The 57671-nt window shown below is 30.1% G+C and carries 46 protein-coding genes and 4 pseudogenes (2 of these 50 cut by a window edge); 25 read left to right on the forward strand and 25 right to left on the reverse strand.

Going from position 1 to position 57671, the window contains the following annotated elements; genetic code table 11:
- Positions 1-1730, reverse strand: the 5' portion of a protein-coding gene (locus IPK18_01745) for a RecQ family ATP-dependent DNA helicase (GenBank protein ID QQR98286.1). Its footprint begins 169 nt before the window's first position; the window shows 1730 of its 1899 coding nt (coding positions 1-1730); the start codon lies at positions 1728-1730; its stop codon lies beyond the left edge, outside the window.
- Between the two features lie 66 nt (positions 1731-1796).
- On the opposite strand from IPK18_01745, the gene IPK18_01750 reads away from it, so the two are divergent.
- Positions 1797-2297, forward strand: coding sequence for a TlpA family protein disulfide reductase (locus IPK18_01750; GenBank protein QQR98287.1), 501 nt, complete (start codon positions 1797-1799; stop codon positions 2295-2297).
- Positions 2294-2770: a hypothetical protein gene (locus tag IPK18_01755; GenBank protein QQR98288.1), complete on the forward strand. Its 477-nt coding sequence runs from the start codon at positions 2294-2296 to the stop codon at positions 2768-2770. Before IPK18_01750 ends, IPK18_01755 begins: the two co-directional genes overlap by 4 nt.
- Here IPK18_01755 and IPK18_01760 read toward each other — a convergent pair.
- The 5 genes and pseudogenes from IPK18_01760 to IPK18_01780 form a co-directional block, all read right to left on the reverse strand.
- Positions 2771-4068: pseudogene (locus IPK18_01760) on the reverse strand (DUF389 domain-containing protein).
- 4 nt (positions 4069-4072) lie between these two features.
- The gene (locus IPK18_01765) at positions 4073-5491 is read right to left on the reverse strand and encodes a chorismate-binding protein (protein QQR98289.1); all 1419 of its coding nucleotides are present in this window, start codon (positions 5489-5491) and stop codon (positions 4073-4075) included.
- A gap of 132 nt (positions 5492-5623) precedes the next feature.
- A complete protein-coding gene (locus tag IPK18_01770) occupies positions 5624-7138 on the reverse strand; it encodes a cellulase family glycosylhydrolase (protein ID QQR98290.1) in 1515 nt (504 codons plus the stop codon).
- Positions 7139-7231: 93 nt separating this feature from the next.
- Positions 7232-8134 (reverse strand): site-specific tyrosine recombinase XerD, encoded by a 903-nt coding sequence (gene xerD, locus IPK18_01775; GenBank protein ID QQR99278.1) that lies wholly within the window; start codon positions 8132-8134, stop codon positions 7232-7234.
- A gap of 326 nt (positions 8135-8460) precedes the next feature.
- A complete protein-coding gene (locus IPK18_01780; protein QQR98291.1) occupies positions 8461-8745 on the reverse strand; it encodes a hypothetical protein in 285 nt (94 codons plus the stop codon).
- An 80-nt stretch (positions 8746-8825) separates the two neighbouring features.
- Here IPK18_01780 and smc point away from each other — a divergent pair, with 80 nt between their 5' ends.
- The 4 genes from smc to IPK18_01800 are packed head-to-tail and all read left to right on the forward strand — an operon-like array spanning position 8826 to position 13565.
- Entirely contained in the window at positions 8826-12368 is a 3543-nt protein-coding gene (smc, locus tag IPK18_01785) for a chromosome segregation protein SMC (GenBank protein QQR98292.1), read from the forward strand.
- A 1-nt stretch (position 12369) separates the two neighbouring features.
- Complete coding sequence (locus IPK18_01790; protein QQR98293.1) at positions 12370-12621, forward strand: nitroreductase family protein; 252 nt, start codon at positions 12370-12372, stop codon at positions 12619-12621.
- A 4-nt stretch (positions 12622-12625) separates the two neighbouring features.
- Positions 12626-12943 carry a nitroreductase family protein gene (locus IPK18_01795; GenBank protein ID QQR98294.1) on the forward strand — a complete coding sequence of 106 codons (318 nt, stop codon included), beginning with the start codon at positions 12626-12628 and terminating at the stop codon, positions 12941-12943.
- Between the two features lie 4 nt (positions 12944-12947).
- Entirely contained in the window at positions 12948-13565 is a 618-nt protein-coding gene (locus IPK18_01800) for an ABC transporter ATP-binding protein (GenBank protein ID QQR98295.1), read from the forward strand.
- 2 nt (positions 13566-13567) lie between these two features.
- Here the strand turns inward: IPK18_01800 and IPK18_01805 are convergent, their stop codons facing one another.
- The 6 genes and pseudogenes from IPK18_01805 to gcvP all read right to left on the reverse strand — a co-directional run bounded on the left by IPK18_01805 (position 13568) and on the right by gcvP (position 20286).
- A complete protein-coding gene (locus IPK18_01805) occupies positions 13568-13915 on the reverse strand; it encodes a hypothetical protein (protein ID QQR98296.1) in 348 nt (115 codons plus the stop codon).
- A complete protein-coding gene (locus IPK18_01810) occupies positions 13885-14376 on the reverse strand; it encodes a hypothetical protein (GenBank protein QQR98297.1) in 492 nt (163 codons plus the stop codon). Before IPK18_01810 ends, IPK18_01805 begins: the two co-directional genes overlap by 31 nt.
- A gap of 8 nt (positions 14377-14384) precedes the next feature.
- Positions 14385-15455 (reverse strand): AhpC/TSA family protein, encoded by a 1071-nt coding sequence (locus IPK18_01815; GenBank protein ID QQR98298.1) that lies wholly within the window; start codon positions 15453-15455, stop codon positions 14385-14387.
- A 70-nt stretch (positions 15456-15525) separates the two neighbouring features.
- Positions 15526-16971: an Asp-tRNA(Asn)/Glu-tRNA(Gln) amidotransferase subunit GatB gene (gene gatB, locus IPK18_01820; GenBank protein ID QQR98299.1), complete on the reverse strand. Its 1446-nt coding sequence runs from the start codon at positions 16969-16971 to the stop codon at positions 15526-15528.
- A 12-nt stretch (positions 16972-16983) separates the two neighbouring features.
- Positions 16984-17439 (reverse strand): four helix bundle protein, encoded by a 456-nt coding sequence (locus tag IPK18_01825; GenBank protein ID QQR98300.1) that lies wholly within the window; start codon positions 17437-17439, stop codon positions 16984-16986.
- 23 nt (positions 17440-17462) lie between these two features.
- A pseudogene (gene gcvP, locus IPK18_01830) lies at positions 17463-20286 on the reverse strand (aminomethyl-transferring glycine dehydrogenase).
- Between the two features lie 369 nt (positions 20287-20655).
- Here gcvP and IPK18_01835 point away from each other — a divergent pair.
- A pseudogene (locus tag IPK18_01835) lies at positions 20656-22188 on the forward strand (IS1182 family transposase).
- Positions 22189-22369: 181 nt separating this feature from the next.
- Here the strand turns inward: IPK18_01835 and IPK18_01840 are convergent.
- The 8 genes from IPK18_01840 to IPK18_01875 form a co-directional block, all read right to left on the reverse strand.
- Positions 22370-23575 (reverse strand): DNA cytosine methyltransferase, encoded by a 1206-nt coding sequence (locus IPK18_01840; GenBank protein QQR98301.1) that lies wholly within the window; start codon positions 23573-23575, stop codon positions 22370-22372.
- Positions 23572-26307, reverse strand: coding sequence for a BpuSI family type II restriction endonuclease (locus tag IPK18_01845; protein ID QQR98302.1), 2736 nt, complete (start codon positions 26305-26307; stop codon positions 23572-23574). The genes IPK18_01840 and IPK18_01845 overlap by 4 nt, the downstream gene beginning before the upstream one ends.
- 1 nt (position 26308) lies before the next feature.
- Positions 26309-27964: an Eco57I restriction-modification methylase domain-containing protein gene (locus IPK18_01850; protein QQR98303.1), complete on the reverse strand. Its 1656-nt coding sequence runs from the start codon at positions 27962-27964 to the stop codon at positions 26309-26311.
- Positions 27957-28256 carry a helix-turn-helix transcriptional regulator gene (locus IPK18_01855; GenBank protein ID QQR99279.1) on the reverse strand — a complete coding sequence of 100 codons (300 nt, stop codon included), beginning with the start codon at positions 28254-28256 and terminating at the stop codon, positions 27957-27959. Before IPK18_01855 ends, IPK18_01850 begins: the two co-directional genes overlap by 8 nt.
- 912 nt (positions 28257-29168) lie before the next feature.
- On the reverse strand, positions 29169-29501 hold the full coding sequence (locus tag IPK18_01860; protein QQR98304.1) for a hypothetical protein: 333 nt from the start codon (positions 29499-29501) through the stop codon (positions 29169-29171).
- A gap of 38 nt (positions 29502-29539) precedes the next feature.
- Complete coding sequence (locus tag IPK18_01865; GenBank protein QQR98305.1) at positions 29540-29881, reverse strand: hypothetical protein; 342 nt, start codon at positions 29879-29881, stop codon at positions 29540-29542.
- 1259 nt (positions 29882-31140) lie between these two features.
- Complete coding sequence (gene rpsA / locus IPK18_01870) at positions 31141-33045, reverse strand: 30S ribosomal protein S1 (protein QQR99280.1); 1905 nt, start codon at positions 33043-33045, stop codon at positions 31141-31143.
- Positions 33046-33254: 209 nt separating this feature from the next.
- Positions 33255-34511: an aspartate kinase gene (locus IPK18_01875; protein QQR98306.1), complete on the reverse strand. Its 1257-nt coding sequence runs from the start codon at positions 34509-34511 to the stop codon at positions 33255-33257.
- Positions 34512-34587: 76 nt separating this feature from the next.
- Here IPK18_01875 and fbp point away from each other — a divergent pair, with 76 nt between their 5' ends.
- From fbp to IPK18_01895, 4 genes are read left to right on the forward strand one after another with little or no spacing between them, the layout of a single operon-like run.
- Complete coding sequence (fbp, locus tag IPK18_01880) at positions 34588-35598, forward strand: class 1 fructose-bisphosphatase (GenBank protein ID QQR98307.1); 1011 nt, start codon at positions 34588-34590, stop codon at positions 35596-35598.
- Positions 35599-35604: 6 nt separating this feature from the next.
- On the forward strand, positions 35605-35979 hold the full coding sequence (locus tag IPK18_01885) for an SET domain-containing protein-lysine N-methyltransferase (GenBank protein ID QQR98308.1): 375 nt from the start codon (positions 35605-35607) through the stop codon (positions 35977-35979).
- A 39-nt stretch (positions 35980-36018) separates the two neighbouring features.
- Positions 36019-38463 (forward strand): carboxypeptidase-like regulatory domain-containing protein, encoded by a 2445-nt coding sequence (locus tag IPK18_01890; protein ID QQR98309.1) that lies wholly within the window; start codon positions 36019-36021, stop codon positions 38461-38463.
- On the forward strand, positions 38460-39368 hold the full coding sequence (locus tag IPK18_01895) for a DUF4249 domain-containing protein (GenBank protein ID QQR98310.1): 909 nt from the start codon (positions 38460-38462) through the stop codon (positions 39366-39368). The genes IPK18_01890 and IPK18_01895 overlap by 4 nt, the downstream gene beginning before the upstream one ends.
- 54 nt (positions 39369-39422) lie before the next feature.
- Here the strand turns inward: IPK18_01895 and IPK18_01900 are convergent, their stop codons facing one another.
- The gene (locus tag IPK18_01900) at positions 39423-39644 is read right to left on the reverse strand and encodes a DUF2795 domain-containing protein (protein QQR98311.1); all 222 of its coding nucleotides are present in this window, start codon (positions 39642-39644) and stop codon (positions 39423-39425) included.
- 153 nt (positions 39645-39797) lie between these two features.
- Here IPK18_01900 and IPK18_01905 point away from each other — a divergent pair, with 153 nt between their 5' ends.
- From IPK18_01905 to IPK18_01915, 3 genes are read left to right on the forward strand one after another with little or no spacing between them, the layout of a single operon-like run.
- Positions 39798-40547: a polyphosphate kinase gene (locus IPK18_01905; protein ID QQR98312.1), complete on the forward strand. Its 750-nt coding sequence runs from the start codon at positions 39798-39800 to the stop codon at positions 40545-40547.
- Positions 40548-40564: 17 nt separating this feature from the next.
- Complete coding sequence (locus tag IPK18_01910; GenBank protein QQR98313.1) at positions 40565-41008, forward strand: phytanoyl-CoA dioxygenase family protein; 444 nt, start codon at positions 40565-40567, stop codon at positions 41006-41008.
- A complete protein-coding gene (locus IPK18_01915; protein ID QQR98314.1) occupies positions 40986-41411 on the forward strand; it encodes a phytanoyl-CoA dioxygenase family protein in 426 nt (141 codons plus the stop codon). The genes IPK18_01910 and IPK18_01915 overlap by 23 nt, the downstream gene beginning before the upstream one ends.
- Here the strand turns inward: IPK18_01915 and IPK18_01920 are convergent.
- Positions 41408-42442 (reverse strand): OmpA family protein, encoded by a 1035-nt coding sequence (locus IPK18_01920; GenBank protein QQR98315.1) that lies wholly within the window; start codon positions 42440-42442, stop codon positions 41408-41410. The genes IPK18_01915 and IPK18_01920 overlap by 4 nt on opposite strands.
- A 26-nt stretch (positions 42443-42468) precedes the next feature.
- Complete coding sequence (locus tag IPK18_01925; GenBank protein QQR98316.1) at positions 42469-45342, reverse strand: PD40 domain-containing protein; 2874 nt, start codon at positions 45340-45342, stop codon at positions 42469-42471.
- A gap of 190 nt (positions 45343-45532) precedes the next feature.
- On the opposite strand from IPK18_01925, the gene hemN reads away from it, so the two are divergent.
- From hemN to IPK18_01980, 11 genes and pseudogenes are all read left to right on the forward strand, one after another.
- Positions 45533-46900, forward strand: a complete 1368-nt coding sequence (gene hemN, locus IPK18_01930) for an oxygen-independent coproporphyrinogen III oxidase (protein ID QQR99281.1) — start codon at positions 45533-45535, stop codon at positions 46898-46900.
- A gap of 113 nt (positions 46901-47013) precedes the next feature.
- Complete coding sequence (locus tag IPK18_01935; protein ID QQR98317.1) at positions 47014-47502, forward strand: hypothetical protein; 489 nt, start codon at positions 47014-47016, stop codon at positions 47500-47502.
- Positions 47499-49667 (forward strand): heavy metal translocating P-type ATPase metal-binding domain-containing protein, encoded by a 2169-nt coding sequence (locus IPK18_01940; protein QQR98318.1) that lies wholly within the window; start codon positions 47499-47501, stop codon positions 49665-49667. Before IPK18_01935 ends, IPK18_01940 begins: the two co-directional genes overlap by 4 nt.
- A 309-nt stretch (positions 49668-49976) precedes the next feature.
- Positions 49977-50141 carry a cbb3-type cytochrome oxidase assembly protein CcoS gene (gene ccoS / locus IPK18_01945; protein QQR98319.1) on the forward strand — a complete coding sequence of 55 codons (165 nt, stop codon included), beginning with the start codon at positions 49977-49979 and terminating at the stop codon, positions 50139-50141.
- Between the two features lie 13 nt (positions 50142-50154).
- Entirely contained in the window at positions 50155-52266 is a 2112-nt protein-coding gene (gene ccoN / locus IPK18_01950) for a cytochrome-c oxidase, cbb3-type subunit I (protein ID QQR98320.1), read from the forward strand.
- 6 nt (positions 52267-52272) lie between these two features.
- Positions 52273-52440: a CcoQ/FixQ family Cbb3-type cytochrome c oxidase assembly chaperone gene (locus IPK18_01955; protein ID QQR98321.1), complete on the forward strand. Its 168-nt coding sequence runs from the start codon at positions 52273-52275 to the stop codon at positions 52438-52440.
- An 18-nt stretch (positions 52441-52458) separates the two neighbouring features.
- Complete coding sequence (locus IPK18_01960; protein QQR98322.1) at positions 52459-53586, forward strand: c-type cytochrome; 1128 nt, start codon at positions 52459-52461, stop codon at positions 53584-53586.
- A 74-nt stretch (positions 53587-53660) separates the two neighbouring features.
- Positions 53661-55058: a cytochrome c oxidase accessory protein CcoG gene (gene ccoG / locus IPK18_01965; GenBank protein QQR98323.1), complete on the forward strand. Its 1398-nt coding sequence runs from the start codon at positions 53661-53663 to the stop codon at positions 55056-55058.
- A 7-nt stretch (positions 55059-55065) separates the two neighbouring features.
- On the forward strand, positions 55066-55500 hold the full coding sequence (locus tag IPK18_01970; protein ID QQR98324.1) for a FixH family protein: 435 nt from the start codon (positions 55066-55068) through the stop codon (positions 55498-55500).
- Positions 55500-56336, forward strand: a pseudogene (locus IPK18_01975) (sulfite exporter TauE/SafE family protein). Before IPK18_01970 ends, IPK18_01975 begins: the two are co-directional and overlap by 1 nt.
- Positions 56337-56369: 33 nt before the next feature.
- Positions 56370-57194: a zinc-dependent peptidase gene (locus tag IPK18_01980; protein ID QQR98325.1), complete on the forward strand. Its 825-nt coding sequence runs from the start codon at positions 56370-56372 to the stop codon at positions 57192-57194.
- Between the two features lie 14 nt (positions 57195-57208).
- Here IPK18_01980 and IPK18_01985 read toward each other — a convergent pair whose 3' ends face one another.
- Both IPK18_01985 and IPK18_01990 read right to left on the reverse strand, forming a co-directional pair.
- Positions 57209-57520 carry a Crp/Fnr family transcriptional regulator gene (locus IPK18_01985; GenBank protein QQR98326.1) on the reverse strand — a complete coding sequence of 104 codons (312 nt, stop codon included), beginning with the start codon at positions 57518-57520 and terminating at the stop codon, positions 57209-57211.
- Positions 57517-57671 carry the 3' portion of a cyclic nucleotide-binding domain-containing protein gene (locus tag IPK18_01990; protein QQR98327.1) on the reverse strand. It continues 244 nt past the right edge of the window, so only the last 155 of its 399 coding nucleotides appear in the window; the start codon falls outside the window, past its right edge; it ends in the stop codon at positions 57517-57519. Before IPK18_01990 ends, IPK18_01985 begins: the two co-directional genes overlap by 4 nt.

The following is a 57671-nucleotide window of genomic DNA, read 5'->3' on the forward strand; positions in this document are numbered from 1 at the left end:
TTCATATTTTCTTCAAAGCTTTGTTGATGCTTTGCATTCAAACAAATATCGCATCTACCACAAGCTAACTCATTATCACCAAAGTAATTGCAAAATATTTTTTGTCTGCACATTTCTTTACTATCAATGTACAACAACATATTTTTTAGTTGGTCGTAGGCAACCTTTTTTCTTTCATTTATATAATTTATATTAAAATATAGATTATTTTCATGCAATCTTTCTTCTAAAAGAAATAATTCTGGTGTATCTGATTTTTCTTCGTAATACAATATTTTCTTTTTTGCTAATATGCGTAATTGCTGTTTCAATTCATCAATATTTATCTTTAGCATATTGGCAATATCTTTCTCATTGATTTTAACATATTGTGTCAGTATTCCACCATAGGCACGCAACAATGATTTGATTAAGGCATCGTACTGTGCATTTGCAACTTGAAATTTATATAATTCTAGATAATCTACAGCAAACATTATTCTAGATGGCACAAAAACTTCTTCATTAAATTGAATGTAATTTTCTTGTGCCAAAAACTTTAGTGCATAATATACTGTTGATGATTTGTAATTATACTGTTCGCAAAATTCGTATAAATTAAAACGATAGGTTGTAAATTTTCCACTACCTAATGCAATTCCAAAATAATTAAAAATAGAATTATATATTTTTTTTACCTCATCTATATTTGGAAACTTCTCTTCAATTTTTGCCTCTAAATTTTCTTTATCATTTTCTGTGTACAATGCAATTGCATAAGATTTTCTACCATCACGTCCTGCTCTTCCTGCTTCTTGATAGTATGCTTCTAAAGTTTCTGGTATATCTAAGTGTACAACAAAACGTACGTCTGGCTTATCTATGCCCATTCCAAATGCATTGGTACAAACAATTACTTGTGTTTTATTGTTTATCCAATTTTCTTGTTTTTTACTTCTAAGTTCATTTGTTAATCCTGCATGATAATAATCTGCACTCACTTTATTTTGTATTAAAAACGAAGCAACTTCTTTTGTTTTATTTCTATTTCTTACATATACAATTCCACTACCTTTTATTTTAGAAACAATTTCTAATAATTTATTTTGCTTTGCAACTTCTTGTCTTACACTAAATACTATATTTTGTCTTAAGAATGATTTTTTAAATACTGATGAATTTTTAAAGTTTAATTTTTCTTGAATATCATTTTGTACTTGTGGTGTTGCACTTGCAGTAAGAGCAAGTATTGGTACATCTTCATGGTATTTTCTAATAGCTGCAATTTCTAAATATGGTGGTCTAAAATCGTAGCCCCACTGTGAAATGCAATGTGCTTCATCTACAGCAATAAGATTTACTGGCATTTTCTTAAATCTTTCGATAAATAATTCTGTTTTTAATCTTTCTGGAGAAACGTATAATATTTTATAATATCCAAAAACAGCATTATCTAATATGATATCAATTTCTTTATAACTCAAGCCAGAAAAGATAGCTGCTGCTTTTATATCTCTTTTTTTTAGCTGAAATACTTGGTCTTTCATTAATGCAATAAGTGGAGAAACAACAATGCATATGCCATCTTTCATTAATGCTGGAATTTGAAAACAAAGTGATTTGCCACCGCCAGTTGGCATTAATGCAAGCGTATCATTTCCATCAATAATATTTTGTATTATCTTATCTTGTGGTGCTCTAAAAGCATCATAGTTCCAATACTTTTTTAATATTTCTAACGCATCTTGCATTATGGTAAAAATAGTTAAGATATTAGAATATCTAGTAATTAATTAGATAATAAATCTTAAATTTGTATGATGAAAAGCACAATTAAATATGTATTAATAGTATTAATTATATTATCATTTATAATTTATAAGTTTGTGTTTTTAAAATATATACCAGATGTGCCTATTGCAGCAACAAAATTACAACTAGAAGATGGAAAGATACTTGATGTAAATAGTTTGAAAGGACAAGTATATATTGTATCATTTTTTCAATCTTGGTGTGGTGATTGTAGAAGAGAAATTCCAGAACTCGAAGCATTACAAAAAAATGTAGGTGGTAAGAAATATCTTAAAATCTTAATGATTTCTGATGAATCTTTTGAAAAAATTCAACAAGTAAAAAATATATCAAAAGCAAATTTAGATTTTTATCAATCATCAGAAAAATTGAAAGATTTGGGCATTAGAAGATATCCGACAACCTATTTGATTAATAAAAATGGAAAGACTGTTGAAGCAAAAACAGAGCATATATTTTGGAACAACGAAGAAAATATAGATATAATTAAAAAACTAAATCAATGAGTCTACGAGAAGCCTTACAACATAGTTTTGATGTGTGTCATCAAGATGAGAATTTTATGGAATACAATGCAAGAGAACAATTTCTGGCATTTGTATTTACATACATACAAACACTAGAAAAAGAAAGAGCGAAATTTATACCTATTCTTCAATCAAGAAATAATTTTATTATGATGAATAATGAAGTAAAAAATTTGAGTATTGATTTTAGCAACTATGCAAACAATGTAATAGACTATGGCAAACAAACTGGCGAAATCATAGACAGACCATTTGTAGGTAGATATTACGAAAAAACATTGTGGTTATGTTTATTGCAAATACTAAATTTTTGGTCTAGAGACAACAGTAATAATAAAGAAGAAACAGATGTGATTATTGAAAAATCAGTTCATTTTACATTTGACTTATTTCTACCAAATGCAATAGATTCTGGCATAGATTACGTGCAATTTTTAATTCAAAAAAGATAATTATCGTACTGAATAAGCAACTACAACTTCTGCTTTCAGTCTTTCTTTCAACCATAATTGTAGTTTATCTAGCTCATCCTTTTTTAGGATAGTATTACTATTATATAAACATACAACTATACTATACTTTTCATTTCATTACCAATATCTATTTTATGTGTAGCTAATGATATTGAATTGATTTGAGGAAAGAATACTTTAATTTCATTGAGAATTGGTTCTGTATTTAAATTATACATTGCCAATTCTTCTTTTAGCTGTTCTATTTGTTTGTCTTTGCTTTCAATATTATTAACATAAAACTCATTCAATTCATTGATATTAGTTTCTTCGGGTAGTATATCTTGTTTTACATTTAATTGCAAATCTTTTAAACCAAATTTCAATAAATCTTCTTTCAATGATGCTATTTCATCTGCTGTAAATTGTTTGTTTAAGCAAGCTACGTCTAATGTTTTGGGTGTTGATTTTAAATTAATTTTTTTATATATAATTGTATAATCTTTGTCAGAAAATTCTTGATTGATGAATTTTTCTACATTCTGACTATATCTTTTTTCTTCAAATAAGCTATATGCAAAATACAAACTTGGCAATATCATTATCAGCGTAAGCGCATATACAATATTTCTAACCATTTTTTCACGCTTAGGCTCAATGTAGGTATAGGTTGGGTACTTAAGGTATTTTACAATAGCAAACGTAGCAATAGCAATAAACACACAATTGATTGCATATAGAAAAAGTGCGCCAAAAAAATAACTAATATTTGATATGGCTAAGCCATAGCCAGCAGTACATAATGGTGGCATTAATGCCGTAGCAATTGCAACACCAGGAATTGGATTGCCTTTTTCTGTTCTAGTAATTGCAATGGCACCTACTACGCCACCAAAAAAAGCAATCAATACATCATATATATTTGGTGATGTTCTTGCTAATATTTCTGATTGTTCTTCTTTGAATGGAGAAATTAAAAAATAAAATGTTGATACCAATAAGCCCAACAATGTAGCTATTAGTAGATTTTTTAATGATTTTTTTAGTAAAGGGAAATTAAACGTACCTAAGGCAAATCCTGTTCCGATAATTGGTCCCATGAGTGGAGAAATTAGCATTGCACCAATTATTACTGCAGTTGAGTTTACATTTAAGCCAACCGAAGCAATTAGTATAGCACATGCTAATATCCAAAAGTTTGAACCTCTAAAACTTGTATTGGCAATTACGTTCTCAAGAACTTTGTCTTTGTCTTCTTCGCCAGAATGTAAGTTTAAAAATTCCTGAATTTTTCCCATATTATTATTGAATATTATTGGCTAAATCTATTGCTTTGTTCAATGCATTTAGTTTATTCTCCACTTCTTGAAGTTCACTTTCGGGAACTGAATCTGATACAACACCAGCACCAGCTTGGAAAGTGAGTAAATTATCCTTGCTTAAAAATGTTCTTATCATAATGGCATGGTTAAAATCTCCATTAAAATTAAACCAACCAATTGCTCCACCATAAAAATTACGTGATGTATTTTCAATCGAATCTATCAATTGCATTGCTTTATATTTTGGTGCGCCACTCAATGTGCCAGCAGGAAAAGTATCGCCAAACATTTTTATTTTATTTGCATTTTCATCAATAAAACTTGATACTTTGGATACCAAATGAATAACGTGCGAATAGAATTGTACTTCTTTGTACACTTCAACTACTGTATCTTTTCCATTGCGAGACAAATCATTTCTTGCTAAATCTACTAGCATAATGTGTTCCGCATTTTCTTTTTCATCTTCTGATAATTGTTGCGCTAATGCTGCATCTTTTTCGTCATTGCCTGTTCTTCTAAATGTTCCTGCAATTGGATGAATTGTAACTTTATTATCTTTTATAATTAATTGAGCTTCTGGTGATGAACCGATTAATCTAAAAGCATCAAAATCAAAATAAAAACAATATGGTGATGGATTGATACTGCGTAATGCTCTGTATAAATTAAAATCATCGCCATTATATTTCTTTTGAAACTGTCTAGATAATACAATTTGAAATACATCGCCACGGAAACAATGTTCTTTGCCTTTTTTCACCATATCAATATATGTGACATCATCTACATTTGATGTTTTTGTATCTAAAGATGAAAAAGCTTCTAATTTTGATGTTGTATTTCTAAGTATATTCTCAATATCATCGAAAGATAATTTGCTTTTTAATTCACAATTATCAATATCATTCTTTATAATATATAATTCATGATTAAAATGATTGAATGCTATGATGTATTGATAAATAAAATATTGCGCCGTTGGTAATGTTTTATTTTGATGTTGCAATTGTATATCTTCAAAATGCTGAACAACATCATAAGTCATATAGCCAAATAATCCATTGCTAATGCAATGTTGTATTGGTGTGGTGTAGTTTGAAAATGATTGTATAAATTGATTGATATTTTTTTCTAATGAATTATGCGCTTTATCAATTGTAATTTCTTCTGTATGTTGGTTTGGATATTGTGCTGTAAAAATATTTTGCTCTAGCTTGAAACCCGCAATTGCATCAAAACAGATGTAAGAATAATTATGTTCATCACCATGATAGTCTGAACTTTCTAGTAAAATTGTATTTTTAAATTGTTGACGCAATTGCAGATAGATACTTACTGGCGTAACCATATCTGCTAATATTTTTTTATAGGTAGTATTGAATTTAAAATTTGACATTGTTATTAAAGATGCATTTAAGCATTAAAAATAACCAATCTCAATTAAAAAAAATAACCTACATATTATTTTTAAGATAATTATAGAATTGCTAGCTGTAAATTATTACTTCAGATTTGAGTATTTGTAAGCTTAAAATCCAACTAAAATTTCGTAATTGCCTTCAACACTTACTTCTGCAAGATAGCCACCACTTACTTTATTTAAAGTATGGCTTTTCACATTAGTTCCAGTAATAATTGGTGTTCCGAATCTGTCTGGTATCCAAAGTATGGTGTTTCCTGCTTTAGTACTATTTGCTTTTAGCTGCATTTTTCCTGTTAATGGATCTGATTCCAAGAATGTTGGATAACCCACAATTGCATTTGGTCTTGTTCTGCTTAATACGTTTAAGTATGCTGTTTTTAATCTTCCTGTGTATTTCCCATTTACATCAGTTTCTGCCATTGCCATTTCTGTTGCTGGATAGTTATTACCAGAAAAATCTATTACATGAGGATCGCCTGGTGCTTGTACCCAACTCCAAATGGTAGAACTATGAAAATATTGGTCTTCTTTTTTTGCAAAACGAATTAATTTGGGAACTGCAGTTGTTGTATCTTCAAAGAAACCATATTCGCCCATTAGCATTCCAGTTTCGTATCCTCTAGAGAAACTTTTTAATAAATCATAACCAAATTCTACTGTCAATGCATAAGAAATTGCTTCGAAATATGAATGTGGTGCAAAGCAAATATTTTCTATTTCAGTAAATGTAGATGATGGCACAAATGGTATTGGTTGTCCATCCCAAGAAACTGTCATCTCAAAAAACAAAGTATGTTCTAATAAATTATTTGCCTTTTCTACATCTCTTATGGATGTTCCAAGTTTATTGTAAAAATTTCCAAGTTTTACTACTTCAGCAAACAAATCTGCACCATTGCCTAAGCTTGGTTCATTTATCATATCATAACCTAATACATTTTCGTAATTTGCAACTTGCTTTACAAGTTCTGTCCATGCATTAATGCATGCATCTTGAATGCCATCAGTATTATCCCAAAAATGTTGGAAAGCTTGCACTACTGCTTTGCTTGTTTCTCTTCCGCCAACGCCACCTGAAGTTTGCATACATGTTGGCTTATCATCAGTAATAACAGCCCAAGCTGGTGCGCCATCCCAACCTTTTAATGGATTCTCACAATTTTCGCTTGGTTGCGAAAAAATAAATTTACTGTACGCATCTTGGTGCATATCTACTAAAACATAGATATTGTGTTTTGCTGCATCTTCAATGGCTTGTTTTATTTTATTGATATATGCTTGATTGTATTGTCCTTTTGTTGGCTCTAACATACTCCAATTGAACACCAAACGAATGCAATTAAAACCATAAGATGCCATGATTTCAAAATCGTTGGCACTATATTCTTTTACTGTAGCAACATCTGAATTTGCTTGCCAATAATCGCCAAGCACATTATAATTTGCACCACGAAGAATAACATATCTGCCTTGTTGATCGAAAATGCCTGCCTGTTTTCCTCTTGCTGCGTATAATAATTTAGAATTGCTATTGTTTGTAGTTGTGTCATCGCTTTCTTTTTTGCAACTAGCGAATGCTACTATTATTAAAATAAAATAAAATATTTGTTTATTCATCATTACCAAATATAATTAACTTAAGTGAATAATCATTATTTTTGGTTAATTATTTTTAACTAAAAAATAAATTACACTTTTTAATATACAAAAATACTATTTCATAAATCTTGGATGGTGCATTGTTAATGAAGAACGCAAATAATCTTGGTCTAAGTGTGTGTAAATTTCAGTAGTTGTGATGGAAGCATGACCTAACATTTGTTGCACTGCACGCAAATCTGCGCCACCTTCAATTAAGTGTGTAGCAAATGAATGTCTGAATGTATGTGGACTAATATTTTTTTGTAAATTGATTTGTTCTGCCAAAGACTTTATGATATAAAAAACCATGACTCTACTCAATGGTTTTGCTCTTCTATTTAGAAACAAGAAATCTCGATATTTTTCTTCTATGTTCATTCCATTTCTGGTGTGTTCTATATAAATTTTTATATACTTGATAGCGTCGTAGCCTATTGGAATTAATCTTTCTTTGTTGCCTTTTCCTATTACTCTTACAAACTCTACATCGAAATATAAATGAGATATTTTTAGATTTATAAGCTCTGACACACGCAAACCACAGCTATACAATGTTTCCAACATAGCTTTGTTTCTTATATTTTCTTCTTTTGATAAATCTAGTGCTGCTATCAATTGTTCTATTTCATAAAATGATAGTGTGTCTGGAAGTTTTTTACTCAACTTTGGTGCTTCTAATAATGTAGAAACATCAGTTTGAATATAATTATCTAACAATAAATATTTAAAAAATGCTTTTATACCTGAAATTATTCTTGCTTGGCTCCTATCACCCAAACCTAAGTCATGTAAATGTGCTATAAACTGTTCTAGTATATTTAAGGTAAGCTCTGATGGTTCTGCACTAAATTTATTTAGCACTAGATATTGTTCTAATAACGCAATATCATGTAAGTATGCACTAATTGTGTTTTTAGATAGTGATTTTTCAATATTTAGGTATGCAGAAAAATTAGAAATATGGTGTTTCCACAAACTCAAATTATTTATATTTATATATTATAATATATATTTTAAGCATATTTTCGTTCCAGAATAATTTGTGCCAAAACTAAGTCTTTAGTATTTAGAACACTGTCTTTAATTTTTATTTGGCGATTTGCATTAGAATTACCTTCTAAGTGACTGCCAATTTCATTATTTATTTTAGAACTATTGTAAATATCAGCTGTTTCTATACTTTCAACTTTACCACTAAGAATATTCTCTATTTTCTCATCATATTCTATTGAAGATTGATAGTCTTTCGTTTTATGAAGTACATTCGCTTGTTTCTTATTATAATTTTGAGCTACAGTAGATTATCTTTCAACTTGTTTTGGTTTTTGAACTTCTTTTACAACTTTTGTCTTTTCGTCTAAAACTTTAACATCAGGTAGTTTATTTGCTTCAGCCTTTTTCGTTTGTGTGGTTTGTGCATTATCTACCAATTCTTTTAGAATTTCGTCTAGCGTTTTTTCAGGTTTTCTTTTATTTATTGGCTTTATAGGCTCGTTTTTGCCATTTTCTGTAGCATTTTTTATGCCTTTATTATAAGCTCTGTATAAATAATAACCAATAAGACCAATTATGTACAACCATTCCATAATTCAAATATAATAAAAGATTGATACACCAACAATAAAATGCTTGTACAATTTTTTCATTTTTGGTATATTTGTAGGCTATGCGATTACGAAGTATTGAAATTAAAGGATTTAAAAGTTTTGCTGATAAAACAATCATCAACTTTCAAAATAACATTACAGGCATTGTTGGACCGAATGGGTGTGGAAAATCAAATGTAGTAGATTCTATTCGCTGGGTTTTGGGCGAACAAAAGAATAAAGCACTTCGTTTGGAGAAAATGGAAAATATCATTTTCAATGGTTCTAAAGATAAGGCTGCAAGCAATTTGGCTGAAGTATCGCTTACTTTAGATAATACTAAAAATTTATTACCTACAGAATTTCAGAGTGTAACGATTACAAGATCAATAGACAGAGATGGTGATAGTACCTATAAACTCAATGGTGTAAACTGTAGATTGAAAGATATTAGAGATTTATTTTTAGATACTGGAATTAGCACTGATTCATATGCAATTATAGAATTGAAGATGATAGACCAGATTCTTAATAACGTGGACAATGCGCGTAGAACATTATTGGAACAAGCTGCTGGAATATCTAAATATAAAACTAGAAAAAAAGAAACGCTTCTAAAGTTGAATGCAACTGAGGCTGACTTGAATAGAGTTGAAGATTTGCTTTTTGAGATTGACAAAAACTTAAAACAACTTGAAACACAAGCAAAGAAAACTAGACAATACAAAGCATACAAAGAAGAATACAAAGTTATTTCATTAGATGTATCTAAATATGAATTGCATGGCATTCACGTAAGTTTTGATGAGCTTAAGCAGAAACTACAATCTTTAGAAGACCAAAAATTGGAAATCATTACAAAAATAGAAGGTAATGATGCGCAACTAGAAAAAGAAAAACTAAGTATTATTGACAAGGAAAAACATTTATCTGAGCAACAAAAATTATTGAATTCTTTTTTAAATTCTATTCAAGAAAACGAAAGTAAGAAGAAAATAGAAACTCAAAAATTAAAATTCTTAAAAGATAAAACTAGTCAGCTACAACAACAAATACAACAATCTATATCTATTTCTGAAACATTAACACAAGAAATAAATCAATTAGCAAACATTAATAAAACTGATGATGAAAAACTGAATGAGTTGAAATTGGTTTTTGATGATGCTAAAGAAAAATTAGATGAGCAAAGAAACATCAACCTAGACTACAGAAATAATGTAGAAAAAGTAAGAAATGATTATAACCAAACACAACAGCAAATAGCACAAAAAGAAAAAGTACTTGCTGTAAAAGAAAATGAATTATTGAGTTTGGAGCGTAGTGCTCAGCAATCATTATTTGAGAATGAAGAAAGAATAAAAAACTTAAATCAGCTGAATACACAGATTGAAAGTTTTGATAGCAAAATAAATACACAAAAATCTTTAGTTGAAGATTTAGTAAAAAAAGAAGAACTCAACGAACAAAAAATAAAAGCACTAGAGGAAGCTAATGAGCAAATAAAGCAAGAATTAACCAACAATAACAGAATTCTAGATGCAAAAAACAACGAATACAAGCTTACTAAAAATATGATTGATAATTTGGAAGGCTTTCCTGAATCTATCAAATTTTTGAAGAAGAATGTAAACTGGCTCAAAGAAACGCCATTGCTTTCAGACATTATTTATACTGAAGAAAAATATAGAGTTGCTATTGAAACTGTTTTGCAACCACAACTCAACCATTTTATTGTAGACAATGAAAACGCAGCACTGAATGCAATTGATGTACTTACAAAAAGTAGCACAGGAAAAGCTGGATTCTTGATTTTAGATAAATTCAATCAAACGCAAACAAAAGTAAATTTTGATATTCCAAACACCATCAAAGCATCAACATTAGTACAAGTAGATAATAAACATGAAAAACTAATTGAATATTTATTAGATGGCGTTTTTATTGCAACTGACAATAAAAATATTAGTGAAATATATCAAAACTTAGCACAAAAAGAAAATGTTTATATCATTTCTGAGAATGGAAATCTACTTCAATCCACACATCAAATTAGTGGTGGTGCTGTTGGTTTGTTTGAAGGAAAAAGATTAGGTAGAGTAAAAAACTTAGAAATATTAGACAAAGACATCAAAGCATTAGATGTTGAAATTATAAATATAAAAAAGCAACTACAAGATGCACAACAAGAACTCAACCATCTAAAAGTAAATGCTTACAAAAATACCATACAACGTGAAAACCATACATTACAACAATTAGAAAAAGATTTGGTAAGCATCAAATCAAAATTAGAAAATGAACAAAACAATATAGACAAAACAAACTCTAATGCTCAGCTTATAAAAGAAAAAATTGAGACCACAAAAAATGATATCAATCCAATCAAAGAAGAATTAGAGCAACTAAAAACAAGCTATGTTCAACTCAAAACGAATTATGATACTTTTGAAAATGAATTTAAAAAAGCTAGTGAAGTCTACAATCAACTATCCGTTCAGTACAACAACATCAACATACAATTTATACAACAAGAGAATAAATTAAAATCTAACCAACAAAACATTACCTACAAAAACAACCAACTAACTGAAACTCAAAACAGACTTACACAAGCAAAAAAAGAATCTGAAGATACAATTGTAGAAATTGAAATATTAGAAGAAGATTTAGAAAAACTAGAGCAAGAATTAATTGCTAATTACAACGATAAAGAAAGCAAAATGCAACAGCTTTCTACACACGAATCTACGTACTTTGATGCCAAAGAATCGATACAAAAAATAGAAGATACGATAAGAGAACAAAATAAGAAGAAACAAGATATTGAAAATTCTATCAGCAACAACAAAGACAATTATAATGATTTCAAATTAAAATTGAATGTACTTAAAGAAAGAATTTCAATAGAATTTCAGATTAATGTTGATGAGTGGAATGAAGATTTTACACTACCACAAACATCAAAAGAAGATTTGGAAGACAGAATGCAGAAAGTAAAGAAGAAAATAGAAAACTTTGGCGAAGTAAATCCAATGGCCGAAGAAGCGTATAATGAAATGAAAGAAAGATACGATTTCATTCAAGCACAGAAAGCCGACTTAAACAACTCTAAAGAAAATTTATTGGCAACAATGAATGAAATTGAAACCACAGCAAAAGGTCAATTTATGGAAACATTCAATGCTGTGCGTACCAATTTTATTGATGTATTTAGAAGTATGTTTACACCAGATGATAATTGCGATATCGTATTACAAAATCCAGAAGATCCATTAGAATCTGAAATAGAAATTATAGCAAAACCAAAAGGCAAAAGACCACAATCTATCAATCAATTATCTGGTGGAGAAAAAACATTAACAGCATTGTCATTATTGTTTGGCTTATATTTATACAAGCCAGCACCTTTCTGTATCTTAGATGAGGTTGATGCACCATTGGATGACAACAACATCAAAAAATTCAATGAGGCAATTAGAAAATTCTCAGAAAATTCTCAATTTATATTAGTAACTCACAACAAAAGTACAATGGCTAGTGTAGATAATATTTATGGTGTAACCATGGTGAAACAAGGTATTTCTAGAGTTGTGCCAGTAGATTTTAGTAGCTTAAACTAATATGAATACACAACAAATAATAGCACAAAGACGCACCATCGATCCAGATGATTTCAATGGAAACATCATTAATGACAATGATTTTAAAGACATCATGGATGCAGCAAATTGGGCACCTACACATGGATTGACTGAGCCTTGGAGTTTTATTATTTTCAAAGCTGATGACTGTAAAAAGTTTGGACAAATACACGCAGAACTTTTTAAACAAAACACAAATCCTGAGCATTTCTTACAAAAAAAAGTACGATAAAATATTGCATCGTGCAGACAAGTGTTCGCATGTAATTATATGCACCAACAAAAGAGGAACAGCCAAAAATATTCCAGATATTGAAGAAATATGTGCAACAAGTGCAGCTATACAAAATATACTTTTAGCAGCAACAGAAAAAAACATTGCAACATTTTGGAGTACTGGTGGCATGTGTCACACCAATGAGTTTAAACATTTTTTTGGATATAATGACGAAGACACTGTCTTAGGTATTTTATACATTGGCTACACAGAAAAACCATTGCCAATAGCAAAAAGAAACACACCAATAGAAGATAAAATAAAATATTATAAATAATATAATGAATATTCAACTAGATGATATTAGTAAAAAATTTGGGAAAGAATGGATATTCAAACATGTCAATTATCAATTTGAGAGCAACAACAAGTACGCAATTATTGGACACAATGGAAGCGGAAAATCTACCTTACTAAAAATTATAGCAAATGGCTTAATGCCAACTTCTGGGAAAATAGCGTATAGTATTCCAAACAAAAAAAGCCTAACAGAATTTGAAATAAATCAACAAATTGCTTTTACTGCACCATACATTTCAATTATTGAAGAATTTTCACTTCGTGAGATTTATAATTTTCATACTTCGTTAAAAAAATTAGCAATTGAAGATTTCAAAGCATTTATACAACTCATTCAATTAGAAAAACATCAAGACAAACTATTGAAGAATTTTTCTTCAGGCATGAAACAACGTGTAAAATTAGCACTTACAATACTATCAGACACGCAAGCATTATTATTGGATGAGCCTACATCAAACTTAGATACAACAGGAATTGAATGGTATCATAAATTAATAGAACAATATTCCAACAATAGAATAATTATCATAGGCTCAAATCAAGCACACGAATATTCATTTTGCAATGCACAAATCAATGTATTAGATTTTAAGTAATATTATATATTGCGTTGCCTCAATGCTTCAAACACAACAATTGCTACAGAATTAGATACATTTAAAGAATCGTTTTGTCCGCGCATTGGAATAATAATATTTTGCTCAGCATTATCTTCCCAAAATTCATCAACACCAGTTGCTTCTGTGCCAACTACAAATGCTGTGGCTTTTGTATAATTGCACAATAAGTAGTCTTTTGATGCTTTTAATGATGTTGTAAATACATGCACATTTCGTTCACGCAAATATTCCAAAATCTTATCTTTACTATCAATAATAATCTTTTGACTAAACAAGCAACCAACAGAAGACCTAATTACATTTGGATTAAAAATATCTGTGTGCAAATCGGCACAAAATATAGCATGAATATTTGAAGATCAGCAATACGCAAAATAGCACCTAAGTTACCTGGTTTTTCTACGCCATCAATTACCAAAAACAAAGGATTTTCAATATCATCCAATATATTATATGTTGATGATTTTGCTTGGGCTATGCTTACAACTTTACTTGTATTGCCTCTGTACGAAATTTTTTCAAATACATTTTCAGCTACTTTCAATAGTTTGTTTTGGTTGAGTGTAGCCTTTCTATTTTCAGAAAGTTCACTTATTAAATCATCAATATCTACTTGCTCACTAAAAAAAATAGTTTCTATCTCAAAATTATTTTCAATTGCCATTTTGGTTTCCTTCCAACCATCAATAACAAATAATTGTTCTTCTTTTCTATACTTAGATTTTTCTTGTAGAAGTATGGTATGCTTTATAATTGTATTGCTAAGACTTGAAACATATTTATACATAAATATATTTATTTTTTATCTTTTACTGGAAATAATTCAGCTAACTTATTTTCCAATTCTTGTCCTCTCAAATTTTTAGCTATTATCTTTCCACTTTTATCCAATAAATAAGTTGTTGGAATAGATTCTATTTTATACGTTTTTGCAACATTAGATTCCCAACTTTTTAATTCAGATACATGGTTTTTCCAATCTAATTTATCTTTTTGCACTGCCTTTTTCCAAGCATCTACATTATCATCTAATGAAACACTATACACATCAAATCCTTTGTCTTTATATTGATTATACAATTTTACAACATTAGGATTTTCTGCTCTACAAGGTGGACACCAACTTGCCCAAAAATCTAATAACACATATTTTCCATTCAAGTTTTTTAGACTTAAGGTGTCGCCATTCCAATTGGTCAATTCAATATTTGGTGCTTTATTTCCAACTTGCAAGCCAGCTTGTTCATCTTTCAACATCGCAGATTTATATTGTTGCAATGCATCACTAAATTGTTTTACATAAATTGAGTTAGGTGCTTTCTTGCCCAAATCTTCTATTGTTTGTACAATGTAAGGCATTTCTTGTTGCGCTGCTGGACCAAAGAAATTTATTGCAAAAGCAGCAACATCAGCCGTTTTTTGTTTAGTTATAAATTCTTTAATATAATTTATATAGGCTGATTTTTTATCGTCTAATATATTTTTTATAGAATCTTTTTGATTAGATTTTTGCACTGAATTTTGTACTGCAAATGTTAGTGAATCTATCTCAGCACCTTTTGTTGCTACATTTTCAATTAGGCTTTGCATTTGTACACTTTCATCATTTCCTTCAACAGTATACTTATAAAATCCTTTATCAGTAATTTTTAGTTTAATCTTATCGCCTTTTTTTAAATATAAATACACAACATCTTTTTGATTAAAAGCTAATCGATATAAACCATCATTTTTGATATAACTTTTTATGCTAAATTTTTGATTACTTACAGTTAATGAATCTATCAACTCAAATGGAACAGCATTGATATCTTCTAAAACGACATTAGATGCTTTTATTTTATCGAGTTCAACATCAATAAACACTTTTTTCTGATTAGAACACGAAACACTAAGAAGAAGTACAAAAATTATACAAAAAATTCTATTAAACATATTAATTATCTAAAAGTTCTAACAATAACTGATTGGTTCGTTTTGGATCTGCTTTACCTTTTGATGCTTTCATTACATCACCAACAAACATTGCCAACAAACCTTGTTTTCCTTTTTTATATTCTGCTACTTTAGCTGGATTATTTTCAATAGCATTTTTTGCCCACACCATCAATTCGTCTTCGTTGTTGGATTGAATTAGATTAAGCTCAATTGCTAAATCTTTAGCTGTTTTGTTATTACCATTCAGGTATGCTGAAAACAATAACTTAGAATTTGTTGAATTAATTTCATTCGCATCAACCAATGCAATGATATCTGCAATTTGATTAGATGATATTTTCAAATCAGCCACAGATAAGTTATTTTCATTCAAATATGATTTAATATCATTAATCAGCCAATTTGCGACTGACTTATAATTTTTTGTATGTTGTATAATTTCTAAGTAGAACGAAGCTATTTCTCTTTCATCTGTTAGAATTTGTGCATCATACTCAGATAAATTATACTCATGAATAAATTTATGATACAAATAATTTGGCAACAAAGGCATGTTTTGTTTTATTGCTTCTATGGTATCTTTGGGTATATGCAACAATGGTAAATCTGGCTCTGGAAAATATCTGTAATCATGTGCATCTTCTTTTGTTCTCAATGGAAAAGAGCTACCATCATTTGGATTAAAGCTTCGAGTTTCTTGTGCTATCGTTCCTCCACTTTCATAAATTTCTACTTGTCTTTTTACTTCAATATCTATCGCGCGTTTTACATTCCTAATCGAATTCATATTCTTCACTTCCACACGTGTTCTGTAATTTGTTTCTCCTTTCAGCCTTACAGAAACATTGGCATCGCAACGCATTGAGCCTTCTTCCATATTTCCATCACAAACATCAATATATCTTACTAATTTCCTTACTTCAGTTAAGTATTGATAGGCTTCTTCGCTATTTCTTATATCTGGTTCTGAAACAATTTCTATCAAAGGGATACCTGCTCTATTCAAATCTACTAAAGAATAATGTGCATCCAACTCATGGTTGAGCTTGCCTGCATCTTCTTCCAAATGAATTCTAGTTAAGTTTATTTTCTTTGTCGTCTTATCTATTTTTATCTCAACATAGCCACCAATGCAAATAGGTTGTTTGTCTTGCGAAATCTGATAGCCTTTTGGTAAATCTGCATAAAAGTAATTTTTTCTATCAAAGAAATTGTATTCATTAATGGTACAATTGCATGCAACACCCATTTTTACTGCTTTTTCTATCACAGCAATATTCATTTTAGGCAACACACCAGGCATGCCTAATGTTATTGGGTTAATTTGTGTATTTGGCTCAGCACCAAATGCTGTACTGTCGCTGGTAAAAATCTTGGACTTTGTGTTAAGTTGTGCGTGAACTTCTAAACCAATTACAACTTCATATTTATCTAAAACTGACATCAAAAAATTATTTTACAACATATCTACATCATCAATGCTAGAGTTGGCAATAAACCCATCTACATTTGGTTCTTGTTCTCTTTTATTGTATCCGCCACCACTATGTTTTTGTGTGCCTAAAACAGAACGTATCAAACCACTTAACATTCTTTGTACTTCATTTATATTTTCAGATAGTGTATCATCTGCAATGTATCCTAAATCTTTTGACAATAATGATAGATAATACAACTCATTCAAATAATTTTGAGATTCTATATATAATCTTGATTTCTCTTGTCTATTTCTTTTTTGGAAACCATCAGAAATACAAATAACAGCATTTGATGAAGCACGTTTTAATTGGTCTACCAATGTTGTTCTTTCTTTTTCTGGGAATGAATCTGTTAATCGATAAATTTCTAATACTATTTGGTGTGATTTCTTCCAAACATTTAGGTCAAAGTAGGATTGAATTTTGTCTTCCATAATTTTTATTTTATATAACTTGGCTAAAATAATCTATCGCCATAAGTGTTATCAATTTTTGCTACACTTGCCCAAAACTTATGTTCTTTTACATAGCTCAATGGAAATGCTGCTGTTTCTCTACTATATCCATGGTTCCACTCATTGGCACTTACTTCATACATTGTATGTGGTGCATTAATGATTGGATTATCAGTTGTAGAATATTTGTTTTCAATTATATCATCTATCTCAGATTTTATTTGAATTAAGGCATCACAAAATCTATCCAATTCACTTTTATTTTCACTTTCTGTAGGTTCTATCATCAAAGTGCCTGGAACTGGAAACGCAACTGTAGGTGCGTGGAAATTGTAATCCATCAATCTTTTTGCAACATCTACTGCATCTACGCCAGAAGTTTTTTTCAATGGTCTTAAATCAATAATAAACTCATGTGCTACTCTCCCATTATTTCCTGAATATAAAATTGGATAATGTGCTGCTAATCTTTCTTTCATATAATTAGCATTTAGAATAGCATATTTAGTAGCATCAGTGATACCATTGCTACCCAACATTTTTATATAAGCATAAGAAATTAAAAGTATAGATGCACTACCAAAAGGTGCGGCACTTATAGCATGTATTGGCATTGCGCCACCTGTTTTTACTACTGGATGCGATGGTAAAAATGGTGCAAGTTTTGCATTTACGCAAATTGGTCCCATGCCTGGTCCACCACCACCATGTGGTATTGCAAATGTTTTGTGTAAGTTAATATGGTTTACATCTGCGCCAATTGTTGCTGGAGAAGTTAAGCCAACTTGTGCATTCATATTAGCACCATCCATGTACACCAAACCACCATTTTCGTGTATCAATGCACATATATCTTTTATCGTATCTTCAAATACGCCATGTGTTGATGGATAAGTTACCATTAAACAAGATAATGTATCTTTATGTTGTTCTACTTTTGCTTTTAAATCTTCTACATCTATATTTCCTTTCTCGTCAGTTTTTACAACTACTACATTCATGCCTGCCATTACAGCACTTGCAGGATTTGTACCATGTGCAGACGCTGGAATTATTGCTGTATTTCGCTGTGTTTGGTTGTTGGCATAATGGTAGGCTCTAATTACCATCAATCCAGCATATTCGCCTTGTGCGCCAGAGTTTGGTTGCAATGAGCATGCTTCAAAACCTGTAATGTTTGCTAGAAACTGCTCTAGTTCTTTTACCATTTGCAAATAGCCTGCTGCTTGATTTGCTGGAACAAATGGATGTAATGCAGAGAACTGTGGAATACTCAATGGAATCATTTCAGAAGTGGCATTTAGTTTCATGGTGCAACTGCCTAATGATATCATTGAATGACATAATGAAAGATCTTTACTTTCTAGTTTTTTGATGTATCTGAGCATCTCGTGTTCAGATTGGTAAGAATTAAAAATTTTATGTTCTAAAAAATGGTGTATTTCTTATACAGTTTTCATTGATAGCATATTCTTTTACTTGCTGAATAGCTATTGCACTTTCTTTTTTATATGCTGAAAATATTTGTACTATAGTATCTAGCTGTTCGCTTGTTGTTGTTTCATCGATTGAGATATAAACGCTTTCATCTTCATTGTAATAGAAGTTACATTGATTTTGTTCTGCAATTTCTTTTAGTTCTTGTTTGTTATTTACAATAACTTTAATCGTATCAAAATAAGAATTGTGTTCTATGATGTAGCCTAATTTCTGTAATGCTTGTGCTAATGCATTTGCATTAAAATGTATCTCTTCAGCAATGGCTTTCAATCCTCTTTTGCCATGATACACAGCATACATACTTGCCATAATAGCCAATAATGCTTGTGCTGTACATATATTTGATGTTGCTTTTTCTCTTTTAATATGTTGCTCTCTAGTTTGCAAAGTCATTCTCAATGCTCTATTGCCAAACTTATCTATAGAAACGCCTATTAATCTTCCTGGGATTACTCTTACAAATTCTTCTTTACATGCAAAATAAGCAGCATGTGGACCACCAAAGCCCATTGGAACACCAAATCTTTGAGTAGAACCAACAGCAATATCTGCGCCTAATGTAGCTGGAGCTTTTAATAAAGTTAAGCTTAAAATATCAGCAACCATTGTGGTGTACACACTTTGTTCTTTACATGCTTGAATGATATCACTAAAATCTTGCACCAAACCATCTGCACCTGGATATTGAAAAATGGCAGCAAAATAGGTATTGTCTGGCTTAAAATCTGATGTATTGCCAACAACAACTTCAATATCAAGTGGCAATGCTCTTCCTTTTACCACATCAATAGTTTGAGGAAATGTATTTTTATCTATAAAGATTTTATTGGCTTGTGCTAAGTTTTTTTGCTTATTTCTCACCTCAAAAAGTAGATGCATGGCTTCTGCTGCAGCAGTAGCTTCGTCTAATAAAGATGCATTGGCAATAGGCAAACCCGTAAGTTCTGTAACCATTGTTTGATAGTTAAGCAAAGCTTCTAGTCTTCCTTGCGATATTTCTGCTTGATAAGGCGTGTACTGTGTGTACCATCCTGGATTTTCAAAAATATTTCTAAGTATTACAGTTGGTGTATGTGTGCCATAATAGCCCATTCCTATAAAATTGTGGTACAATTTATTTTTTTGTGCAACAGCTTGTATATGTCTTAGGTATTCAGGCTCAGACATAGGCTCGCCTACCTCAACTTTATGGTTGATTTTTATATGTTCTGGAATAGTTTGTTGAATTAGCTCATCAATAGAACTTACATTTAAAACGCTCAACATCTCTTGGGTTTCTTGCTCGCTAACGCCAATATGTCTGTCTTGGAAAGTGTATTTTGTCATTGTTGGTGGTATAATTATATAGTAGCAAATATAAAAATAAGCTAGTAATCCTTACTATTAAGTTAATAACAAAAATATTGCATTGTTATTTAATGCTTTTTAAGAAAAGTGTAACATCTAAGTTAGTTTTTAAGCACAAGATATATAAGTTATGTAACTCTGCTAACCAAAAAAATCACGTTGTGTAAATGCACCAAGTGGTTTGTTGGTTAGAAACCAACAAAGGCGAGCAAATGTTCAATTAACCACTGAACCCGCTTTTTTGCAAAACAGCAGTGTTTGTTGCACAACGTAAAAATAATGACTTTTTTGATATTTTATATCTTCTGTATAAATAACTATATATTAATATACTTAGAATACTTTTATATAACATATGTTTGTTTATTCTTCGTATATTCGCACGTACAAGGACGCAAATCATTTCAACCTAAAACTATTTTCTTTACTTCTCTGCCTGAGCTCGTACCTCAAGATAATTTCTATAGAAAGCTGAATAATGCCATTTCGCTTCATTGGATTTATAAGGCTACTGCTGTGTATTATGGCATTGATGGTAACGAAAGTATAGACCCAGTTGTATTCTTCAAAATACTGCTTGTTGGTTATCTCAACAACATAAATTCCGATAGAAGACTCATCGCTTTCTGTGCTGATTCACTTGCTATTCGTTTGTTTATTGGTTATGATATTGACGAGCCTCTTCCTTGGCATTCTACTATTTCTAGAACTAGACAATTATATGGCGAAGAACTATTCCTTACACTATTTCAACAAGTACTAAAGCTATGCGTAGACAAAGGCATGGTTGCTGGCAAGCGTCAATGTGTAGATAGTGCTTATGTAAAAGCCAATGCTTCTATGGATGCTTTGATAGAAAAACAAGTTGTTGATGATGCTGTATTGTATGCAGAAGAACTGAATGAACATAGCGACTTTAAAGTAAAAGCTTCTATGAAAAAAGCTGTAGACAAACACCATGCTTGGAAAGCTAAAGCATACAAAGACATGCCTGGCAATGTAGTAAATCCTAAACAGACAGATGAGCATGGCAATCTTATTCGTCCTAAATTTACCAGCAATCATACACATATCAATACAACAGACCCTGATGCTAGAATAGCAGTAAAGCCAGGCAAAGCAAGACAACTCAACTATGCTGCTCAAGTAAGTGTAGACGATAAATATCATGTGATTACTGGTGCTTTGGCAGATTTTGCCAGCAAGAAAGATAGTGATAGTTTAGCTTTAATTATTGAGCAAACAAGTGTTAATTTATTAGAAAATGATATAAAAATAAAAGAAGTAATTGCCGATGCTGGTTATAGTAGTGGCAAGGCACTAAAGTATTTAGAGCAGAAAAATATAACAGTCTACATTCCTAATTTTGGACAATACAAAAGTGAAAGAACAGGTTTTGTTTTCAATAGAATAGATAATCAGTATGAATGCCAGCGTGGCAACAAGGCAATACTGAGCTACAAAGGCATAAAGACAGATAGCAAAGGTTATGAAAAGAAACAATACAGAAGTAGTGAAAGTGATTGCAAAAACTGTGCATTGAGAGCACAATGCTGTGGTAAGGTTACCAAATACAAAAAGATAGAAGACAGCATAGATAAGCCATATTATGATAGAATGCATGAACGCTTAACAAGTAATGAAGCGTATGCAAAGCGTATGGTACGGAAGCGGAGTAGTACAGTAGAGCCAGTATTAGGCACACTGATAAACTACAGAAACATGAAGCGAGTAAATACACGAGGCATACAAGGAGCAAACAAACATGTATTGATGGCAGCAATAAGTTATAATTTACAGAAATACCTGTTCTTTAATAAGCCAAAGCGAAAAATAGAAGCATTAAGCCTTATTAAAAGCAATAAAAAGGCAAGAAACAGGCTAAAAAAGCAAATAGAAGCCTATATTTTTTACAAGAAGCGCCACCAGATACCAGAGAACGAAAGTAAAGAAAGCAACAATATATTAATACTAATAATATATGATATATAAATTATTTAAAATTGCCACCAAAAATACAACGTTGTGCAACTGCCACCGCTGTTATCGCTTCGGTGTTCTTTCATTCGGTATCATTTTCTGTTTTGGCAAAGACATACTCATTGACAAGTTTTGGCTTGTGCGGTTGGCTTTCGAGCGACTTGGCAATGTGTATGGCTTTTGAGAAGGGAATATCTAATAAATACGTCAATAAATGTTCAGCCCAAGCTTTCGATAGTAATGGAGGAACTGCATTTCCAACTTGTACATAATAATTTCTTTGAGTTTTTGAAATCAGTTGAAACTCATCAGGGAATGACTGAAATCTTAAACCCTCTCGAATTGTAATCATTCTGTCTTCTTTGTAATGTATGTTACAGCCAATATTTGGACGATTGAAGTGAGTGTTAATCGTATAATTTGGCATTTCAGGGTCAAGTCTACCATAAGTAGTAGTTCTTCCTCCAGTGCTTTTGAAATACATAATTCTTTTTGTTGAAACACTATCAGGAATGTACATATAATTACCGCCTGGCTTGACGTGACTAATAATTTCTTTATCCGTTGGGCTAGAATAAGGAACTATATGTAAAGTTGTTTTGTCAGCATTTTTTCGCATTAACGTCTGATATTCATTTTTCGGCTGGTGTTTATATTTTGTTTCTCCATTTTCTGTTGGTGAATCCAAATCTGAGATTGCTTCAAAAGAAGAAATCCACTTTCTCTTACCCTCTTTGTTCTCAAAATGGGTTTGTGGTGGTGCTGATATATCAACTCCTACTTTGTTGCCAATTATAAATACTCTTTTTCTTCTTTGAGGCACACCATAATCGGCTGCGTTAAGTGTGAAAATATTGATATGATAACCGATGTTCTCGAATGCTTGTTTTAAGTTGTCAATTACTTTGGAACCATCTGCTGCTTTAGATGACTTAATACCTGTGACGTTCTCAAAAAGGAATATTTTCGGGTGTACTTTGTTTACAACATCTAAGTACGAATACACTAATGCTGACCTATTGTCATTAGGATCTCGTTTGCCGATTCCTGAAAAGCCTTGACAAGGAGGACCACCAATTATAATGTCAGCATTTGGAATTGTATTTAAGTCAATTTTTGTAATATCTTCATTTACAATATGGTCTCCAATGTTCAATCTGTAAGTGTCACAAGCATCTTTCAAAATATCATTTGCCCATATCAAATCATATCCAGCTTGTTTAAATCCCAAATCTAAACCACCACATCCTGAAAATAATCCTATTACTTTAATCTTATTTTTTATCATAATCTTCTGTCTTCTACAAGGTCAGCTAAAAAGAGTTCAAAGAAATTTGTCATTTCAGTACTCGAATTGAATCCTAAGTTATCCTTAGAAAAAATAATTTTGGCAACCTCTTCATCTAATTGCCTTCTTGGTGTTGATAATCCTTCGTCTCCGCTTACAGCAACATTTAAATTATTAAGTCTTTCAAATGCGGAAACAACTGATTCTGCTTCAATTTGAGAAACCTTTTTTATATCAATAACCTTAATCATATCTAGGTGGTCACCCTCTAATTTTCTTGTGCCTTCTCTATTGTTTGAATGAATCTCAAGTTGTATTTGACCAAAGCAAGAATTAATAAATGCGGTAATAAATTTTAGTTGAGTCTCTTTTGATAATGTTTTGTTATCGTTTATTAAACCTTGATAATAGAAAAAGTTTGTCGAAAGCACTACTTGAGAACTAAAAGGGTTATAGTAACAACTTTGTTTTGTTCTTTCATTTCTTGGTAATAGAATATCAAATTCAACTTTTGAATTAAATGTTTCATTTACAATTTTTCTCCATTTACTTTTGTCGGATCTTGATTTTGTATCGAATAGATTCTTTAATGATAAATCATTATTAAACCTACTTTTCAAGCCATTGTTTTCGTTGTAATCAAATGACTCTGGGAAGTGCAGAGCTTTTTCAATATTCAAATCATTTTGAGTTAAAATTAGACTTCTTTTTGCTTTACTATTTTTTACACCAAAACCAATGTTAGATAAGTCATACGAGGTTTTTGATAAATTAGGAAATATTGTAGTTGATTCACCACTATTGCCTGCACCACCTCTTTTTCTCGTGCTAAAGAATGAGTTTAAAGGTTCAAAAAAGGAAAACGTATTTAATTTATCATATTTATTTTCTGGGTCATTAAAAAATAATTTCCAATTATCAGATGAGCTTATTTGTCTGTTGGTAATCTTCAAACTATAGTCTGACATTACAACAGTATTAACTGAATTAGATAATAGCGTCTTTATATCGTTAGGTCTTGAAAGTAGTTCCGAATTTATTACCCTTAGAAATTTAATATTATTACTTGGTTGTTTGCTTAAAACAACTATAACGGTAGTAACTTTAAAATCCTCAAAGTAATTCCTCGGATACAATATAATTGATTCAACTTTATCTAACAAGAACTGCTTTAAAAACTCACCATCTTTATTATTTAAAAATGTTGCCATTAAAATTAAACCCGCTTTACCGTTAGCATTTAAGTAATGCCAAGAATAATTTACGAAGTAAAAATATAAATTTGGCTGGGATGCAAGAGTGACGAAATTCGTTTGTCCGTTACTGTTAATTGCATTATTCATTAAAGCCTTATCTCCAATTGTTATTGGTGCATCAGGATTATCATTTCTTAAAAACGGGGGATTCATCAATATAACATCATAGCCAGCGACATTTGAATTAGTAAAAGTATTTCCAGTTATAATATTTGCATTCGTGGAACTGTCAACACCAGAAAGATTTTTGGATACAAGTCGAAACGTAGCTAATTGTGCTAAAAATGGGTCAATTTCAATTCCAGTTACTTGATTCAGTAATTGATTATGTGATTTAGTTATTGTATTTGAAAGACTCAAAATATTTAAATAGTCGTACGCGGCATCTAATAAAGCTCCATCACCTGAACAAGGATCAATTACAGTTGAGTTTTCATTTTCGATTGTAACTGTTGCCAACAAAATGGATAACTCCGTATCAGACATTATTTTACCTTTCTTGTGAAGCGTATTTTTGTCATAAACTCTTGAAGTCAATAGGTTAAAAATATACTCAGGCAATGGGTTGTCAGAAACGGCTTGTGAACTGTAGCTATTTAAAGCTTGAATGGTATTTTTAAAGTATTGTATAATTGATGAACTGAAATTCTCAGGAAATATTCTATCTGTTAAATTCGGGTGATTTGAAAAAACTTGATTGAAATCTAACTGTAATACTCGGTTGTAATTGTTAGTTAGTTTTGTAATGAATGTTTGAAGATTATCATTAGCTAGTGGAAAAGTTCGGAAATAGCTTTGATTTGGATTGCTCGTTTGATTATAATAATCTTTTAAGTAAGCAAAAGCTAACAATCTGAAAAACTCATAAAGTGTAATTTCATCTGCCAAGTCCTTGTTTAGTTGTAAACTATTACTAACACTTTGATAATTTTGAACAAACGTGTCAATTATTGGCTGCCAATTATTATCCCATTCAGGCTGAGTACGATTATAGATAATTGGTAAAATTTGTTCAATTGTTGTCTGAAACTCAATGCTTGTTTGCGTTGCGTCTCGATTTTGAGGGTTAAATGGAGTATGTGACTTTGGATTTCCTTTTAAAATACAAGTTGAAATAGGACCTTGCCTGTCTGCAAATAAGATTAACTCCTCAATATTTGTTAAACAAAAATATTTCGGATAGTTTGGTTCCCAGTAAGGCGAAAAATCAGAGACATATGACCTTGATTGATTTTGAAATCTTTGCGATGTAACATCACGTGATGTTTTTTTTACCTCGATAACAAAAATGTATCTATTTGAAGATTTTAACTTAATTGCAAAGTCAGGTATGATTGTACTATTTGGAATCGCAGGATGATGTACTAATTCCATCACAGAATCATAGCCACAATTTATGATAGCGTTGTTAATAGCACTTTCAACGACAGGATGAAATCCAGTAACTTCATCAGAGTTATACCAAAGGTTTATCATTTTAATTCAAGTATTCTTTTATTTCATTATTTAAATCATCAATTGTTAATGATGAACGGTTTTTTTCATTGTATTCGTCAATCAATACCAAATCAATTTGTTCAATTATATGCTTTTGCCTGTTTTCGTATCTGCTCACATTCATCAATTCTTTTCCTAGCAATTCCAATTTTTTTATGGATTGTTCTGAAAGTTTATTTATGTCAATTACTTTCACTTCTTTAAATTCGTAAAGCTGTATTTTTCTCAAACCATTTCCTTGACTTCTTGAATTGCTTAGTGTATTTAATCTCGTAAAAGATGAGTTTAAAATTGCAAAATTAGCTAACTCATTATCCTTGATATTGAGAATATAAAAGTTATCAGAAGACAAAAACTTGTTTGGATTATAAATGAAATCAATATTGTTTCGTAAATAATAGTTGAAAATAAAATTACCTGTTGCTTTCAAATTGATTTTATACCAATCTCTTTTAGTTTCAATATCTCTTTTTACTGCTATAAACTTTTGAGTTGGTGTTTTTAGAATTTCGTTTTTAACTGATTCTAAATACTGTTTAGTTTCATTAGATATTGACCCATTAACTGCTAGAATGTAAGCATTCTCTTTTTTTACAGTGTAGGTTTTAATCTGAGAAACATCTTTGATAATTGGTTTTAGTTCAGGGAGTTCATTTTTTGAGAAAATAAAATGGCTATTTACTACTGCCGATGTTCCTCTTTGGATTGGTTGTGATACAATTGTTTTAAGCTCTTTAAAGAGGTTGGACTTGTAATTGATTTTACTTTGATTGTTGAAGCTATAAGTCAATAACTCTTGTTGTTTTAATTTTATACAATTTGCATTTAATCTATTGTAAGTTCTTAAATTGTTCAAATCATTCAGTGGAAAATATGATATAGATTTCTTATGATTATTATCCTTTACAAATTTTATTACGGTAGCACCTATTTCTACGTTATCAAAAGCACTTTTCTTGAAATGATAAATACTTTCTAAACGTCCTAGTTTAAGGAATGATTCTTTTAAATATTTTCCAAAGCTGCTGTAAAGCCAACTGTCATATATGACGGCAACCATTATGCCTCCTTCCTTTAAATGCAGAATAGACTTTAATAAAAAGTAGATATATAAATTTGATTGTGATGGAATTGTTGATAAAGGAGAAGATACATTGTACCTAATACTGTCTTTTGAATTTGCACCTTCAATCAATAGTTCCTGTCTTACATAAGGCGGATTTTGGATAATTTGATCAAACTTTTCTGTAATTGGTAAATCAAAGAAACTGCCCTTGATTAAAGTTCTATTTGGGCTTTCGTAAAACTTATTTATTTCTTCAGTGATTAGATTAATGTCAATTTCAACACCTTTTAAATGGCAATTTGAAAAGTCTTCAGTCATTGCTTTAAAAAAAGTGTTTGGTCCTATACAAGGATCAAGTATAGAAGAATTTGGTTTTAAATTGTCTTTTAGTAACCAAATCATAAACTTAGCAAGAATTGGAGACGTAAAAACCTGTCCTAAATTTTCATCTTGTTTAGCCTTGTTGGTTTTAGTCTCAAAGTCCTTAGAAAAGAACAATTCTAATTGCTCTTCAAAAGTTTGAACGACCTCTTTTAATTCCTTGTATGGTTCACAAACGTAATTAAGCATTTTTTAGACTTTTATATTTTACTTGTTCTTCAGCTACTTTTAAAGCTGTCAAGGCTGATTCCTCATCTCTTACAATTGAGTAGAGCTTGTTAGCAAGCCACAATGATTCAAGTTCTTCAATCGGTATTTTAAAGAGTTCATTCAACTTAGTTAAATCTTCTCTCTTTAAGGGTTTTTGGTCATTTTCAACTTTGCTTAGAAAACCTTCTCCAATACCGAGTTGATAAGCTAATTCTCTCTGCTTAAGACCAGCTTGCTCCCTTAATTCTCTTATTTTTTGTCCAAGTGTCATTGTCTTATTTTGTACTTGTCTAAATTTGGTCAAAAGTAATAAATTATTTTCACTGTTCTGTCGAGCGTTGGAAAAAAATGGCTCTTTTGATTTTTTGAGCGGTGGCTCGTGTGTCGGAAAAAACCAAATGTGCCATTTGCGGGTTGGCTTTTTACACTGAGCGATAACGTGCGGCGGATTTGCGAAGTTACGAACTGCAAACGAAGTTTGCAAGTGAAGTAATTTTGCAAATCCGTTGATGTGTTGAAGGTCGAGCGTAGCGAGCCTAAACGCATCATCGGATGTAATCCGCCGCACGATGTGCAAAAGGCGAAGCGTAGCGAAGACTTTTGCACATCACACAAATATACGCAATAAATGGAGTTGCGTATATTTTTTTTAAAAAATATTTTTTCTTTATAAGCTTATTATTATCAATATTCTATGTTAAATATGTTTTTGCGTATTTTAAATATCCTGTCGTATTATTTCATCCTTATTTCATTTGTGTATACCCAAAATGCGCAAGTTGTTTTTTGCTTTTTATTAAAATAATTAACATAAATATTTATGGATTCTTTGTGATTCTGAATCTTTATATCAGCAAGGTTACTTCAAACCTTTATTTTTATTGGTGGCATATTCAAACTCTTTAAATAATATTGTTCTCGTAGATTGCAGCAGAAGCCTACCAGATTGAGTTTTTAAACTATTTTTATTCTTGGTAAACTCATGCTTCTTGCCTACGCCCCATAACAATCAATGGCGAGGTACTTATTATTTTCAATGCTTCTACAATATTATATCTTATATAAATAATAACTCAACATCATTTATTAACTAATGAAAGTAGCCTTGTAGTTTGCTAATAAATAAAAAAACGCCTGATTGCTCAGGCGTATTCACAAAAAATTTAAAGTCTAACAACGGTTATTAGGTAATTTGTAGCTTTACTACGCTTATATTTACAGTATCGCTCCAAAAACCAGTTACCATATTATCTAATCTATAGATGGCTTTGTATCGCCATAGTTGTGCTTGTTCTGGCAATGGAAACATATCTGTATAGTTTGGTTTTATATCTACTTCGCACAATACAAAACCTTTGCCATCGCCTCTATCTACATGAATTTCAAGTGCATCAAAACTACTTTTTGTCCATATAATTTCTGGGTGCCCGCCTTGTACTAAGTGTACTTGTAATATAGGTTTAGCATTTACTGCATCTACTACCTTTTTAGGTTGTGGTATACTTTCTATACTCAAATCATTGCCATCTGCAATGGTGTACTTACGGTGGCTTTTTATTCTATTGGCAATAGCCGTAGCTCTGACAAATATGGCAGGTTCACTAATGTTGGTGTGGTTGCAAAAACTGGTGCTATTGGTATAGTACTTGGTGTGTTGTTTTGGCTATTGCCACTACGCATTTCGTTTTTGTACTCTGTTAGTTTCTTACTATAATCTTTAAACTGATTATTGTAGTCTAAAATGAAGGTAAAGTAAATTGCACTACGTTGCATATCCTGTACATCTGCTGTAGGTATATCATACTTAGTTGCATAATTGGGTAATTTGGCTGCAAAATTTTTTAGCCATAACTCTTTGCCTGCATCGTCTGCTGGCAGAAAATATCCTGTTGACATGTTTTATTTTTTTTAATTTTAATTAATAATTTATTTTACAAATACTGTACAGTTATATATGAAAACGCAAATGCTCGGATAATATTGTCTATTTTATGTTAAAAATTGCAAAGTGTTTAGTTTTTATAGTTTAGGCGATAGCCATTGTTGTTGCAGCGCTACATTATACCTCTATTAGTGTATTTCTATTATTCTGGCAATTGCTTCTACTACTAATGCTACAATACACAATTGTTATGCTTTAGACGCAAACTCTATGGCTAACAATTTTATTGTTGCTGCTTTAGCTTGGGTGGCTGGTAGTAAGAATTAATATTTCTGCTTACCTATTTATTCATAAATTGTAAGTGGTATTTATTCAGGCTGTAGCCTTAGTTGTTAATGCTATATTTTTATACTCTACAGCTATTGCCTAAGCTACCTACCTACTAGGTTTATTATTGCAGCTGTAGCTCGTGCTTTATGAGCTATTGCCTACATTATAGAATGTTTAGCATTAATATTGAATATTTCTGTGGCACAAGAGCATGCTCTATCTTTAAGAAATATTTCTACAGCTCGATTTATGCGTAGATAATTTTTTACAATTAATTCTATTGTATTTTTAATTTTTCGCTTGATAAAAAAGTGTATTTACTTTCTTTCCCTTTATGGAAAGAAAGCAACAAAGAAAGAGTTATATATTTTCCTCTTTACTTACTTTTTTTCTTGATGAAATACTGCTTTTACTTTCTTTGTCTTAATACAAAGAAAGTAACAAAGAAAAATCAAGTTCAAGCTGAGGCACTTTGCCACGCTCTTGGCTTCAGCTCGAAAAATCTTACTTCTTTAAATCATCTTGTTGGTTTTGTTTGTGCTTGTTTATAGTTTGTATTATAACATAAATATCTTGCTGTATCTTTTTTTGCACGATGATTTCAGTCGTTTCAATTTTTCTTCGCCTCGTGCTGACGCTTGAACGTTTTATATGAAAAACTTTTCTTTACGCTCGACGCTTATTTCCTTTACGCTATTTTTCTGATGCCAATTTCATTTTCTTATCAGAATATGATTTTAGTCGTTTCGATTTTTCTTCGCTGCGTGCTGATGCTTGAACGTTTTCTTTATTGTAATTTGATTTTAGATTGTTATAGAATCAATAAATACAAAACTGTTATCATAATTAAATTCCCAAATACAAACTATATATTATTGTATAAAAATAAAAAATGGGTCATCTTGCGATGACCCATTCTCTTTTGATAAATTATTTATTTGAATTATTTACCTTCCATTTTAGCTTTCAGATCAGAAAGTGCTTCAAGATCTCCTAAAGTAGATTTCTCAACTTTATTGTTGTTGTCTTTTAATGCATCTTTTTGTTTTTTGCTTTCTTTCTTTTTATCAGAGTCTACTTTTTTCTTATCTTCTAATTTTTCATCTTCGATAACTCTAGTATGCGAAACAATAATTCTCTTATCATCTCTTTCAAACTCTAATACTTTGAAATTAAGTACTTCATCTACTTCTGCTATTTTACCATCTTCTTTTTTGATATGGCGAGTTGGTGCAAACGCTTCAATACCATAAGGTAATTGAACTATAGCGCCTTTATCTTCTCTTTTAAGCACAGTAGCTTGGTGTACTGATCCAACTGGGAATAATGTTTCGAAAGTATCCCAAGGATCTTCTTCTAATTGTTTGTGTCCTAAAACAATTTTTCTATTTTCAGAATCTATTTCTAAGATGATTACGTCAAATTCGCTTCCAACTGATGTGTATTCATTTGGATGATTGTAACGTTTTGTCCAAGATAAATCACTGATATGAACCATTCCACCTACGATATCATCTAACTCAACAAATACGCCATATGGTGTGATATTTTTAACAATACCTTTGTGTTTTGTACCAACAGCATATTTTGTTGTAATTTTTGTCCATGGATCTTCAGACATTTGTTTTAAACTAACTGACATTTTTCTTTCGTCTTTGTCAATTGTTACCACTAATGCTTCATGCTCATCACCTAACTTGAAGAAATCTCTTGAGTTGATTGGTTGATTGCCCCATGATACTTCAGATACGTGAATTAATCCTTCAACACCTGGTACTATTTCTAAGAAAGCACCGTAATCTTCTATGTTCACGATTTTTCCTTTTACTTTAGCACCTTCAACAATTCCTTCTGGTAAATTATCCCAAGGATGTGCTTGTAATTGTTTTAAGCCTAATGAAATACGTTTTTTGTTTTCATCGTACTCAATAACAACAACTTGAAGTTTTTGATCTAATTGTAATACTTCACTTGGATGGTTGATTCTTCCCCAAGAAATATCAGTAATATATAATAAACCGTCAATTCCACCTAAATCGATGAATGCACCGAAGTCTGTGATGTTTTTGATAGTTCCTTCTAATACTTGACCTTTCTCTAATTTTCCAATGATTTCTAAACGTTGAGATTCGATGTCTGATTCAATTAGAGCTTTGTGAGAAACTACTGCATTTTTAATTGTTTCGTTTACTTTCACAACTTTAAACTCCATGAATTTACCAACATACTGATCGTAATCTGTAATTGGTTTTACATCGATTTGAGAACCAGGCAAGAACGTTTCCATTCCGAATAAATCAACGATTAAACCACCTTTAGTTTTGCTGATTACTTTTCCTGTAACAATCTCATCTGTTTCTTTAGCTTGTTTAATTCTATCCCAAGCATTTACTAATTTTGCTTTTTTTCTAGATAAAATAAGATGACCTTTTTTGTTTTCTTTATTTTCAACGAAAACATCAACTTGATCTCCAACTTTAAGATCTGGCATGTCTTTAAATTCACTTCTTGGAACTAAGCCATCACTTTTAAAACCTACATTAAGTACTACATCTGAATCTGTAATTGTACTCACTGTTGCTTTAATAATTTCGTTGTTTTCAATTTGTCTTAATGTACTATCGTACAATTTTTCAAGCTCTGCAGTTTGTTCTTTGGTGTATTTTTTAGCACCTCTTTTGCTGATGTTCCAGTCAAATTCTTTTACTGGTTTTACAATAATTTCATCTAACTCGATTGCTTCGCTTTCTACGACTTCTTTTTCTCTAATGACCAAATCATCGTCGTTTTCAAGATTTGGATTTTCTACTTCTGTTGTCAAATTCTGACTTTTTAAATGGTTAACAATAAATTATAATCTCCATTTTTTTAGTATACTACTATTAAAATGGACTGCAAAAGTACGATATTTTTTTTTATTACTGAAAAAATAGCTCAGAATTTAATATTAATTTTGGCTGAATAAACTTAATCTATAGAATTACAACATTCTACAAAAAACTATTACATAGAATAAGTAATAATCTATAAAACGCTAATTAACAACATATTAAATGTTTATTTTACTAAACACTGAAATGTTGTAGGTGTTTTCTGAGTTAAGATGATGTTCTTACTTGCAGTATGTTTTGCAACAGCTTCATCATTATAATGTCTAATTGTAAGAATTGATAGATTTTCTTGTGTCTCTATATTAAAATTCTCTTGAAGGAAATGTGCAACCTTTTGAATTTTTTCTTTATTATTTTCTACCACAGCTTCAAAAGAGATAGCACCTTGTTGCATCATATTTAATTTAAGATTCGCTTTGCTGAATGCTCTAAAAACTGATGCTAAAATATCTTCTTGTATAAAAGAAAAATCTTTAGTTGTAAACATCATCAAAGATTGGTTATTTTTCACTATTCTAATTGGTGGTAATTTGCTTTGGTCAGTATTTCCTACAATTGTACCAACACCTTCTGGATGAATGAATGAGCGTACATGCAATGGAATATTTTTATTTTGTAGTGGTTTGATAGTTTTTGGATGAATTACTGTTGCACCATAAAATGTCATTTCAACAGCTTCATTATAAGAAATTTGCTCTAGGAAAACAGCATCATCAAATACTCTTGGGTCGCCATTCATCACGCCTGGTACATCTTTCCAAATTGTTTGATGTTCTGCATTTATCAAATTTGCAAAAATTGCAGCTGTATAATCTGAGCCTTCTCTTCCTAAGGTAGTTGTACAATTTTCTGGTGTACAGCCTAAAAATCCTTGCGTAACAATTACATTATCTTTTAGCATTGGTACTACTTTATCATTTGTTAACTCAGCAGTTTTTATCCAATCTACCACAGCTTCTCTATATGTATCGTCAGTTTTAATAATATCTCTTACATCTAGCCAACTGTTTTTTATGCCTATTTGTTTGATATATGCTGATAGAATTATTGAAGAAAGCATCTCACCTTGTGAAACAATTTGGTCGTACACATAATTGTAAGAATCCATTCTATCTTCTTCTAACTGCCATTCTACTTCGCTGAAAACATTTTGTAGTTGATTGAATACATCGTTTTTATCATCAAATAATTCTTTACAAATTTGAAGATGGTTTTGCTTTACTATATCAAACTTTTCTTTAGCATTTCCTGTCTTATTAAAATAAGCTTCAACAACTTCTTCTAAAGCATTGGTTGTTTTTCCAGTTGCAGAAACTACAATGATTAGATTTTTGCCATCATTCTTCTCAACTATTGACGCTACATTTTTGATTCCTGATGCATCTTTCACTGATGCGCCACCAAATTTAAAGACTCTAAACATAAAATTATATTTTAATAAAGTACACAAAGATAATAAAATAGCTTTTTTTATATCTTTGTTGACAAAAAAATAATCTATGGCATCTAAAGAACGCTTAATTACACTAGACGAATTTATTATCGAAGCACAGAGCATGATAGAAGATGCAACTGGAGAACTTTCTGGACTATTGAGAGATATTGGACTTGCTGCAAAAATCGTAAATAGAGATTTGAAAAAAGCTGGACTAGTTGATAATATTCTTGGTGATGCTGAGAAAACCAATATACAAGGCGAAGAAGTTAAAAAATTAGATGAATTTGCTAATAATATCTTGAAGAAAACACTTTTAAATAGTTGCGAATGTGCAGGAATAGCCTCTGAAGAAGAAGATAGCTTTGTTGCTTTTGACAATAGAAAGAATGCGAAATATGTTGTTCTATTTGACCCATTAGATGGTTCTAGCAACATTGATGTGAATGCAACAGTAGGTACTATTTTTTCAATATACAAACGAAAATCTGAAATTGGCAAAAATTGCACATTAGAAGATTTTTTACAAAAAGGCACTGAGCAAGGGCACGCTGGTTATGTTATTTATGGCTCATCAACTATGCTAGTGTACACAACTGGCAATGGTGTAAATGGTTTTACTTTAGAACCATCAATTGGAGAATTTTGTTTATCGCATCCTGATATTGTAACCAAAGAAAATGCTTTGACTTATTCAGTTAATCAAGCATACTACAATAGTTTTTCTGATGGCGTAAAACAATATATTGATTTTTGTATGTCTAGTGAAGCTAAAAAAGTACACTCACTAAGGTATATTGGCTCAATGGTAGCAGATTTCCATAGAAATTTAATAAAAGGTGGTATTTATTTTTATCCGAATACCAAACAAGATCAAAAAGGAAAATTACGCTTAATGTATGAATGTAATCCATTATCGTTTGTGCAAGAACAAGCAAATGGAAAAGGAAGCAATGGAACAAATAGAATTCTTGAAATACAACCAGAAGATTTGCACCAACGCACACAAGTATTTATTGGTTCTAAGCAAATGGTAGAGGTAATTGAAGCATATATTAAAAATGAAAATAAGTAATATTTTATGGAATTATATTTAATGAATTTAGATGGAAAAGGAAGAGGCGTATTTTGTACTGAAGATTTGAATGAAGGCGATGTCATTGAAATTTGTCCTGTAGTTGTATGTCCTGCAAAGGACACAAAACACTTAGACAAAACAACTTTATATCATTATTACTTTATGTGGGGCGACAATGGAAAAAGTGCTGGCTTAGTTTTAGGCTATGGTGCTATGTACAATCACTCATATGACCCAAATGCTATATATGAAGCATATTATGAAGATGAAATTTTTAAGGTAATTGCAAGAAGGCATATTCCTGCAAATACTGAAATTACAATAAACTACAATTTCTATCCAGATGACCAAAGCAAAGTTTGGTTCGATGTGAATTAATCTATTTTTTGTATCTTAGTTTTTTATACTTATTTTTTATTGAAAAAAGTATCTCTAAATATTATATTTATCTCAATTCTATTATTTGCATGCAATACAAATGCATATAGTATTGATAAGTATATATTCTCTGGAAGTATTCAGGATATAAATAACAAAGAATATTTAATTGCTGCAACACTTGTAGACACTAACAACAATAATAATTTTATCATTACAGATTTGAATGGTATGTTCTCTATCGAATTAGATAGTGGTGAATATATATTTGAAGTATCTTATTTAGGTTATCAAAATCAGTTTTATAAAATAATATTAGACAGAAATATCAATCTAGATATTCTACTAAGCACACAAAATACCTTAGGTGAAGTACTTATTCAATCTAATAGAATAAAGAAAACAGCTGAGATGAATAAATCTGGTATTAATAGTTTGAGTGTGGAACTATTAAAAAATATGCCAGAATTCTTAGGCGAAAAAGATATATTGAAAGCTTTGCAGCTTATGCCTGGTGTGCAAAGTGGCAACGAAGGACAAAGAGGAATTTTTGTACGTGGTGGTAGTCCAGACCAAAATTTAATGCAATATGACAATGCAACCATTTATAATGTTGCACATATGTACAATATTCTATCTACATTTAGCTCTGATGCAATTACAAATGTAGATCTGCACAAATCATATTTACCTGCAAAATTTAGCAATAGATTATCTTCTATCACAGATATCCAACCATCATTTGGTGATTTGAATAAAATAAAATTTAACTTTGGAATTAGTCCATTATTTTCAAATTTCAATTTACAAATTCCAATAAAAAAAGAAAAAGCATCTATCAATATAAATTTGCGTGACTGTCATGTTGGATTATTTTCAGGACCACTTTCAGCAAAGCAATTTGAAAAAAGTAGTGAATTACAAGGTGGAAGCATTGTATATTATTTTTATGACATCAATACTGCAATACAGTATAAAATAAATGAGAAACACACTTTGCGTTGGAGTTTTTTCCATAGTCAAGATTTTTATAAACAAACATCTTTAATAGATAGAATAGAAAATGTAAGCGACCAAAAATATTATTCAGAAGTAAATTATTTAAGATGGTATAATATTACAAATTCAATAGGAATTGAAAGTAAAATAAACGACAAACTAACAGTCTTAAATCAGTTTCATTTTAGTAATTATAAAGTAAAATATACTTATAACTTACATGACAAGTTTTATACTTATAATTATAACTATAACTATTTTTACGACAACAATTCTATATCAAAAATACAAGAGATTTCGTTATTATCTGATTGGAAGCAAAATTTCAACGAAAAGTATAATCTCAATTTTGGATTTAGAACAAACTTTAAATATTTTGATGTAAATAATATTTCTGAAAAAGATTATGATTCTACAAAAACTCTAATATCGCAGTCAAATGGAGTTATTTCAAAATATAAACAGATAGAAAGTTTTTTATATGCTGATTTTCATCATAAAATAAATTCTAAACTAGAATACACTTTTGGATTGCAAGCCACTTTGGTAAGTGTACAATCTAAGAGTTTTTTATATGCATTACCAAAATTTCAATTTATCTACACACCTATTCCAATACTAAGTATTAGAAACTCCATCACATACAATATGCAACCTTTGCATTTATTGGCAAGTTTACAGAACGGCATTCAAAGTGATATTTGGGTACCTGCAATTGCAAAAATACAACCACAAACTGCATGGCAATATTCTGGTGGTCTGCAATTTAATTTTAAAAAACAATACACTATTAGCGTTGATGCCTATTATAGAAAAATGTATCATCAGATAGAATATGCTGGATCTAATAATTTTATCAGCAATACTGAGTCATGGGAAAATCAAGTTGCACTTGATGGTACAGGAAAATCTTATGGTTTAGAGTTTTTTGCAAACAAATATTTAGGTCAATTTACGGCATGGGCAAAATACAATTTGAGTTGGAGCAAAAGACATTTTGATGAGCTAAATGATGGGAAAGAATACTTTTTTAAGTATGATAAAAGACATGATTTTTCTATCAACTTACAATATAAATTAAAGAAACATTTTGATTTTTCAATAAGTTGGGTGTACACATCAGGTATGCGTGCAACTATTCCTATTGCTAAGTATACTACAAACCAAACTATCAACCTATATAAAAATAACAATTCGACTATGTATGGAAACCAAGAACAAGACTACCAATACAGTGAAAGAAATTCTTATGTACTGCCTGCATATCATCATCTAGATATAGGCATGAATTATACTAAAGAAAGAAAAAACTTAAAACATGTATTTAATGTAAGTATTTATAATATCTACAATAGATTAAATATTTTTAGTATCTTCAGAGTAAACAGTTATTCACAAGATCTAGGTTATTATACTAAGTATAAACAACTCACATTATTCCCAATACTACCATCAATATCATATAGAATTTATTTTGAAAAATGAAAAAAATTTACACATATATAATTACATTAACTATAATAATTTTCATTTCATGTGAGAAAGATATTATCCTAAAAATTGACAATGTAGAAATAAAACAAGTGATAAATTGCTATATCAACGAAAACACAAGGATACAAATCTACATCAGCAAATCAAAAGCAATAGATGATAATAGTTCAATTGAATTCATTTCTAATGCAACAGTACAATTATATGAAGATGGCGTTTTTATTGAAAACATGCAATATATACTCGAAAATCCATCAAATAATTTAGGCTTCTACCTTTCAAACTATGAGGCAAAAGCCAATCATACTTATAAAATAATAAGTACAGTAGAAAATATGAAAACTATTGAAGCAACAGAATTTTTGCCTCCAAAGGTTACCATTTCCAATTATAGATTGATTCAATATCCAGACACAATAGATAGGAATAGAAAAGGCATATTAAAGTTTAATATTGAAGATGATGGCAATATAGACAACTTTTATGTAATTGATTTATATGAAAGTATTAAGACTTCTTCAATCGATAGTCTTGGTGATTCAATAAGTCAAATCAATAATTCTGGTTCTTATTTTAAGATAATAGATTTTTCAGAAAACGAGTCATATGATAGAAGATTTATTGACGATAAAAAATTCAATGGTACATCAAAAGAATTTACAATTGAATTTAATGGGAATGTGTTCAACGGTTCAAATATATTGGAACAAAAAATAGTTTTGAGAATTTCAAATGTTGGAAAAGGATATTTCGACTATTTCTATTCTTTGCAAAAAAATAGAGGTGGCGTAAGCAATAACAACAAAGAGCCCATTTCAGCAATTAGTAATATAAATGGTGGTTACGGTCATTTCTCGAGTGATAATTTTAAAACATATAGTATAAAAATACAATAAAAAAAGGTTGCCATAATAGCAACCTTTTTCTTTTACATCAAAATAAAGAATTGATTAATACTCATCTTCATTAAACAAGAAATCATCTTTTGTAGGATAATCTGGCCAAATATCCTCAATAGATTCATACAAATCTTCATCGCCATCAAGTTCTTGTAAATTTTCAATTACTTCCAATGGTGCTCCAATTCTAATAGCATAATCTATTATTTCATCTTTTGTTGCTGGAAATGGTGCTTCTTCTAAATATGATGCCAATTCTAATGTCCAATACATAATCGTTAAGTTTTTAAAATTTTAAATACAAAAAATGTTCCATTTTTTTGAGGATGCAAATATAATTTTTAATTTCTAAATTAAAAATGTTTAACATTATTTTTTATCTTTCAGATTCTGAATTATTTAACATTAAAAATAGCATAGAAAAATATGAAAATAAATCTAGATAAATTAAGTACAAAAGCACCTGAAAACTTAAAAAAAGAAGAAATAAAAGAAAAAACAGCAAAATTACTAGAAGAAATCAATGCTATGCAAGATAAACTAATTGCTTCTAAGTCAAATAGTTTATTGGTCATTTTACAAGGAATGGATGCAAGTGGAAAAGATGGTGTTGTAAAAAAAGTTTTTGGTGGCTTAAATCCATTAGGTTTGAAGGTGCAAACATTTAAAAAACCTACTGAAATAGAAATGGCACACGATTTTCTGTGGAGAATACACCAAGTTGTGCCACAAAAAGGTGAAATTACTATATTTAATCGTTCACACTACGAAGATGTGTTGATACAAAGTGTACATCATTGGATAGATGATGACACCGTAAAATTTAGATATGATGCCATCAATAATTTTGAAAAATTATTAGAACAATCTGGAACAAAAATTATAAAATGCTATTTACATATTTCCGAAGAAGCACAATTGGAAAGACTAACTGAAAGAAAAACAAATCCTGAGAAAATGTGGAAGCACAATGATGGTGATTGGGAAGAAAGAAAATTGTGGAAAGCGTATAGAACAGCTTATGAAAATGCATTTAAATATTGTAGTGAAGCTGCACCATGGAACATAGTTGCTGTAGACCAAAATTGGTACAAAGAATATCAAATTGCTGTTTTGGTAAAAGATGCACTTGAAAAAATGGATTTAAAATATCCTATTTTAAAAACAAATTCATAAAAATATTTCTTATTCAAATGGACAACAATACTCAATTAAAAAATGATGGATTTGTAATTATCGATGTATTATCAGTTGAGGAAATAAATTATTTGAATAGTTTATGCGAAAAATATTTAAAGTCTGGGCAAAGTGATTTTATTGCAGCATCGCATTTTTTGGCACAAGAAGATTCTAATTTTATAAATACTGAATTACATAAAATTTTAAAGGAAAGAATGCAAAACTTATTTCCAGATTTAGAACTTTTAGGTGGAACATTAGCAACAAAAAAAAGCGGAAATGCAACACTAAAAGCACACAATGATTGGGATATTGTAGATGAAAAAAAATATAATTCCTATAATCTTTGGTTGGCTTTGGTGGAAACAAATACAGAAAATGGAACGCTTGGTTTGATACCAAATTCTCATTTATGGCAACATAAACATCGTGGTTTTGGCATCAGTTCAAATTTTTGAATCATTTACCAATAAGTTTGTACAAATTGGTATTGAGCCAAATTTGAAAGCTGGACAAGCAATTTTATACAATCATAAATTAATACATTATTCAAAGCCAAACAAGACAAATAGCCCAAGAAATGTTGCAATAATTGGCATGAAAGATAAAGCAGCACAATTGCAAGTTTCATTTTCTTTAGACAAAGAAAATATCGTCACATATGCCATTACTCAAAATGATTTTTATCCATTTGATGCAGAAAAAGTAAGTAAAAATTGCTCTATCATCAACAATACAAAAGATGTGAATTTATATTCAAATTGGAATGATATTAAATTAGAATATGAAAAAAATATAAATTATATTTATATACATAAAAAAATATCATTATTACAAAAATTAAAAAACAAACTATTCTAATTTTCTTTTACACTAACAATTTTTACTTCTACTCTTTGGTTGATTGGGTCGCCTGGTTTAGAAATTAAGAATTGTTTTCCATAACCTTTGAATGATAATTTCTCAGCAGGAATTCCGTTGCGTATCAAATAATCCATCACAGATTTTGCTCTATCGTTTGATAATTTCATGCAGAATGAATCGTCACATAAACCATTGGTATGTCCACCAATTTCAATTTTTTGAATTTTACCATTTTGTTTTAAAAATGCCACTAATTTATCTAACTCAGGAAACGATTTTGTTTGTAAGAATGATGCATCAGCCATAAAATAAATACTTTTCATAATTGCAATTGCGCCTTCTTCAATTGGAACTTCAAATATTTCATAACGTTGAATTTGTGCATTTACATCAATAGCCTTTTGTTGTATTTTTTGTAATGAATCTATATTTTTTGAAAGCGTAACAACTTCTTTTTCTTGTTGTTTTCTTAGTAGTTCAAGTAGTTGTTTGTCTTTTTCTAATTTAGCTTTTTCTGCTGCAATTTTATCTTTCTCAGCTTGCATTTGAGCAAGTAAATCATCCATCATTTTTTTGTCTTGCTCTAGCTTTTTCTTCTCATCAGATAGTTTTGAGTTTGTTTGTTCCAATTGTTTCTTTTGCTCATCTAATTTATCTTTTTCAGAACTCAAATTATCAATATCTTTTTCTAATACATTTTTATTATCATTCAAATTGCTCAAGGTATTATTCAATTGTTGACTAAGTTTATCTCTTTCATTTGCTAATTCATCAATATCTTTTTCAAGGTTATTTTTGTTACTATTCAAATTATTCAATGTATTATTCAATTGCTGATTGAGTTGTTCTTGCTCTTTCTTAAGTTGTTCTATTTCTTCAATATGTTTGTTTAGTTCTTCTTCGTTTTTATTATTATCAACAACTGCCAAATAGTTTTCATTGGGTTTTATTGTTGGCTCAGTGGTAGTATTTGCTGTTGGTGTATTGTTTGGAATATTTGTAACTGTATTTTCAACTTTATCAGACAATGCCTCTGTTTTATTATTTAATTCATCTATTTTTGTGCAATATTATTTGGCATTGTATTGCTTGCTACTACATTTGGTTGTGTTGTGTTTAATGTACTTTTAGGCTGAACTGTTGCGTTCGATGTTGTAGGATTATAATTATCCATGTTATTCATCTTATCCTGTATTGCTTTTAGCTTATCTTGATATTTTTGTACTTGAGGATTTGGCTGATTTGAAGTATTAATGCTTTGTGTTTCTTTAGGCACATATTTTACATCAGGATTTGTATAATCTGGTTTTATTTCTGATTTTTTAGGTGCTTTTGTATCACTTGTTTGTGCTTGAGTTTGTTGCTGTTTTAACTGTGCAATCTTATCTTGCATTTCATCATGTTGTTGCGCATACACATCACTTTGTTTTTCTTTTAATGGCTGTTTTTCATATGGCTTGTACACATTCGGATTATCTATTTTTGTACTTTGTTCATAATTTGGAGTATTCAAATCATATAATTTTTGCTCCATGTTATTTTTCTTTGGATCGATATTATAAGTTTGGTCTACTGTAGGATTGATATAATCTTTTTTCTCAGTATACTTAGCATACTCAGAATTTGTAGTAGTTGGTTTGTCTTGCAATTTTGATTCGTATTGTTGTTCTTTTAGCTTTGCTAATTTTTCAGCATATGGATCTGTTGCTAATTCTTGCTTTGGTTTTAATGTCTGGTTGTTTGTATTTGATTGCTGACTTGTTGTTGGTTGCTGTTGGTAATTAGTTGTGGTGCTTGTAGTAATTGGTTGTTGGTTGTTTACTGTTGGCTGTGTTGTATTAGTTGTGGTTATTGGTTGCTGATAATTACTTGTTGGCAATTCTAGTTTGTTCGTTTCAATATTATTGTATGTTACTGGCTCATTTGTAGTACTACCTATAGTTTCATATTTTGTTGATGGTTCTGTAGGCAGTGGTTGCTTTTTTAAATTATCAAATACATTTTTCTGTGGGTCATTATTCACTACTTTTGGAATATTTTTAAAAGAATCTACAACATATTTATTAGCTTCTTTTGGTTGTTCCATTACTGCACTAGTTGGCAATGCATTTTTATTTACTAGGCTATCTTTCTTTGGAACTGTTGGTTCAAATGCTGCACTTTTTGGCAATGCATTTTTATTGACTAATGTATCTATCTTAGGTAAATTATTGACTACACTAGTTGTCGGTTTTGGCGCAGTTGGTATTGTATTTTGGTTTATTTTTTGAGCATTTTTCAGGCTATCTAATTTCTTTTGCAAATCATTAGTTGCCGTATTTGTAGCTGTAGTTGTTGGTTGTGTAGGTACATTGCTTGGCTTTGTTGTTGGTGCTACAACTGATGGTTTTATTGTATCTTTTATCGATGTTGTTGTCGTTGGTGGTGGTGTTTTATTTACAACTGGCACTTGTGGTTTTATAGTTATTGCTGTAGGTTCTGGTGCTTTTTTCTGAATACTATTTGCCAAAATTTGTGGATTATTAATTATCACAGGTTCAGGCTGAATTTCTTTAGGTAATTTTATTCTATACAAATCATTTTTCCCAAAATATGATTTTCCACTTGAGAAATATGCATACTCACCATTTGATGTAATTGTATAATAAATATCAATTTCATCCGTATTAATTTTTGTTCCTAAGTTTAATGGCTCACTCCAATTTGTCCATGTGTTATCTAGTCTTTTAGAAACATACATATCATAGCTACCATAACCTTGATGTCCAGCAGAAGAAAAGAACAAAGTTTTTGTATCTGCAGCCAAAAACACACTTGCCTCAGAGCCAACTGTGTTAATTGTCTTTCCTAAATTCTTTGGCTTGCTCCAAGTACCATCAGCATATTTGAAAGATACAAAAATATCCATATCACCAAATCCATCTAATCTTTCCACGCACATCAACAATATATCTTCGTTCAAATTTAGATGATAATGTGCATATTCGTTGTTGTTGTACATATCTTCAACATTCAAAGAAACAGGTTTTTGCCATTTCCCAAACTTATCTTTAGAAGAAACAGAAACACCAGTCATATTATTTTTTTTGTAGCGATTGGCTAAGTATAATCTATTATTGTCTTTACTTACAAATACTACAAAATTATGTTCTTCAGTATTCAATGGTGCGCCAATATTTTCTGCTTTTGTAAATGCACCATTATTGAGTTGATAGGCAAAATAGATATCATCTTTCTGTTCTGAACCAGTATTATCTTCTGCCCATTTTCTTGCAAAATATATCAATTGTTCATCAGGTGAAAGTATTGGCAAATGGTCATAATACTCAGAATTTATATTTGGTCCTAAATTTTCTGGTTGTGCTATGGCACTTTTATAGTACACTTCATTTACTTTTAGTTTTACTGGTTGTGTAGACGAAGAAATACCAATACAATCAATTTGTTGCATTCCACCTACTTTGTCTGTATTTAATACTAATTTTAGTTTTTGTGTTTTGTAAGTTGTTGATGGAATTTTATAAGGAATTAATACTTGTCCATAATTATTTTTAGGTGCTGTATATTTATTTTCATAGACAGTATAAGACTTTCCTTTTTCATCATATAAAATAATTTCTTTTACGGCGCCAGCATTATAACTTTCTCCAATGATAATTTGTTGTACATACTGTGGTTTATCAAATGCAACAGTTACAGATTCTTTTCCAGCTTGCATGCCTGCTGGTGCCCAAGCCAAAGGCGATACTCCAAATACCATAGTATTTGGATAGCCTAAAACTTGAGTTGCTCTAAAGTTTGAAGAATTTTCTGTTAATCCAGTACGCCACTCAGATGTATAATCTAATAACTTACTTGCCCATTGTACTTCTTGAGCAATACAAAAATGAGTAAAACAAATAAATATAAATATTATAAAAAAACGCATCAAATATTATGTTTTTAGTATTTAAAGATACTAAATTGTAACAAAAACTATTCCAACATTTTATGTAAAATAATCTTAAAACAACACATTCTTGATAATATTTGAATTATTTGATTGCTTGAAATTTTTGACTAAAATGTAATATGACATTTATCAGTAGCTAATACAATTGAGTTGGCTATTTTTGTACATGGATAATTTTGAATTAATAAAAAAATATGACATTCCAGTTCCAAGATATACAAGTTATCCTACTGTTCCGTTTTGGCATGAAAAATTGGATGATAATGAAGATTGGAAATCGCAAATAAATAAAGCAATTAATTTAAAAAAGACACAAGATGGAATTAGTTTATACATTCATCTTCCATTTTGCGAACAATTATGTACCTATTGTGGTTGCAACAAGCGCATTACAAAAAACCATGATGTAGAAGAAACTTACATCAATGCATTGCTCAAAGAATGGAAAATGTATAAAAGTATTTTTAAGAATGATATACTGATTAAAGAAATACATTTAGGTGGTGGCACACCAACATTCTTTAGTCCAAAAAATTTAGAATATCTTTTTACACAACTTATAAAAGATATTAAAATAGACGAAATACATGAATTTAGTTTTGAAGGACATCCAAATAATACAACTTACGAGCATTTAGAAACATTATATAATATTGGATTTAAAAGAGTAAGCTTTGGTGTGCAAGATACTGACATTAAAGTGCAACATGCCATCAATAGAATACAACCATTTGAAAAAACGAAACAAGTAACAGAATGGGCAAGGCAACTAAATTATACATCTATCAATTTTGATTTAATTTATGGGTTACCTTTTCAGAACGAAGAAAGTATTACAAAAACAATACAAGAAGTAATTTCATTAAAACCAGATAGAATTGCGTTTTATAGTTATGCGCATGTGCCTTGGACAAAAAAAGCACAAAGAGCTTACAACGAAGATGATTTACCTAAAGGAAAAGAAAAATACAATTTATATCAAATTGGAAAAAAGATATTTTTAGATAATGGCTACGAAGATATTGGTATGGACCATTTTGCATTGAAAAATGATCAATTATTGATTCAAAAGAATGAGTATAAATTGCATCGAAATTTTATGGGTTACACGACCAACAATACGCAAACATTAATAGGATTAGGTGTTTCTGCTATTAGTGATGTATTTTTTGCTTATAGACAAAATTATAAAACAGTAGAAGAATATTATGAGATAATTAAGCAAAATATTCTACCAATTGAAAAAGGAATTAACTTAACTGATGAAGATATTATTCAGAGACAACATATTCTTGATATTGCATGCAATGGTAAAACAACATGGAATGATGATTATAATTTTGCATCAGAAACTCAAAAATATATTCAACAACTAATCGATGACAAACTTATAATTATTAATAATAATTCATTAGAACTAACAAAACTGGGTTGGAGTTTTTTGAGAAATATTTGTTCCATATTTGATAAAAAACTAATTGAAAGTAGAAAAGACAATATGAATGAGAAGCCTAAATTCAGTCAATCTATTTAGAAATATAGTATATTACATAAACAATTTTATGATAAAAGTCATAAAATAAAATGATGACTATCAACGTATAATATAGTATTACAATATAAATTAGCCATCAAGTTTGTCAATCAATGATATACAATACCATAAACTTTGAGAAAATGTCTGTAGAAGAAATTTGTGAATACTTACAACAAAAATATTACAATCATATTTTATCTGGATTTGATATTTTAAAAAAATATATACACACGTGCAATCTTCATGAAAAAGATAACGATGACACGCATGGTATTGTTAGAGTTTTAATCAACAAATTACAGCAAGATTGTAATTTATTAATTACAAACGATACTTATATTTTATTTCCTAAAATAATTGACAATAACGAAAATATTCATCAAAAAACAATAGATGTGTTCAAAAAAATACATCAAAATATTTTACTCAATCTTACTAAATTAAAGATGCTATTCAATAGTTATCAGCAAGAGCCTTATTGGAACACTTATACACAATTAAGTATGGTTGAGATGAAAAATTTAGACGAAAATATCAGAAATTCAATATATTTAAAGGAAAATGTTCTGTGGAGCAAAATAAAAATTATTGAAGATTGATACAAAATAAAAAAGATACAACTGTTTGCTACCATTGTGGCGATCAATGCAACTCAGATGACATTCAATTAGATGAAAAAAATTTCTGTTGCAATGGCTGCAAAATGGTATATCAAATCCTCAACGAAAATAATCTTTGTACTTATTATGATTTAAACGAACATGCAGGAATTTCTATAAAAGATGAAGCTCGTGCAGACAAGTTTGCATATTTGGATAATGAAGATGTACAACAAAAACTCATTCAATTTAAAGACAATACAAATACACATGTTACATTTTATCTACCACAAATGCATTGCAGTTCTTGTTTATATCTTATAGAAAATATACACAAAATAAACAATGGAATAATTAGTTCTAAAATAAATTTTAGCAAAAAAGAAGTATTTATAATTTTCAACCACCAAGAAACTACACTTAGAAAAACAGTTGAAACATTAACAAAACTTGGCTACGAACCACATATAAGTCTACATTCGACAGATAATAATATAAATAAAACATCCAAATCAAAAATATATAAAATTGGAATTGCTGGTTTTTGTTTTGCAAATATTATGATGTTTAGTTTCCCAGAATATTTTTCTAAAACAACATATATTGAGCCAAACCTAAAAAAAATATTTACTTTTTTGTCATTAGGTTTATCATTGCCAGTATTATTTTATTCAGCTTCAGAATTTTATTCATCAGCTTGGAAAAGTATTAAACACAAATACCTAAATATAGATGTTCCAGTTGTATTGGCTGTTATTATCACTTTTATCAGAAGTTTATACGAAGTATTTGTCTTAAATGGAAATGGCTATTTTGATAGCATGACTGGCTTAGTATTTTTTATGTTGATAGGCAGAATAGCACAAGACAAAACACATCAATACTTATCATTTGAAAGAGATTACAAATCATTTTTTCCAATTGCAGTAAATAAATTATTCAACAATGTATTTAAGCCAACATCAGTAGAAAAATTAAAAGAAAATGATATTATTCAAATATATGCAAATGAATTAATTCCTGTTGATGCCATACTAACAAAAGGAAATGCAGAAATTGATTATAGTTTTGTATCAGGAGAAAGCATGCCTGTTGCAAAAAATATTGGAGAAATAGTATATGCTGGTGGCAAACAACTCAATGGCATCATTGAGCTCATGGTAATCAAACCTATGGAACAAAGCTACCTTACCAATCTTTGGAATAAAGACAACTACCATACAAAAGAAAATAAAAATAAATTCATTGATGACTTAAGTAAAAACTTCACCTATTTTGTATTAACATTAGGCTTTGGTACATTATTATTTTGGATATCCAAAGGCGAATACGCAATTGGGTTCAATGCATTAACTACAATTCTTATTGTTGCGTGTCCATGTACATTATTGTTAGCATCTACATTTACTTATGGACATATGCTAAGTATACTTACAAAAAATAAATTTTATATAAGAAATTATAATGTATTAGAAAATTTCAACAATATAAATGAAATAGCATTTGATAAAACAGGCACAATTACTGAAAGCAATGAAATAGAAATAAATTTTATAGGCAACACACTACCAACAGAATACCAAAAATATTTTGCATCATTAGCAGCACAATCAAAACATCCATACAGCAAATCAATTGCAAAATATTGGAAAAACACCAACAAAGTAACTATCAAAAATTTTAAAGAAACAATTGGAAAAGGATTAGAAGCATGGCACAATGAGCATTACCTAAAATTAGGTTCAGCAGCATTCTTTAATTTAGATAAAGGGAAACAACAAGACAGTGAAGTATATTTGGCTATAGACAACCAAGTTGTTGGGTATTTTATTTTTTCTAATGTCTATCGAGCACAGTTTTCAAATGTATTTCATGAATTAAAGAACAATTTTAAACTACATATTTTATCAGGCGATAATTTATCTGAATATAATTTTTTACATCAGACACTTGGAAATGATGTACAACTAAATTTCAATTTAAGACCAGAAGACAAATTAAATAATATTAAAAAAGTACAACAAAGCGAGCAAAACATTATGATGTTTGGTGATGGACTAAACGATGCAGGCGCACTAAAACAAAGCAATGTAGGCATAGCTATCACAGAAAATAGTAATAATTTCACACCAGCTTGCGATGGAATTTTAGAGGCATCACAATAAGATAAAATTCCAACATTCTTTAAGTTTGCTAAATATGGAAAGAAAATCATCAAAACTAGTTTCACATTCTCATTATTATATAATATCGTAGGGCTATCATTTGCGCTAACAGGTAAATTATCACCACTAATTGCCGCAATTCTTATGCCTTTGAGCTCAATTAGTATTATTATTCTTACATTTAGTCTAACAAAATATTACGCTTGGAAGCTTGATTTAGTAAAACATGATAAAAATCATATTTCAGATTGAGTAGCATCAGTAATATCTTAAGAAAAAATAACGAAATTTGTCTTTTCAAATAATTATATGAATGCAATAATAATACTTTTAATATGTAGCCTATTTGTGGCAGTAGGTTTTCTTGTTGCATTCATTTGGAGCGTGAAAGATGGACAATATGAAGATGAGTTTTCTCCAGCAAATAGAATACTATATGATGATCAAGAAATAAATAAAAATACTAGAAAATAAACATTAAATATTTATGGAGTTAGAAAAATTTTATTACGACAACAAAATTGCTAGAGCGTTTGCATTCGCTACCATACTTTGGGCTATTGTTGGCATGTTGGTTGGTGTTATCATTGCATTTCAATTAGCAGAACCAGCATTAAATTTAGGTGTAGCGCAAACCACATTTGGTAGACTTAGACCATTACACACCAATGCAGTTATTTTTGCATTTGTTGGCAATGGTATATTTACCGCTGTATACTACAGCTTCCCAAGATTATTAAAAACAAGAATGTTCAGTGATAAACTAAACTGGATACATTTTTGGGGATGGCAATCTATTATTGTACTGGCAGCAGTTACACTAGTTATGGGTATTACAACATCAAAAGAATATGCAGAATTAGAATGGCCAATTGATATTCTAATCACTATTATTTGGGTAATTTTTGGGATAAACATGCTAGGTACCATCTTTAAAAGAAGAGAAAGACACTTATACGTAGGTATCTGGTTTTTCTTAGCAAGCTGGGTTACTGTAGCTATGTTACATTTAGTAAATTCATTTGCAATACCAGTCACATTCTTAAAAAGTTATTCATGGTACGCAGGTGTACAAGATGCATTAGTACAATGGTGGTATGGTCACAATGCAGTTGCATTCTTCCTTACAACACCATATTTAGGGTTAATGTATTATTTTGTACCAAAAGCAGCTAACCGTCCTGTATATTCTTACAGATTAAGTATTATACATTTCTGGTCATTAATATTCTTATATATTTGGGCTGGTCCACACCATTTATTATATACAGCATTACCAGATTGGGCACAATCATTAGGAACAGTATTTTCTATCATGTTGATATTACCAAGTTGGGGTGGAATGTTGAACGGTTTATTCACTTTGCGTGGCGCGTGGGATAAAGTTAGAGAAGATCCAGTGCTTAAATTTTTCGTAGTTGCATTAACATGTTATGGTATGGCAACGATAGAAGGTCCATTATTATCATTAAAAAATGTAAGTTCATATTCTCACTACACAGACTGGATTGTAGCACACGTACACGTTGGCGCATTAGGATGGAATGGATTTTTAACCTTTGGTATGTTATATTGGTTAATCCCAAAATTATATAGAACAAATCTATATTCTAAAAAATTAGCATCTACGCACTTTTGGATAGGTACACTTGGAATTATACTTTATGCAGTTCCAATGTATTGGTCAGGTTTCAAACAAAGTTTAATGTGGAAAGATTTCACACCAGAAGGACAATTAACATACTCTTTCATGGATTCTTTACAATCTGTAATTCCTTTCTATTTATTAAGAGCAATAGGCGGAACAATTTATTTGTGTGGCGCAATTTTAATGGTATATAACTTATACAAAACAGCAAAAGCTGGTTCATTCGCAGAAGAAACAGAAGCAGAAGGTGCACCACTACCAAAACAATATGTTGCACCATCTAATGCACACTGGCACAGTTGGATAGAAAGAAGACCAATACAAATGCTTATTTTCTCATTAATCGTAGTAGGTATTGGTGGCATTGTTGAAATTGTTCCTACATTCTTAGTTAAATCAAATGTACCAACAATTGCAAGTGTAAAACCATATACACCACTAGAATTACAAGGAAGAGATATTTATATCAGAGAAGGATGTTATACATGCCACTCTCAAATGATTAGACCATTTAGAGATGAAGTAGCAAGATATGGTGATTACTCAAAAGCTGGTGAATTCGTTTATGATCATCCATTCCAATGGGGCTCAAAAAGAACAGGACCTGATTTGGCTAGACAAGGTGGTAAGAACCCAAATTCATGGCATTTCAATCACTTATTAGATCCGCAATCTACTTCACCAGGTTCAGTTATGCCACCGTATCCATGGCTATTCAAAAGAGATTTGAATAACGAATCACTACCTAAGAAAATAAAAGCAATGCAAACACTTGGCGTTCCATACGAAAAAGGTTATGAAAACATTGCAATAAAAGACTTAGAAAAACAAGCTGAAACAATTGCAAAAGATTTAAGTGCAAATAAAATTGAGATAAGTAAAGACAAAGAAATCATTGCTGTTATTGCTTATTTACAAAGATTAGGAACAGATATTAAAGCAGAAAAATAACATCTTATGAAATTTATAAATTATTTAGAAAGTATTTCAGGTGTAGGCATTTTTCCCCTGTTTTCTTTATTAGTTTTCTTTAGCTTTTTTTTAATGTGTGTAATATATGTAATCAGAGCTGATGATAATGTTATGGATGAAATGAAAAATATTCCTTTAGAAGAAAGTAAATAAAATTTAAAAACAATCAATATGTTGAATATTATTAATAACAAGAAAAATATACTACTTACAGTTGCAGTTTTAGCATCATTGGGTAGCTATGCACAAGATATAAATCAATCAAAGCCATTATCTATATCTACTAATACTATGCTATTGATTATTGCATTTGTATTATTAGGTGTAATTTTAATGCTTGCAGCAGTAGTGTCAAAAGCAATCGATCTTTTTAAAGATAAATTGAAAGAAAAGTCTAAAAGTATCACTACTATATTAGTTGTACTACTTACTACTTTTGCTGCGCAAGCACAAGATGCAGGCACAGTTGCAGCTGAAGCAAGTCAAAACTCAAGTGCAATGGGAAATAATGCACTTTCGTTGCTATTAACAACTATCATTATAGTAGAAATAGCTATTATTGCATATCTCATTAAACAAATAAGTTTCTTAACAGGTATTGATGCACTGCAAAAAGAAGCAGTAAGCGAAGGCAAAGCAACTACACTATGGGATAAAATTAATAGTTTCAAACCACTATCACAAGAAAAAGATATTGATTTAGGCCATAGTTTTGATGGCATTAGAGAGTTAGACAATATTGCTCCACCTTGGTTTACTATTGGCTTTGCATTTACTATACTATTTGCAATCGTATATATGTACAGATACCATATTTCAGAATCTGCACCATTGCAAATTCAAGAATATGAAAACTCATTATTACAAGCAAAAGCTGAGAAAGAAGCTTTCGAAAAACTATCGCCACCAAAAACAGTAGATGAAAATAATCTTGTAATGCTAGGTGATGCTGAAATTGCATTAGGAAAAGAACTATTTGTAAAAAATTGTGGTACTTGCCATGCAAACGATGGTGGTGGTGGTGCTGGTCCAAACTTAGCTGATAATTATTGGCTACATGGAGGTAATTTAAAGGATATTTTTGTTACTATTCGTGATGGATACCCAGATAAGGCAATGCCATCTTGGAGTGGTCTTTTAAGTCCTCAGCAAATTGAACAACTTGCATCTTTTGTAAAATCTTTAAAAGGTACATCACCAGCATCTCCGAAAGAAAAACAAGGAGAATTATTTAATGAAACAGATGCTACGTCAGTTGTTGAAACTACAACAGATACTACTGTGACAGCAATTAATTAACATGATAATACAATAAAAACATTCCCACTTTCATATATTTGAGAGTGGGATTTTAATTAATACAAAAATATATCATGGACGAATTACAGAAACCCAAAACATTTAGAGATACAGTATCTACCGTTGATAAAGAAGGACACAGAAAATGGATTTATGCTTTACAGCCAAAAGGTTACTTGTATAAACTTAGAACATATGTAAGTTGGGTTTATTTAGCTATTTTCTTTGCAATTCCATTTATAAAAATTAATGGTGTACCATTTTTACAATTCAATATTTTAGAAAGAAGATTTATATTTTTTGGTAAAATATTTACGCCAGATGATTTCTTCATTTTTGCAGTTGGCATGATTACTTTTATAGTATTTATTGTACTTTTTACAGTTATTTATGGAAGGATATTTTGTGGTTGGGTTTGTCCACAAACTATATTTATGGAAATGGTATTCAGAAAAATTGAATACTGGATTGAAGGTAGCGCAAATGACCAGAAAGTACTTGACAGAAGTGAATGGAATACAAATAAAATTTTAAGAAGAGGAGGAAAACATCTTGCTTTTTTCCTTTTATCATTTATAATAGCAAATACATTTCTAACTTATATTATTGGTGTAGAAAATTTAATAAAATATGCTAGAGAACCGTTTTACGAGCATTTTGGACTTATATTTGGGTTGTTAGCATTTACATTAATTTTCTATGCTATTTATGCATTTGTAAGAGAATTAGCATGTATTGTAATTTGCCCATATGGCAGATTACAGAGTGTATTACTAGACAAAGACACAGTTGTTGTAGCATATGATTATGTAAGAGGCGAACCAAGAGGCAAAATACATAAAGGTGCTGAAAGAACAAATGGAGATTGTATAGATTGTAACCAATGTGTGGCTGTTTGTCCTACTGGAATTGATATAAGAAATGGTACACAAATGGAATGTACCAACTGTACTGCGTGTATAGATGCATGTAATTTTATGATGGATAAAGTTGGCTTACCTCAAGATTTAATTAGATACGCCTCTGAAAATAATATAGCAGAAGGAAAAAAGCTAGAATTTACTGGACGTATGAAAGCATACACAGTGATATTGGCATTATTAATTGGTTTAATGGCTTTCTTATTAATAACTAGAGATAATATTGATGCACATATAACAAGATCTAAAGGACAACTATTCACAGAAGTAGATAATAATAAGTTAGCTAACTTCTATGAAATAAAGTTAATTAATAAAACAAATGAAGACATCGCATTCAATTTAAAACTTGAGAATATTGGTGGTGAGATTAAACTTGTGGGAACTGATAAGATAATTGCCAAAACGTTACAACAAGGAAAAGCAAATTTTATGATTATCTTAGATAAAGAAAAGGTAAAAGAATATAAAACAAACTTAGAAATAGCTTTGTATGATGGCAATAAAAAAATCAGAACGATAAAAACAAATTTTTTAGGTCCATTTAAATAATGAAGAAATGAATTGGGGAAAAGGCATAGCATTAGTATTAATACTTTTTATCTTAGGATTGGCATTTCTAGTGTATAAAACAACAGAAGTAACATCAGAAATGGTAACAGACAATTACTATGAAAAAGAATTAGCCTATGAAGAAGTCATTGAAGGAAAAAGAAATTTACAGAAACTAAGTGAGGAAATACAAGTAAAAATTGATGCCGAAAAGGTAAGTATACAATTCCCAAAAGAATTGATACAAGAAAATATAAAAGGCAACATACTTTTCTATAGACCAAGTGATCCTAAAAAAGACAGAACTACAGCTATTATATTAAAAAATCACATGCAAAGTATGGATATGCAAAACTTTGTAACAGGAAACTATCAAGTTCAAATTACTTTTGAAGTAGATAACAACAAATATTACTTTGAAAAAAACATATATATTCCATAATGTTTTATGCAATTTCATCAGGATTTTTAGTAGGTTTATTAGGCAGCTTTCATTGTATAGGAATGTGTGGACCAATTGCATTAGCACTACCTATACACCAACAAAACACTGTACAAAAAATACTTTCTTTACTAACTTATAATCTTGGCAGAATAATTACCTATAGTTTCTTAGGATTAATTTTTGGATTGATTGGCAAGACATTATTTATTGGAAAATATCAACAAGTATTTTCTATTGTAATTGGTTCAATAATTTTATTATTTCTACTCATTCCATTTATTGGCAAAAAGTTAAATCAAGGCACGATATTATCCAAATACCATAGAATGATATAACAACAGTTGAGTTCTTTATTTAAAAAAGAAAAAAATATACTTAACTTATTTATAATTGGAATATTCAATGGATTATTACCATGTGGTTTAGTGTATATGGCAATTGCTGGTTCATTATCTACTGGAAATATAAACCATGCAATATTGTTTATGCTTTCGTTTGGCTTAGGTACAGTGCCAATTATGTTTAGTGTGGCATTTTTTGGAAATTATATTTCGCAACCTATTAGAAAAAAAATAAATAAAGCTGTACCATTTGTAATTGGATGCATGGCAGTCTTACTTATTTTGCGTGGTATGAATTTGGGCATACCATACATTAGTCCAAAGTTTGAGCAAACTGTAAATGGCACAACTACAACTTGTCCACAAAAGAATAAAAAAACGATTTTTTTAAATAACTACATTGTATTGCATAATTTGGCAATATTTAGAATAATTATAATTAAAAAATTATCTTTGGATATACTTTATCAAAGTATATTATTTCTTTTATGACAATTATATCTAAAATTATATTTCCAGAGTAACATGTCTCCATTTATATTTTTAATCATTTCGTGTGTGGTATGTAATATATATTTACAAATAATAGAGTATGAAGAATATAATATTCATAAAGATGAAGACATAAGTATCTTTTTCTTTATTAAAGCAATGTTCTATGCCAAACTTAGTGAAGATGAAAAAATAGCTTTGGCAAAATACAATCCATATTATGCTTCATTAGATAAAAGACTAAAAAAAGAATTTGAAGAAAGAGTAGCAAAATATAAAATGCATAAAAACTTTTATTATGCAGTAGATTCTACAAGAAATAAAAAAATTGTTGTCTTATTAATTTCTTCTTATGCTGTTCAATTAACTTTTGGTTTAAAAAAATATTTAATGGGATATTTTGATGAAATTCATATTTATAAAGAATCTTTTATGTATCTAGGTTACGATTTATCTGGACTTACCTCAGGTAGAAGAAGAACAATATATTTTAGTGAATCTGCCTTATTAAAAAGTTTAGATGACCCACATGATGGTTTTCATATTGCCTTTCATGAATTTGCACATGCCATACAAATTAGTAACGATTTTCGAAGAGTGTATTTCAATATCAGACATTATATTTCATTGATTGAATACATCAGGAATAATTTTTACTTAATTCAATTAGATGGAACTGATTTCTTTCCATATTATGCTTTCAAAAATGAAGAAGAATTGTATGCTTGTTCTATAGAAAAGTTTTTTGAGCAAGCACAAGAGTTTAATGAGAAATATCCAAGACTATACGAAATTATTACACAGTTACTCAATCAAAATCCGTTAGATACTGAATATCCAATTTATAGAAAACAGTAATAGTTTAGATATTATTAATCGTATAGATTGGCAACTCGAACTAACTTATTGGTATTTAGAATTTTTATTTTCTTACCAGAAAGTTCTATCATATTTTCTTTATTAAACTCAGACAATAATCTGATGGCTGTTTCTGTTGCCGTGCCTACAATATTTGCTATTTCCTCACGTGATAAAGAAACGTTTATATTTTCTTCGTTATCTATACCATAAGTTTCTTTGAGGAACAAAATAGTTTCTGCCATTCTTTCGCGCACTGGTTTTTGGGCCAAATGTGTAATCTTTTCTTCAGCTTTTCTCAATTCATCAGACAATAATTTCATCATCTCAAAGGATAAGTTGGCGTCTTTTTAAGAATTTCTGTAAAAACTTCTCTTGGAATAAAACATACATTACAATCTTCGATTGCAATGGCTGATGCACTATATTTTTCTGAAGAAAGTAATGCTTTGTATCCAATAATATCGCCTGGTTTTA

This window comes from Sphingobacteriales bacterium (assembly GCA_016699615.1).
In the GTDB taxonomy this organism is placed as follows: Bacteria; Bacteroidota; Bacteroidia; order Chitinophagales; family JADIYW01; genus JADJSS01.

Coding starts and splice junctions, on each gene's coding strand:
- IPK18_01985 (QQR98326.1), bottom strand. CDS start 57,520: ATGATGAAATTATTGTCTGATGAATTGAGAAAAGCTGAAGAAAAGATT.
- IPK18_01750 (QQR98287.1), top strand. CDS start 1,797: ATGATGAAAAGCACAATTAAATATGTATTAATAGTATTAATTATATTA.
- IPK18_01855 (QQR99279.1), bottom strand. CDS start 28,256: ATGACACTTGGACAAAAAATAAGAGAATTAAGGGAGCAAGCTGGTCTT.
- IPK18_01905 (QQR98312.1), top strand. CDS start 39,798: ATGAAAATAAATCTAGATAAATTAAGTACAAAAGCACCTGAAAACTTA.
- IPK18_01960 (QQR98322.1), top strand. CDS start 52,459: ATGTTGAATATTATTAATAACAAGAAAAATATACTACTTACAGTTGCA.
- IPK18_01770 (QQR98290.1), bottom strand. CDS start 7,138: ATGATGAATAAACAAATATTTTATTTTATTTTAATAATAGTAGCATTC.
- IPK18_01840 (QQR98301.1), bottom strand. CDS start 23,575: ATGATAAAAAATAAGATTAAAGTAATAGGATTATTTTCAGGATGTGGT.
- ccoS (QQR98319.1), top strand. CDS start 49,977: ATGAATGCAATAATAATACTTTTAATATGTAGCCTATTTGTGGCAGTA.
- hemN (QQR99281.1), top strand. CDS start 45,533: ATGGATAATTTTGAATTAATAAAAAAATATGACATTCCAGTTCCAAGA.
- IPK18_01845 (QQR98302.1), bottom strand. CDS start 26,307: ATGATAAACCTTTGGTATAACTCTGATGAAGTTACTGGATTTCATCCT.
- smc (QQR98292.1), top strand. CDS start 8,826: ATGCGATTACGAAGTATTGAAATTAAAGGATTTAAAAGTTTTGCTGAT.
- IPK18_01790 (QQR98293.1), top strand. CDS start 12,370: ATGAATACACAACAAATAATAGCACAAAGACGCACCATCGATCCAGAT.
- IPK18_01970 (QQR98324.1), top strand. CDS start 55,066: ATGAATTGGGGAAAAGGCATAGCATTAGTATTAATACTTTTTATCTTA.
- IPK18_01895 (QQR98310.1), top strand. CDS start 38,460: ATGAAAAAAATTTACACATATATAATTACATTAACTATAATAATTTTC.
- IPK18_01980 (QQR98325.1), top strand. CDS start 56,370: ATGTCTCCATTTATATTTTTAATCATTTCGTGTGTGGTATGTAATATA.
- IPK18_01935 (QQR98317.1), top strand. CDS start 47,014: ATGATATACAATACCATAAACTTTGAGAAAATGTCTGTAGAAGAAATT.
- IPK18_01910 (QQR98313.1), top strand. CDS start 40,565: ATGGACAACAATACTCAATTAAAAAATGATGGATTTGTAATTATCGAT.
- IPK18_01765 (QQR98289.1), bottom strand. CDS start 5,491: ATGTCAAATTTTAAATTCAATACTACCTATAAAAAAATATTAGCAGAT.
- gatB (QQR98299.1), bottom strand. CDS start 16,971: ATGTCAGTTTTAGATAAATATGAAGTTGTAATTGGTTTAGAAGTTCAC.
- ccoG (QQR98323.1), top strand. CDS start 53,661: ATGGACGAATTACAGAAACCCAAAACATTTAGAGATACAGTATCTACC.
- ccoN (QQR98320.1), top strand. CDS start 50,155: ATGGAGTTAGAAAAATTTTATTACGACAACAAAATTGCTAGAGCGTTT.
- IPK18_01955 (QQR98321.1), top strand. CDS start 52,273: ATGAAATTTATAAATTATTTAGAAAGTATTTCAGGTGTAGGCATTTTT.
- IPK18_01900 (QQR98311.1), bottom strand. CDS start 39,644: ATGTATTGGACATTAGAATTGGCATCATATTTAGAAGAAGCACCATTT.
- IPK18_01925 (QQR98316.1), bottom strand. CDS start 45,342: ATGCGTTTTTTTATAATATTTATATTTATTTGTTTTACTCATTTTTGT.
- IPK18_01850 (QQR98303.1), bottom strand. CDS start 27,964: ATGCTTAATTACGTTTGTGAACCATACAAGGAATTAAAAGAGGTCGTT.
- IPK18_01825 (QQR98300.1), bottom strand. CDS start 17,439: ATGGAAGACAAAATTCAATCCTACTTTGACCTAAATGTTTGGAAGAAA.
- IPK18_01810 (QQR98297.1), bottom strand. CDS start 14,376: ATGTATAAATATGTTTCAAGTCTTAGCAATACAATTATAAAGCATACC.
- IPK18_01780 (QQR98291.1), bottom strand. CDS start 8,745: ATGGAATGGTTGTACATAATTGGTCTTATTGGTTATTATTTATACAGA.
- IPK18_01800 (QQR98295.1), top strand. CDS start 12,948: ATGAATATTCAACTAGATGATATTAGTAAAAAATTTGGGAAAGAATGG.
- fbp (QQR98307.1), top strand. CDS start 34,588: ATGGCATCTAAAGAACGCTTAATTACACTAGACGAATTTATTATCGAA.
- IPK18_01875 (QQR98306.1), bottom strand. CDS start 34,511: ATGTTTAGAGTCTTTAAATTTGGTGGCGCATCAGTGAAAGATGCATCA.
- IPK18_01865 (QQR98305.1), bottom strand. CDS start 29,881: ATGTCAACAGGATATTTTCTGCCAGCAGACGATGCAGGCAAAGAGTTA.
- IPK18_01885 (QQR98308.1), top strand. CDS start 35,605: ATGGAATTATATTTAATGAATTTAGATGGAAAAGGAAGAGGCGTATTT.
- IPK18_01755 (QQR98288.1), top strand. CDS start 2,294: ATGAGTCTACGAGAAGCCTTACAACATAGTTTTGATGTGTGTCATCAA.